A 50278-nucleotide genomic window follows, 5' to 3' on the forward strand; every position below is an offset into this window, starting at 1 on the left:
GGCGGGGTGCGGAAATGCCCCCGCGCCGACCCGCTTCTGGGCCGAACCTGAGGATCCTGCGGACCCGTCCACTACGAGGCGGGGGACGGCTGGAAGGCCACGAGGCTGTGCGGGTTCCGGCGGTGCTACCGCGTCCGAGACCGTCAGACAGCGCGGCGCAGGACCGGGATCGCCGGAGACACCGCGACGAGAAAGACGGCACCGGGCGGGGACCATGCCCGCGCGATGCCGCGGGCGCCGCGGGGATCGGATCCCGCGCGTATCTGGCCGACACCTGGGTTCCCGCGGCGTCCCGCGTCCCGCGTGTTGTTCCTCAGCCATGCCCCCGGCGCCAGAAGCGCGCGGGGACGATGATGCGCAGCTTGAGGACAGGCTGGGGCAGGCCAGACGGGTCAGGGATGCGGGCAGATGCGCCGCACCGTTGTTCCCTCCCCGAAAAAATCGGTCTACACGGCCGCTCCCCCGAAACCGCTTACCTGCCCCGTATGCAGGACTGAGCCCGGAGACGCTTGATCCATGCCGATTCTCACCTTCCCCGACGGCAACACCCGGGAGATCGCCGCCGGCACCACCGGCCGCGCCGTGGTCGAGGGCATCGCCAAGTCGCTGGCCAAGCGCACCGTCGCCATGGCGCTCGACGGCACGGTCGCCGACCTCGACGATCCGATCGAGCGCGACGCCCGGATCGAGTTCCTGGACCGCACCGATCCGCGCAGCCTGGAGCTGATCCGGCACGATTGCGCGCACGTGCTCGCCGAGGCGGTGCAATCGCTCTGGCCGGAGACCCAGGTCACGATCGGCCCGGTGATCGAGAACGGTTTCTATTACGACTTCTACCGCGAGACCCCGTTCACGCCGGAGGATTTCCCGAAGATCGAGGCGAAGATGCGCGAGATCATTGCGCGTGACGCCCCCTTCACCAAGGAAGTCTGGAAGCGCGAGGATGTGCGCGCGCTGTTCGCCGACAAGGACGAAAAATTCAAGGTCGAGCTGGTCGACGCGATCCCGCCGGGGGAGGATCTGAAGATCTACCGCCAGGGCGACTGGTTCGACCTGTGCCGCGGCCCGCACATGACCTCGACCGGCAAGGTCGGATCCGCCTTCAAGCTGATGAAGGTGGCGGGCGCCTATTGGCGTGGTGATTCGAATAACCCGATGCTGACCCGCATCTACGGCACCGCCTGGGCGGCGCAGGCCGATCTCGACGGCTACCTGCACCGGCTGGAGGAGGCCGAGCGCCGGGACCACCGCCGGCTTGGCCGCGAGATGGACCTGTTCCACTTTCAGGAGGAGGGGCCGGGCGTCGTCTTCTGGCACGCCAAGGGCTGGACGATCTTCCAGGAGCTGATCGCCTACATGCGTCGGCGCCTGCGCGGCGACTACGCCGAGGTGAATGCGCCGCAGATCCTCGACAAGGCCCTCTGGGAGACCTCCGGCCACTGGGGCTGGTACCGGGAGAATATGTTCGCCGCGCAATCGGCGGGCGAGGAGGCCGAGGACAAGCGCTGGTTCGCCCTCAAGCCGATGAACTGCCCGGGCCACGTGCAGATCTTCAAGCACGGGCTGAAATCCTACCGCGACCTGCCCCTGCGCATGGCCGAATTCGGTGTCGTCCACCGCTACGAGCCGTCCGGCGCCATGCACGGGCTGATGCGCGTGCGCGGCTTCACGCAGGACGACGCTCACGTGTTCTGCACCGAGGACCAGCTCGCCGACGAGTGCCTGAAGATCAACGACCTGATCCTCTCGACCTACGCGGATTTCGGCTTCGACCAGATCGTCGTAAAACTCTCGACCCGGCCCGAGAAGCGGGTCGGCTCCGACGCGCTCTGGGACCACGCCGAGGAGGTGATGACCCGGGTGCTGGCGCAGATCGAGGAGCAGTCGGCCGGCCGGATCAAGACCGCGGTGAACCCGGGGGAGGGCGCGTTCTACGGGCCCAAATTCGAGTACGTGCTGCGCGACGCGATCGGCCGCGACTGGCAATGCGGCACCACGCAGGTCGACTTCAACCTGCCCGAGCGGTTCGGCGCCTTCTACATCGACGCCGACGGCGCAAGGAAGCCGCCCGTCATGGTCCACCGGGCGATCTGCGGCTCGATGGAGCGCTTCACCGGCATCCTGATCGAGCATTTCGCCGGGCACTTCCCGCTCTGGCTGGCGCCGGTCCAGGTGGTGGTGGCGACGATCACCGGCGAGGCCGACGCCTACGCCCGGGATGTCATCCGCACCCTCGAGCGCGCCGGCCTGCGTGTCGAGGCGGATCTGCGCAACGAGAAGATCAACTACAAGGTCCGGGAGCACTCGCTGGCCAAGGTGCCGGTGCTGCTGGCGCTCGGCAAGCGCGAGGCGGAGGAGCGGACGGTCTCGATCCGGCGGCTCGGCAGCCAGCAGACCCGCACGCTGCCGCTGACCGAGGCGGTGGCGGCCTTCGTCGCGGAGGCGACCGCCCCGGACATCCGCCGGGCCGAAGCCGTGGCCGAGGCGGTCCCGACGAGCGACACGGTCCTCGACGGGCACCACGCGGTGCAGGACGCCCCCTGACGGGGCAGCCTCGCGGGCCGGTTTTGGCGTCCGCCCTATCGACGCGCTCTCCTCCCCCTCTGCGAGGGGAGGGGAGGCACGGGACCCGAGATTCCCATTTTCCCACGGCGATCTTTGACATCGCTCTCCGCGACGATCTGGCGACCCGCCGCAGACATCCGGACACATCCGCGACACCGGATTGCGGTATTCAACCGGAAACATCCGGAGGGAACCATGACCCGCCTCGCCTGTGCCCTCGTCCTGAGCGCCCTCGCGACAGGTGCCGCCGCGCAGGAGCGGATCGACACGCGCACCCTGACTTGCGCCGCCCTGCGGGCCCGCGTCGCCCGGGATCGCACCGTGATCCTGGCGCGGAGCGAGACGGCCTACGAGACCGTCCACCTGGATTCCGGGTCGTGCCAACAGGACGAGACGGGCGCCCCGGCCTACGAGCCGTCGGCCGACGTGCCGTCCTGCTGGGCTGGCTGGCGCTGCAAACAGCGCAACAGCGACAGCGGCCAGCGCTGAGCCCGTCGCCGGCGATCAGCGGGCCTTGTCATGCTCCGCGAGGCCGACTGCCTTGTAATCGTAGGTCGGGTAGAACTCGGTGCGGTAGGCACCCCAGGCGGTGTCCTCGAGGACGCGGTTGACCTCCCGGAGCCGGGCGGCAGGCAGCCGCAGCGTGATGACCTGCCCGATTCCCATCACGACGTTCCACGAGACCACCTCGATCCCGGGGGGCGGGAAGGCCTTGTAGAAGCCCTGCTTGGCGAGCTGCGCGTTCAGCTCGGCCAGGGGTCGCGACTGGTCGTGGCGTAGGAAGACCGTCAGCAGGACGGCGTTGTCCGGCGTCGCCGTCGCGGAGCTCGGCGGAGGCGGCGGCGCCGTCTGCGCACGCGCCTCCGAGCCGACGGCACAGAGCAGCGCGAGCGCCGCGGCGAGGGATCCGACCGCACCAGCCATCCGTCTCATCCATTCTCCTCCTGCCCGCTCCGGTCTCGTGTCAACGCGAACGAGCGGCGGTGCTATCCCGGCCATGGGCCGTCAGCCGAGCTCGATATCGTAGGAGAGGCGCAGGCGCAGGCGCACCACGCCCTGCGCATCGCGCACGGCGATGACATAGTCCTGCCGCTCCCGGGGATCCGACAGGCCCTGGGCCACGCGGATCATCATCCGGGCCGCCTGTTCGCGGGCCGCGGCCAGATCGGGGAGGTCAAAGCCTTCGTTATCGCGAACGAGGTTGGTGCCGTCATGAAGGTCGATGAAATAGCGGGGCACGGATCTGGGCTCAGCGAGCGCATTGGCCCGGAAGAATCAATCTCGGTTGTTTCTACGTAGTTTCGGATCGATGAAAAACCGAGGTCGCGCATGTCGCACGGGGAAAAGCCGTCGCCTGTCAGCCGCCGAGCAAACTCTCGGCGAAGTCGTCCGGGATGCTGCCGAACTGGCCGAGGATGGTCACACCTTCCAGTTCACCGGTCTCGTCATCGGCGACGACCTTCAGGGCCGCCGCGCCGGGCAAGCGGGCGGCGAGCGCCTCGGCCTTCTTGAGGGCACCAAACTCGCTCTGTGCCGGCTCCTGCCGCGCCGGGCGCAGGCGATTGCGATGCATTTCGAAGGGTTGCACCACGAAGGTGGTCTTCAGCGCCATGATATTCCCACGGGGCGGTCGGTTGTCGTGACCGAGGCGGCAGGCTTGCGCCTCACAGGCTGCGCGTGGTGACCCCGAGCGCCAGCAGAATATAGGCGCCGATGAAGAACCATTGCCGGTGCGCCACCACGGTGCGTCCGACCATGGGGATGCGCGTGTACAGGCTGGCGATAGCGACACCGATCAGCGCGACGGAGACAAGAAACGTCAGGAGACGCGGGGCGGAGAGCGTGGGCATGCGCCATGCTGGCCGGGCTGGCCTTACCGAACCGTTATCGGTCGAGTCCGGGGACGAGGGGCCGGTCGGCCGTCAGCGGTCCCTTCGAGCCCGGAAGCAACCCGGCCTCGGCCAGCCAAAGTGCCATGATCGCCCCCGCGATCAGGGTCGCGAGCGAGGCCAGCCGACCGGTCCATCGCCGCAGAACGAGCATCATCACCAGGACGACCAGGAGGGCGAGGATGAGAGCCGGCATGAGCATGGCTGCGCCATGCCACGCCGCGGCCGCCGCGTCACCACGGAAGCGTCGCCGCGCCTCGCCGCCTGGCCATATCGATACTTCAAGCCCACCCACCCCGGGCCTTCCGACACTCTAGGTCCATTGCCCGAATGTTTCGCACCCGGAAAACACTCCCACAGTCGATGGCACCAGATGGGCTGGACCTGCAAGGTCTCGGCGACGATTGCCGAAAATACCCATCCGTGACCCACGGCAGGCATGCCAATCATGCGTGGGATGCTGGCTCAGGAACAATTTTGTAACTTGCATTCAGCGGTCAGAAGTAGCAAATCACTTGAGAGGGGCACACTAGGAATCTTAAAGTGACAGAAGAAACCACCGCTCCGGCTCCCAACTTCATCGAGTTGGCTGGAGACATTGTCGCCGCCTATGTGTCGAACAATCCGGTTCCGGCCGCGGAGCTTCCGGCGCTGATCGCGCGGGTCCACGGAGCGATTGCCGGACTCGTCTCGGGCACCCTGACGGCAGAGACCGGCACGGCCGCGCCCGCCGAGATCGACCGGCCGAGCGCCGCGCAAATCCGCAAGTCGGTCCGGCCAGACGGGATCGTCAGCTTCATCGACGGCAAGACCTACAAGACGCTCAAGCGCCACCTGACAAGCCATGGGCTCGACCCGCGGGCCTACCGGGACCGCTACGGCCTGCCGGCCGATTACCCGATGGTCGCCCCGGCCTATGCCGAGCAGCGCTCCGCGCTGGCCAAGGCAATCGGGCTGGGCCAGCCCGGCGCCATGGCCGAGCGTGAACGGAAGAGCCGTCGGGCGGCCTGAGGGCGAACGCGTTCAGGGGACGCCCCGTCGAGGACCGTTTCGTCGGTTCCGAGGCGGGGCCCGACCATTTGGTCATACCCGCAACGATTGCGATGTGGGTGTCCTGCAGCGATTGGCCGGGGCGCCCGTGACCGTTGCCGCAACGCCACATCTGTCCGCGACGTTGCTCGACACGGACAAGCTGCCACACTCTGCACAAAGCGGCTGCGCACGTCGGATCCCGAGAACGCCTATCGAGGGATCCTACAAGATGAAGCGAGAGCGGACGAAGACGAGTTCGGTCGTGCCCTTTCCGGCCTCCATCGCCCCGACCGTGGCCGACGAGGACACCGCATCGATCATTGCCGTGTTGCAGGACCAGCTGGCGCTCGCCCGCGAAGGCCGGTTGCGCTCAGTGGCCGTTGTCTCGGTCTCGGCGGACGGCGAGGCGATCGGAACGCAGTGGTCGTGCAAGAGTGGCGACATCAGCAGCCTGATCGGCAAGCTGACCGTATTGGCCCATGACCTGATGGCGGCGCGGAAGTAAGCGGCTGCTTTCGAATTTACGCCGCGCGGCGACGGATCGGCGCGGTCCATTCCCACCCGGCACCGGCCGGGGTGCAGCACCGTTCCAGATCGTGGCCCGGTTCCGGACCGCCCGAGGAGTGCCTGCCTTGAAACCCGTCCTGCTCGCAGCCCTACTCTCTGCAGCCTTGCTGCCCGGCGGGTCCGTGTCCGCAGAGGAGCCTGCGGCAACCGGGCGGACCGAGACACTCGACGGGCTTGCGCGGATCGTCGGCGCACAGGCCGGCATCGTGCTGTATTGCCGCAAGTTCTACTCGGTGGATGACGCGGTCTCGGACGGCCTGTCTCGAACAGCCCGTCGCGCCCTCGAGGCTGCTATGGGCCACCATCGGGCCGAGGCTACCATCGCGACGGAGGGCCGGCGTGTGGCCGACACAATCGCGACGGTAGGCGCCGACCAATGGTGCGCCGACCAGCGCGACATCCTCAATACGGACGGTATCCGGGTCTTCGTGGATTGATCTTACGCGGGACCGCTCAATCCGAGGTGACGCGGCGGACGCCGCATCCCCGTCGTCCGGCCCGAAGTGCGACTTCGGTGAAAGTCAGATATTCGCTGCGCGCCGCCGCTTGGTTCTGCAATGCAGAACCGATTATCTTCTTGTTCGGTGTGCCATCGTCTGTCATGTTTTGACGGCGGATGACTCTAAACAGATCACGCCGGTCTCGATCATCCGGACAAGAGCCCTGAAGGGCCGTGGGATCGGCGGAGGAGAAAACGCCATGTCCCGAGTGATCTATCTCGCTGTCGCCCTCGTCGTGTTCGGCGCCGCCCTCACGCTCTTCGCCTTCCTCCGAGCGCCGCGCTCGAAAGAGTTCGCTGGGTGGGACGTGGTGTTCATGGGCGGAATCGGTGCCGTCGCCCTCGGCTTCCTGACCACCCTCGTCGAGGTGATCACCGAGTAGGTGCTCGCTCCCCATGCCGGACGACCGCACACCACGCGCGATCGGTCTGTCCGGCCCGCCGGCATCGTCCGTGCCCATGCCAGCGACAGACTACGATGAAGATCGGGGGTACAGACAATTTGATGTTTTCCACGAACGCTGTTTGAAGGCGCATCGCCGATCCTCGCGCCATGAGTTCCCACGAGGCAGCGATGTTCGAACGGCGCAGCTCTCCACGTACGCTCCTGAATGAGACCGGCAGCATCTCGGTCGACGAGCATCGCAGCGTGCCCTGCGTGGTTTACGATCGATCCATGGGCGGCGTCCGCATCACCCTTCCGGAGGCGGAGATCGTCCCGGATCGCTTTGTGTTGAGTCTCAAGGCGAGCAACGAGATCCTCATCTGCCGGGCGGTCTGGCGGAAACTGGAGGAGATCGGAGCGTCCACCGAGACGACCGAATTGCCGCGACCAGCCCAGTCCGGATTGCGACGCGTCCAGACGGTCGCTTGATCCGGCCGCCCGCAGACGCAGCGCCGTCCGGTGACGCCAAGCGGCACCTTCGGGCGGGTTGATCATTTCCATCAGGTGCCGGCATCGAGACGATGCGGCGCGGAGGGACGGGCCATGTCGGATCCACGAACACGCAACGCCGATGAGGCGTCCGATCCAGACCTGCCCCAGGGTCTGCCGATGCCGCCGAATACAGGGGAGATGCCACCCCCGCGCCTGCCCCCGGCACCGGAGGATGATCCGGCCCCGCCGCGCGGGGGACCGGCACCCGATATTGACGACGTCCCGGGCCTGTGACGCTCCCGCCGCGCGGTCCGGATCGCCGCGCTCGATGCAAAATCACGCGTGGAATTCTGCTCAGGTGCTTCTGGGTACTTGCGGTCGGTTCGCCTTGGATCTCGATGGCCGCGGCCGCCGAACAACCCCTCAGCATCGAGCGGCTGCGCGCGGACGGCTGGGAAATCGCCGGTTATACCGGGACCTTCGACAATCGCTCCTCCCTGATCTTGTTCCGCAAGCAGGACCGATCCCACCTCGTCCAATGCTCGGTTCTATACGACGTGACGCGCAACCCGCGTGTCGTCACGAACTGCTATGAGTTGCATTAACGGGCATATCCTCCACGATCCCGCCTGCCGATCTGGCTGCGTGCGGGGTCATCCTCAATCCCAGTCGATATTCAGGGACCGTTCGAAGGCGGCGGCCGTCGTCTCCTTGCCCTTTGGATCGACGACCGTGATCTCGCGGAAGCCCCGCCGGGCCAGTTCCCAAGTCTTCTCCATAGCCTGCTCGTCAGTCCCGCAGGCGAAGCTCATGACACGCCCGGACGGGTCGATCCCCTTGACGGTGAACACAACACTCTCCTCACTCGCTCGACACCATATAGGGCCGCAGGCCCGATCCTGCCCCCCGGGGGGGGTGAGAGGGTCAGGGACCCGAACGGGCCGCTTCGCGTTATCTGGAGATGGGGAGCCTCCGGATGACGAACGCCCGTGAGACCCTGCCACCGAACCGGCCTGGATCGGCCGATCCGGATCCGGTCGGGGATACCGATCTTGAGCACGATACCTCGAACCGGCCTCTGCCGATGACCGGTGAGGAGCCGGATGTCGGCTTGTCACAGAAGGGCACCGACGAGGACGCCGTCATTCGGCGAGAGACGGAGATCTGACCGTCACGCTCCCGTGACGTCTGAACGCGGCCACTTGTGCGACGCATAACGACGTCAGCCGCGTTCGATCGGGCGGTCTTGAGGAGACCGAGCATGGCCGACATTCCAAGCTTAGAGGCCCCACCATGGGTGCGTGACTTCGCCAAAAGCAGGCTGGAACAGGCGCGCAGAGCTTTCCCAAGCGTCATCGGACCGGTGCGTCGCACGACGGACCCTTTGCACAGGTCGATGGATCTGACCTCCACCAGCACACGAGCCTGGCTCACCCGGTGCGTGGATCACGCCGAGCAAAATGTCCGCGCCCCCTGGACCTCGCATAGTAACTCACGGTGACACACTCGACCCCCGAAGCAACATAGCCAGGCACAGTTCGTGCGCGAGTGGTTCGCCGCCATGCACGCCCCAGCACAGGGTCTGTGCAAACTCACCCAAAGCGCCCGTCAGCGAGGCGCCAAACAGACGCGTGCCGCGGTGCGGTGGGCCATCGGCGGTCTCGAAGGCGGTCGAGCAGATCGCGCCTTGACCGCATTGCGGACTTGATCCGGCGACGCGTCAAACGTCGCCGGTCTCATGGGGGATCGGGAATGATCGATGGAGACGTGGGCCGTCTGGCCGACGAGAGCCTGCGGTTGAGTCTCCGTCAGGCTGAACTGGCTGTCCTCTTGGTGACGGCAGCGCAATACGCGTGGCTGGATCTGTGTGTCGATGGATACCGGACGATGGGGCTAATCCTGAGTGCCACGTCGGATCAGCGGGACCGGACACGGCGATTGATCCGACGCGGCGTCCCGCCGGAAGCGGCCGCCCGCGCACTGCGCATCGTCTGAGCGGCGCAGCGCGCGGCTGGGCGACTCGGCAGCCTGCCCTGGCCTGGGATCCTCAGCGCACCGTCTCAGCGGAGGCTTGCGTGAAGGATCGTCTGGCCATCGAAGCGGATTGCGCAGAACCGATTGCCGGGGGGACCGGAAGCGGCGTGGTTGTCGGTGTTTCGAGCCGCCGGGCCTGCTGGGCCGTCCAGGCCTGCTCCCGATAGAGCGGCGGCGTCAGGTGCAGGCGCTCGTCGGCCGCGGCAGGGCCGGTCAAGGCAGCGGCCGAGATGAGCGCGGCCGACGCGTGAATGAAGATCGTGCGCATGGTGCGTCTCCGTTTCGATCGCAAATCGGATCGCGGTGAGCGACCGACGCCCTACGAAACCACGCTTTTGTGCACTGCGGTATGCCTGTGATGCAATGCACCATATCGCAGATTCGGCATTGTTCTGCAAGTGTGGTAAAGAGATCAGAGGATGGACACACAAGCATACACTGTCGTGCCATGCATTTGATGCAGATGAAATAAACTTCATCCCCTTCGACCTCAAACGAAAATTGAATCGGCCTGAAATATAATTTTATTTGGTGTCCCAATTGCGAGTTCAAGGAGTTCAAAGCAGCCCATCGCGCCGACGTGATGGTCGCAACGCGAATCAGCAACAGGTTCGCAAGATCCGCGTCACACGGAGGCGCTACTGAGCATACGGATCGCGAAGCACCCGGAGCGACAGCATGACGTCTGCCGATCTCGACAAACGCGCCGAGCTGACTGTCTGGCCCAAGCGCGCACCCGGCCGGTCGGCACAGGGACGTCCGTTCGCGACCCTTCGGGAAGCGCTCGCCGTCGCCGCTCAGGCAATCGAGACCGAGGATGCGCAGCCCTGGATCATCACTGAGGCGGGCGACATCCTCTCGCCGCGCTGGATTCGGGCCAATTCCCTGACCGGCCCGCTGCAATAGAAGAATCGGCCGCTGCGGGGGAGGAATTCGCGCTCAGCAGCCGATGCAGATGTCATGCACCACGTGCTGGTGCCGGGACCCGGTCCGCTGGTTCGGAAGCCGGCCGGCAACGGAGGGGAACCCGCTGCCGGGCATGCTGAGGTTGCGTCGGCCTTCGAGGGGATCGTTCTGTGGCGGAGCCGGTCCCGCGGCCGACGTAGACCGTTCCGCCATCTCGCTGTTCGCCATGCCAGGTGCCGGTAGCGTGAGGGCCATACCGGGCGTGGGCGGCACTTGAGCAAACTCTCCCGCCCGAGCCGAAGCCGGAGCTGCGAAGATCAGGAATCCGAGGATGAGCCGGCTTCGCGCAACCATCACGCCTTCCCCGGTCCTGGTGTTCGGTGGGAACCGGCGCCTATGAACGCCAGGGCGCCGATTGAGCGGCCTTGGCAGGCCTGCTCGCGTTGTGGTCCGGCCACGGACACGCGTGATGACGCGCGCTCCGGGCCAAACCGGTCTCCGCTTCAGCGGGGACTGCTTCAGTATGCCCGGCCGTAATATGGCTGCGAGATCGGCCGATAGCGATCGCTCACGGGCCACGTATAAGGCTGGTTCTTACCGGTCCGCACCGCGGCTCCGAAACTCGGCTCGTTGAAGCCGATCCCGTGGAGGCCCGTGGCCTTACCCGCCCCGCGATGCTGGGGCCCCGCCTCGCGCGCCAGGGCCATGCTCGACAGACCCAGAACGACAGCAGCCGCGACCGTAACGCGGCTCAGAATGACGGTCATCTCTGTCTCCTGTCCCGTTCCGGCCAAGATGCCGGCGTGAAATGAACAGCGGCGTTGGATCCTCGGTTCCGGGGCCCGGCCCGTCAGTATGCGCCGGCTCCGCCCAGGCAGGCCTCGGCGAGGGGGCCGCTACAGAGGTCGTTGATGCGGCCCGGGCTGGCAGCCGCTCCTCCGATGCCGGCGCCACCGGGCGCGCCCCCGCCGGCCTGGGCCGTACTTGCCGCCTGGACGAGGGCGAGATCCCGGCCCGCCACCGTACCCGAGGCGGTCTCGATCCCGGCGCCGCCCGAGACCGGTCCCGCCGCGCCGGACGTGATCGCGACCGAGACGGCATTCGCGACACCGCCTCCGCCGGTGCCGAACGCCGCGAGACCGGAGGATGCAGTCACGAGGGCGGCCGCGTCCGCGGCGTTCGCGGTCCCGCTTGCGCCCGAGACCGACGATGTGGTGGCCCCGGTCGAGCCCAGGCTCGTGGTGGCGCCCGACCCGCTGGCGATCCCCAAGTCGGAAGTGCCGAATGTCGGTGCGCCGAACGCGGAGGTCCGTGTCGCGCTCAGGCTTGTGCTCAGGCTCGTCGTCCCCGTCGTGAATGACGTGCCGCTCCCAAGGCCCGTCACTCCGAGACCCGTCACTCCGAGACCCGTCACTCCGAGACCCGTCGCGAGTGCGCCTGTCGACAGCGAACCGAGCGCCAAGGTCGACGCTGAACCCAGGCTCGTTCCCGAACTGCCCAACGTGCTGGTGGCACCGGTCGTGCCGCGGGTTCCGGTGACCCCAGCGCCGCCGGTGATTCCGGTGCTCGACGAGAGGCCGAGCTGACCGGCACCGGGCAGCGCGCTGCTGGGCGCTCCGATCGTACCGCCGCCGCCGCCGCCACCGCTCAGGCTGAGCTGGCCGGCATTCAGGAGCCCGCCGGTCTGAGCCGACAGGGTTGGAAACGGTCCGGTCGTGGAGCCGCCGCCGAGGCTGAGCTGCCCGGGATTGGCGATCGCCGTCGTGGGCTCCAGCGAGGCCGCGGCGGGTGCCGTCGCGGTGGCCGACAGGCTCTGGGCCGTGGCCGGGGCGGCGGACACCAGCAAGAGGGCGGCGAGCGTGGCGCGCATGACGAACTCTCGAAAACCGGATCTCAAGCCCAACCGGCGCGAATCCGGCCTGTTCCGGCGGCGCGCCGCCGCGGCCCGGGCGGACGGCCTTCATGCTGCCGGAAAGACGGTGTCGTCTCCGTTCCGGGATCCGCCCAACGCACGATCGTACCCTTGTCCGATTCCTTCGCCCGAGGCTTGCGCCGCGCCGGCTGGCTCGCCGGACTGCCGGCGCTCGCGCTGATCGGGGTGAGCGCGACGCTTTACGCCGCCCCACAGATCGCCGGCCGGCTTGAGGCTGAGGCCGCAGACGTGGCGGCCGGCACGGCCACCGAGACCGGCGAGCCCTGGCTGCGGCTGGAGGCCCGGGGCCGCGACCTCATGGTGGACGGCGAGGCGCCGGATGCGGAGGCGCGGGCGGCCGTCCTGTCCCGCCTCGCCGCGCTGGACGGGCCCCGGCGCATCGTCTCGGGTATCGGGCTGGTCGAGACCGCGACACCGTTCCGGTGGGCGGCGATCCGCGTGGGACCGGGCCGGGTCGCCCTGGAGGGCAGCCGTCCGGCGGAGATCGGTCGGCGGGCCCTGGAGGCCCGGGTCACCGGGGCGCTCGCCCCCGGCACCAGCCTCGACGACACCGCCCGGGCCGCCCGGGGGGCGCCGCCGGATTTTCCGAGCGCGGCGGCCTTCCTGGCGGCGCGGCTCTCCGGGCTGGCGGCGGGCGGGCGGGCCGCGCTCAGCGACACCGTGCTCAACCTCTCGGGCGAGGCCGTCGACGTGCCAGCCTACGAGGCGCTGCGGGCCGTCCTGTCGGAACCGCCGGCGGGGTTCAGCATCGGCCGCGTCGAGATCCTGCCGCCGCGGGTGGCGCAATACCGCTTCACCGTCGAGAAGGACGCGGGCGGAATCGTGCTCGACGGCTTCGTCCCCTCCGCGGCCGACCGGGAGGTGGCCCGGCGCGCCGCCCAGGAGGCCGCACAGGAGACTGCCAGCGCGACCGTCGACGACCGGCTCGTAACCGCCCGGGGGCTCGATCCGGCGATCGATCCGAAAACCCTGATCGCCTTCGCGTTCCGGCTGGCCGCGCTGATCCAGACGGGCCGCGTCACCTTCGCGGACGGCGCGGTCTCCATCAGCGGCGATGCCATGGACGGGCAGGCGATGCCCGACGCCGAGGCGCTGATGCGCGAGGCCCGGCCCGCCGGCGTCGCAGCCGGGCGGATCTCGCTGACGGCGCGGCCGCTCTCCCCCTACCGGGTGGCGATCCGCCGGACGCCGGAGGCGGTGACGCTCACCGGGCATGTGCCGGACGTGGCCACCCGGGAGCGGGTGCTCGATGCGCTCAGGCCCCGCCTGTTCCGCGAGCCAATCCTCGACCGGACGCGTCTTGCCGATGGCGCGCCGCCCGATCTCGGGGCGGCGCTCGCCGCCGCGGCGCCGCTGGTGGCGGGTCTCGCTACGGGTGAGGCCAGCGTGTCCGACCGGACGCTGACGCTCACCGGCGAGAGCCTCTACCGCGAGGTCGCCGCCCGCGCCCCCGACCGGCTCGCCGAGGCGCTGCCCCCCGGCTGGACCGGACAGGCCGCGGTCTCGGCCCGGCAGCCGGCCGAACGGCGCGACCCGGCGACCTGCCGGGCCGATTTCGCCGCCGTGACCGCGGGGGCGGATCTGCGCTTCCCGGCAGGCAGCGCCGTGCCGGGGCCGGCCTTCTACCCGACCCTCGACGCCCTGGCGGCCCTGGCCAAGGCCTGCCCGAGCCTGCGCATCGCCGTCTCGGGCCCCGCCGATCCCGCGAAGGCCGCGCCGACACCGGCCGCCGGCCCGGGGGAGGGTGCCCATCCGGCCGCGCCGTCCGAGGCCGAGGCGACCCGCGTCGCCAGTGCGGCCAAGGCGGAGGCGACCGGCAAGCCGGATGCGAAGGCGAGCGGCAAGCACGACAAGGCGGAGGCCAAGGCCGATCCTAAGGACGCCGCCAAGAAGGACGCCCCCAAGCGCGGCAAGCCGGCCCCCAAAAAACCCGAGGCGGCCGCCGAGGAGCCGCCGCAGGACCTGCCCCGGCTGCGCACCCAGGCCGTGGTGGAGTATCTGCTCCAGGCCGGCGCCCGGCCGGATCAGGTGAGCACCGGCCCGGATGCGCCCGCCGGCCCCGTCACCTTCGCGCTGCTGCCGTGAGGCCCCCTCGATCCGCCGCGCGCCCCGATGCGCTGGGGCGCCGCATCCGTTTGGAGACTGCACGGCCGTGATGCTGCTGCTTGCCGGATTCTGGCCCGGGCTCGCCGGGGCGGGAGCGCTCGGCCTCGTCGTCGGGGCGCTCGCGGGCTGGCCGAACCGCTATGCCGTGCCGCTCGGCCTGTTCGTGGCCGCCGGCCTCCTGGCAGCGGCAGCGCTCGCCGCGATCGTGCCCGGCCTGGCCGGGCTCTGGCTGGAGGGGGCGGCCCTGATCCTGCCGCCCTACATCGCGGGCTGCGCCCTCGGCGCCCTCGGACGCCACCTCGTCGCCCGGCGCTGAGCCTCCGGGAACCGTCCCGCCCCCGGCCGGCGTTGCCTCCTCATACGGGCCCGAGGCCCACCCCGTTCGACGAGGCCACCATGTCGATGACCGACCGACGAGCGCGCCCGGCGCGCGCCGCCCTCCGCCTGCCGCGCCCCCGGGCGGGCGCCGCCGCCACCGGCCTGTTCCTGACCGGACTGGCGCTGGCCGCCGCCACGGTGCCGCTGGCCGAGCCCGCCGACGCCACCACCGCCCACGGTACCGCCCAGGCGGCGCTGACCAGCCCGGCCCGCTAAAAGAGGCCGCCCTTCCCCGCGCGTCTCCCTCCCCCCTTTGCGGGGGAGGGTGGCCCCTGCGTCAGCAGGGGTCGGGAGAGGGGAACCCGGGTTCAGGAAGAGGCGCGGGCTTCATGACGGCCGTAGCCCGGATTCTACACCGTCGCTCCCCTCTCCCGACCCCCTTCGGGGGCCACCCTCCCCCGCAGAGGGGGGGAGGGGGAGACGCGGGGCGCGCGTGCCTGTCCAATGAAGCGACGGACCACCGCCCCCGCGAGGCAACCGACCCCGTCCTCAAGCGGTTGTTCGCCCGGGCCCGCTTCGGGCACCGGGGAGGGGCGCATGGGACTGCTCGAATCGGCGATCGGCGGCGTGCTTGGACAGGTGTTCGGCGGTCAGAAGGGCGGCGCCGGCGGGATGTCGCCCCTGGTGAAGGCCCTGCTGATGCTGCTGCTCGCCAAGGGCGCGAGCGGCGGCTTCGGCGACATCTTCGGGCGCGGACGCCAGGGCGAGCCCGGCCCCGAGGCCGACCGCTCCGGCGGCGCCGGACCCTATAGCCGCGATCCCGGCCAGCACCCCGCCGATGCCGGCGGGCGCCGGCCCGACGAGACCGGCGATATTGGCGGCTGGGACCAGTATGGCGGCCGCCGCGACAGCGGCCCGGAGGGCACCGTCGACCCGTCCCTGCCGCCCGGCGATTTCTCGGACCTGTCCGGCATGCTCGACGGCCCCGGCGACGCCCCGGCTCCGAGCCGCGCCGCCCCGGCGGGGCAGGGGGATCTCGGCGGCCTCGACGGGCTGGTGGACCGCTTCCGCCAGGGCGGCCTCGGCGACGTGATCGAGTCCTGGATCGGCCACGGCGCCAACCGCCCGGTGGCCCCGGACCAGCTCGCCCGGGCGCTCGGCCCCGACACGGTGGACACCCTCCAGCAGCAGACCGGGATGGACCGCGAGACGCTTCTTTCTCAGTTGGCCCAGGCGCTGCCGGAGGTGGTGCACGCGCTCACGCCGCAGGGGCGGGTGCCGGGGGAGGATGAGCGGCGGGGGTGGTGAACAGAGTAGTTACCCCTTGTTTCCAGAACTCTTTCTTGACCTCCTCGCCGTTACTTTCAGCTTAGCCTCCATAATTTTATTGGACGCATCTACTATAGCTTCAGCGTCTATATCAATCTTACTACTGCGGCCATTAGTAGGTAATTTTTGCTTCACTGCCGCCTTGCCAGCTGGATTGTTATCTCCGTCAGGATACATATTATGAAATATGCTCTTCAAGTCTGCGCCTGCTTGATCTGCCGCACCAAAGACACTTCGAAGCATGCTTGAGAATGTTGGACTAAGGGACAGATTTGAGAACGCTGGAGAAGAAGCGTACTCATCAAGGGTAATGCTGTTTTCCATTTTTGAGATTTTAATCAGGTCTTCAATCCCAGCTTCCTCACCAAGAATGGCCTGTCTGTAGATGCGCATTCTTGTGTTTGAAGAAGTCCAATCATGTTCATTTATAATCTTTTGCGCATCGTCTAATTTGTCTAGCATGATAAGGGCTTTTGCCCTGCCAATAATCATTTCACGCTTGAGCAAATCACTCGACGGTTTGAATTTACAATAGCCTAAAAATAAAAGTCGCTCGGCCAACTCGTGCCTTCCACTTCTGCTGATCATAGCAGCATGCGCCAACAGCAGCTTATCCGCAGCAGCAATTTGCTCTTCATCAGACTTGAAAATTGCCCGCCATATGATATGAGATATGATGATACCATACTCAACTATAATTGCTGTTGTTTCACTGAGATATTTTGGGTCAACATTGATCTTCTTGTCTATCTTTTGAATCTCATCCTCTTTGAGGCCGTACTTCAAACAATTTGTAATATATCTCTTGCTCACAACTAAATCTGTGTGTGCACAAAGGTTTCGCCTCTCGAAAATTTCGCAAAATGTCGGCATCTCTCTTGTGAAATCTAGCACCTTCACTTTCAAGCGATTCGAAATCCAGTCGATTTGATCTCTATGCGAGGCATGCATAATCGAATCGATCTCTCTATCGATTATTTATTTTTCCGCCTCTTCAATTGAGCCTATCCTTTTTAACTCTGTAAGAGAAAAATTTTTTTCAGACTTATCGAGCAGGCCAGGATACGTCTGAAAGTATATCCGAAGCAGTCCCGAAATCAAAACGTCATATCTAGCTGTTATATTTAGCAGTATCATAGGTCCAAGAGCATCTCTCGTCCGATTTGACTGCGCAACCTGAGAAAATAGAAACTTATGGTCAGCAGAAAACCGAGCGTCCAGCTCATAAGATTCTTCATAATTTTCTACAGCGTCAATTTTCTTACCTTTCTCTTGAACGGCCGGTATAAGCTTAGATCCTACTATATGCCTCCGATAGCCGTTATTCAGTTCGTATAGAAATAGATACATGTTTGAGGCGGTCGTAACTTCATTAACAAAATCATCCAATACACTTTTGAAAGTACTTGATTTACTTTCATTAGTCGCCTCAGCTTCGAGTGCCTGAGCGCTTACTGATGGATAATAGTAATATGAATATCTGTCAGTTTTACGATTCAACGTAAAACTGAAAATCAGCTTAGGAAAATTCATGGCGCTAGGCATGATTGCTGCTCGACAACGAATACCGAGCTGCAATTAGCTGAAATGCATTAAAATTCTGTTATTTTCGAACCCTAGGTTGCCAAATCTGGCTGGAACGCACGTGTTAAGACACAGGAGTATTTACTAGATAAACTTAGCCCGCTTTTCGATCAAAACATATATTTCGATATGACCTACATCTGATACGTCAATTGAGACGGTCTTCGCATAGCGGGATTTCCGAGTTCATTATACCCGCCGCATCACCAAGCTGGCATTCGTCCCACCGAATCCGAAAGAATTCGACAGCACGACATCCACCTGCTTCCGCTTCGCCTCGAACGGCACCAGATCGATCTTGGTGTCGACCGAGGGGTTGTCGAGGTTGAGCGTCGGCGGGATGACGTTGTCGCGCAGGACGAGGATCGAAAAGATCGCCTCGACCGAGCCGGCGGCGCCCAGCAGGTGGCCGACCGAGCTCTTGGTGGACGACATGGTGGCGTGCGCGGCGGCGTCGCCCAGGAGGCGCTCCACGGCCTTCAGCTCCAGCTCGTCGCCCATGGGCGTCGAGGTGCCGTGGGCGTTGATGTAGCCGATTTCGGCGGGCGAGATCCCGGCCCGCTTCACCGCCGCGCTCATACAGCGGAAGGCGCCGTCGCCGTCCGGCGAGGGGGAGGTGATGTGGTAGGCGTCGCCCGAGAGGCCGTAGCCCACCACCTCGGCGTAGATCTTCGCGCCGCGGGCCTTGGCGTGCTCGTACTCCTCCAGCACCACGATGCCGGCGCCCTCGCCCATGAGGAAGCCGTCGCGGTCGCGGTCGTAGGGGCGGGAGGCCTTTTCCGGCGTGTCGTTGAAGCCCGTGGTCAGCGCCCGGCAGGCGGAAAAACCCGCGATCGAGAGGCGGTTCACCGGCGACTCGGCGCCGCCCGCCACCATCACGTCGGCGTCGCCGAGCGCGATCAGGCGGCTCGCGTCGCCGATGGCGTGGGCGCCCGTGGAGCAGGCCGTCACCACGGCGTTGTTCGGGCCCTTGAGGCCGTAGGCAATCGAGACCTGGCCGGAGGCGAGGTTGATGATCCGGCCCGGGATGAAGAACGGCGAGATCCGGCGCGGCCCCTTCTCGTGCAGGGTCACGGAGGCGTCGTAGATGCCGCCGATGCCGCCGATGCCGGAGCCGATCAGCACGCCGGTGGCGCACTGGTCCTCGTGGCTCTTCGGAAGCCAATTGGCATCCTTCAGCGCCTCGTCGGCCGCCGCCATCGCGTAGACGATGAATGGATCGACCTTGCGCTGCTCCTTGGGCTCCATCACCGCGTCGGGGTTGAAGGTGCCGTTGGTGCCGTCGCCGAACGGGACCTGCGCGGCGATCCGGCAGGGCAGGTCGGCGGATTCGAAGCCGCGGATCGGGCCGGCGCCGCTGTCGCCCGCGATCAGCCGGCTCCAGGTGTGCGCCACCCCGCTGCCCAGCGGCGTGACCATCCCCAGACCCGTGACCACCACCCGCCGCATCGCACTCGTCCCGTCTTGGAAAGCGCGCCCGGTCCGCCGGAGCGCATCGTGTATAACGGCCGGAGGCGGGTTCGGTCCCGGCTCCGAGCCTTCAAACGCATAACGGCGCGGGGGCTGTTCCGCCTCACCCGCGCCGCGTGACTCGAAAAATCCCGGCGCGATCAGGCGGCGGAGTTCTTCTCCAGGAACTTCACGGCGTCGCCGACCGTCTGGATGGTCTCGGCCGCGTCGTCCGGGATCTCGACGTTGAACTCCTCCTCGAAGGCCATCACCAGCTCGACCGTGTCGAGGCTGTCGGCACCGAGGTCGTCGATGAAGTTGGCGCTCTCGACCACCTTCTCGGGCTCGACGCCCAGGTGCTCGACGACGATCTTCTTCACGCGCTCAGCGATATCGCTCATCGGTCTTCCGTCCTCGTCCTTTAAGTCTGTCAGTCTTCTCGGGGTGGTGCGTTGACCGCGTCGCGCCCTTGCGGGCTTGTTGAGCGGCCGGTGTCCGATTGCGCGTGCTTCTGACGGTGAACCGGCAAGGTGCACCGAGATGCCCCCACCGGGAGGCCCTTGGACTGAAAACCCGCTGAACCGTCAACCCCCTGCGCGGCTGCGGGGGGTTGGTAGCACAGGGCTCCCGCCCTGGCGAGGGGCCGTTCAGAAACCCTTCACGGGTGTGTCGTTTGCGTGCCGGAGCACTTGATTCGCGCCAATCCGGGCGCCGCCTCGACCAGTATAACGGCCTTAGTACATCGCCATGCCGCCGTTCACGTGCAGCGTGTGGCCGGTGACGTAGCCGGCCTCCGCGGAGGCGAGGTAGAGGCAGGCGGCGGCCACCTCCGCGCCCTCGCCGAGTCGCCCGGCCGGGACCCGGGTCAGGATGCCCTCGCGCTGCTTCTCGTTGAGCGCGTCGGTCATCGGCGAGGTGATGAAGCCCGGGGCGATGCAGTTGACGGTGATTCCCCGGGAGGCGACCTCGGCGGCGAGCGCCTTGGTCAGGCCGACGAGGCCGGCCTTGGCGGCGGCGTAGTTGCCCTGGCCGGGATTGCCGGTCGAGCCCACCACCGAGCCGATATTGACGATCCGCCCGAAGCGGCGGCGCATCATGCCCTTCACGGCGGCCCGCGACAGGCGGAAGGCGGCGGTGAGGTTGACCGAGAGCACCTGCTCCCATTCCTCGTCCTTCATCCGCATGAACAGGTTGTCCCGGGTGATGCCGGCATTGTTCACGAGGATGTCGAGGGGGCCGATCGCCGCCTCGGCAGCCGGGACGAGGCCCTCGACCGAATCCTTGTCGGAGAGGTCGGCGACCACCGGGCTCGCCCGCTCGCCGAGTTCGGCCGCCAGCGCCTCCAGGTTCGCCTGCCGGGTGCCCGAGAGGGCGACGGTGGCGCCCTGCGCGTGCAACGCCCGGGCGATCGCCTGCCCGAGGCCGCCGGTGGCGCCGGTGACGAGGGCCTTGCGGCCGGTGAGATCGAACATGCGGGGCTCCTCTAAAAGGGTCCGGTTTCAAAAGGCCGAGGCCTTTTGCGGGTGCAGGGCGGAGCCCTGCGAAGATCCGTCAGGGCTCCGCCCCGACACCCCGCCAAAGGGCTTGCCCTTTGGAAACCCGTTACAGCGCGAAGGCGGCGACGTCGGTGGGCGTGCCGATCGCGGTGGCGGTGGCTTGGGGGGCGATGCGCTTGACCAGCCCGGTGAGCACCTTGCCGGCGCCCAGTTCGTAGAACCGGTCGACGCCCGCTTCCGCCATCGCGGCGACGCTCTCGCGCCAGCGCACCGTGCCGGTGACCTGCTCGACCAGGGCCTTGCGGATCGCCTCCGGCTCGGCGACCGGCGCGGCCGTCACGTTGGCGTAGAGGGTGACCCGCGGGGCGTTCAGCGTCACCGCGGCGAGCGCCTGGGCCATGGCGTCGGCGGCCGGGGCCATCAGTCGACAATGGAACGGCGCGGAGACATTGAGCATCACGGCCCGCTTGATCCCACGGCCGGTGGCGAGCCCGACGGCCCGCTCCACGGCCGGCCGGTCTCCCGAGAGCACCACCTGCCCGCCGCCATTATCGTTGGCGACATCGCAGACCGCGCCGCCGCCGGCCTCCTCGGCCAGGGACCGGGCCGTTTCGAGATCGGTGCCGATCAACGCCGCCATCGCTCCGGCACCGGGCGCCACCGCCTCCTGCATGGCCGCGCCGCGCAGGCGCAGGAGCTTCGCGGCATCGGCAATGCTGAGGCTGCCGGCGGCGGCGAGCGCCGCGTACTCGCCGAGCGAATGGCCGGCCACGCAGGCGATGTCGCGGGTCAGGTCCAGGCCGCGTTCGGCCTCCAGCACCCGCAGCACCGCGAGGCTCGCCGCCATCAGGGCCGGCTGGGCGTTGGTGGTGAGGGTCAACTCCTCGACCGGCCCCTCGAACATCAGGCGCGACAGGTTCTGGCCGAGCGCGGCATCGACCTCGTCGAGCACGGCCTTCGCCTGCGGGAAGGCCGCCGCGAGGTCCCGCGCCATGCCGACCGCCTGGCTGCCCTGGCCGGGGAAGATGAGTGCGCGCATATCGGTCTTGATCGCTCCGCGGCGCGCGAACGCCGCCCGTGTCGGCTGAACCTGTGGAATGGCGGGCGGACTGGCACCCGTTGCCGCAGGTGTCAACAATGCGCCGCACCATGCAGCGGCCGGGCAAACCATCGTGCGCCCCACGCAAGCCGCTGTGCTTGTTGCACAACGGCATCCGGTGTAGGGTGGGCTCATACCCGACATCACCCGTCGCTCAAGCCCAAGGAGCCGCCCCGCATGGCGCGCGTCACCGTCGAAGACTGCATCGAGAAGGTCGAGAACCGGTTCGAACTCGTCCTGCTGGCGAGCCACCGCGCCCGCCTGCTGGCCGCCGGCGCCCCCCTCACCATCGACCGCGACCGCGACAAGAACCCCGTCGTGGCCCTGCGCGAGATCGGCGACGAGACGATCACCGCCGACGACCTCAAGGAGCAGCTGATCCACTCGATGCAGAAATACGTCGAGGTGGACGAGCCCGAGGCCGAGACCGTGCCGCTGCTGTCGAGCTCGCCGGCCGCCGCCGCGGTGGCGCCGCAATCCTCCAGCGACGATTCGGCGGTCCAGTTCGACCGCATGAGCGAGGAAGACCTGCTGCGAGGCCTCGAAAACCTCGCCCCGCCGGTCGAGACCGACGACGAGGGCGAGTGAGCCGGACACAGTGGGCCTGGACGCGCACGACCTGACCACGACCGGGCCCGGCGGAGACGCCGGGTTCTCTCGTTCCGAGCCCGTCCCGGCGACACACGCTGCGTCCCCGCCGTCGGGGACTGGCGCCGGGACGACGGTTGCAGAACAATCGGGCGTGACCCCGACCCCGCGTCCCACCCCGGAGCCGGCCCCGTCCCGGCGGATGATGCGCCAGTACGAGCTGGTCGAGCGGGTCAAGCGCTACAACCCGACCGCCGACGAGGCGCTGCTCAACCGCGCCTACGTGTACGCCATGCAGGCGCACGGCACGCAGAAGCGCGCCTCGGGTGATCCGTTCTTCGCGCACCCGCTCGAAGTCGCCGCGATCCTCACCGACCTCCACCTCGACGACGCCACCATCGTGGCCGCCGTCCTGCACGACACCGTGGAGGACACCGAGGCGACGCTGGAGGAGATCCGCCGGCTGTTCGGGCCGGAGATCGGCGCGCTGGTCGACGGCCTGACCAAGCTCAAGCGGCTCGACCTCGTCTCGAAGCAGGCCGCCCAGGGCGAGAACTTCCGCAAGCTGCTGCTCGCGATCGCGGCGGATGTCCGCGTGCTCCTGGTCAAGCTCGCCGACCGCCTGCACAACATGCGCACCCTCCAGCACATGCGGGAGGACAAACGCCACCGCATCGCGCAGGAAACGCTGGACATCTACGCGCCGCTCGCCGGCCGGATGGGCATGCAGGAGCTGCGCGAGGAGCTGGAGGATCTGGCCTTCCGCAACATCGAGCCGGAGGTCTACGCCACCATCACGCAGCGGCTGGCGCGGCTCACCGCGAAATCCGAGAGCGTGGTCGAGACCATCGCGCAGGTGCTCACCGAGAAGCTCGGTGCCCAAGGGATTACCGCCGAGGTCAGCGGCCGGCAGAAGCGGCCGTTCTCGATCTGGTCGAAGATGGAGCGCAAGTCGGTCGCCTTCGAGCAGCTTTCCGATATCTTCGGCTTCCGGGTGGTCGTCGATACGGTGCAGGAGTGCTACGCGGCTCTGGGCGTCGTCCACACCAGCTGGCCGATGGTCCCGGGCCGCTACAAGGACTACATCTCGACCCCGAAGCAGAACGATTACCGCTCGATCCACACCACGGTGATCGGGCCGAAGAGCCAGCGCGTCGAGCTGCAGATCCGCACCCATGCCATGGACGACATCGCCGAATACGGCATCGCGGCGCACGCACAGTACAAGGAACTCGGCAAGGAGCTGGGCCGCCGCGAGGGCGAGGGCAGCGTCCATCCGAAGCTGGCGGCCGAGAGTGGCGCCTACCAGTGGCTGCGTCGGACCATCGAGCTTCTGGCCGAGGGCGACAGCCCGGAGGAGTTTCTGGAGCACACCAAGCTGGAGCTGTTCCAGGATCAGGTGTTCTGCTTTACTCCGAAGGGGCGCCTGATCGCCCTGCCGCGGGGCGCGACACCCATCGATTTCGCCTATGCGGTCCATACCGATGTCGGCAACACCGCGGTGGGCGCGAAGATCAACGGCCGGATGGCGCCGTTGCTGCACGAACTTACCAACGGCGACGAGGTCGAGATCATGCGCTCGGACGGCGCCTCGCCGCCGGCCGCCTGGGAATCCCTGGTGGTGACCGGCAAGGCCCGGGCGGCGATCCGGCGGGCGACCCGGGCCGCGGTACGCCGGCAATATGCCGGCCTCGGCCGCCAGATCCTGGACCGGGCCTTCGAACGCGCCGCCAAGACCTTCTCGGAGGACAAGCTGCGGGGTGCCCTGCCGCGGCTCGCGCGCGCCAGCACCGAGGACGTGTTCGCCGCCGTCGGCCGGGGCGAGATGTTTTCAGGCGACGTGGTCCGGGCCGTCTATCCGGACCACCGCGACGAGCGCCGGCCCTCCGCCGTGCCGGGACCGACCGGCGGCGCCGGCCGGCTCGTGCGTTCGGCCGATCAGACGATGCGGCTGACGTTCCCGGGTGCCGAGGGCAAGGAGGGCGCATCCGAGGACCGGAGCGACGCGATCCCGATCCGAGGTCTCGCGGGTGACCTGCCGGTGACCTTCGCGCCGAACGGTGGTGCGGTTCCGGGCGACCGGATCGTCGGCATCCTGACCCCGGGGGTCGGCGTCACCGTCTACCCAATTCAATCCGCGGCGCTCGCCGCCTTCGACAACGAGCCGGAGCGCTGGCTCGATGTCCGGTGGGACACCGAAGCGCTCGGCGGCGAGCGCTTCCCGGCCCGGCTGGCGCTCAAGTCGATCAATGAGCCCGGCGTGTTCGCTCAGATCGCCCAGGTGATCGCCGACCACGACGGCAACATCGACAACATCTCGATGAAGCGGCGCACGCAGGACTTTACCGACATCACCATCGACCTGTCGGTCTGGGATCTCCAGCACCTGAATGCGATCATCGCGGAGCTGCGCGGCAAGCGCGCCGTCAACAGTGTGGAGCGCGTGAACGGCTGAGCCGGCCGCGCAGATCACCGACCTCAGGTTTATAGAATTAATTTGGGCCCGCTGTCCCAAAACCCGGGCAGATCCGTAAAGCCAAAGCTGTTCTGCCGTTTTGCGCCATTGCGTCGTTCTTCCCGCCCACGTTCCATCCGTTCTGCTTGACACGAAGGCATTTGGGACGAATGGTTCTACACCCGGGCGACGGTCACCGGATAACGACCGCGCTTTTCGCCCCGGATTGCAGAGCATATCGACGATCGATCGCGCCGATCCGTCCTGAGCCAGAGGCTTCGGTCGGAGCTTGGCCGTTTCCAGAGACGATTTCCGATCACCCCGGATTTTTCAGGATTCGAACTGTTCATGACGGCAACACAGCGCAGCGCTATCTTTATTGATGGGGCCAACCTCTACGCGACCACCAAAGCCCTCGGCTTCGATATCGATTACAAAAAGCTCCTCAAAGAGTTTCAATCGCGAGAGAATCTTCTCCGCGCGTTCTACTACACTGCCATGATCGAGGACCAAGAATACTCCTCGATCCGCCCGTTGATCGACTGGCTCGACTATAACGGCTACCGCGTCGTGACCAAGCCGGTGAAGGAATTCACCGACTCCATGGGCCGGCGGAAGTACAAGGGCAACATGGACATCGAGCTGGCGATCGACGCCCTGGAGCTCAGTGCCCATATCGATCACATGATCCTGTTCTCCGGCGACGGCGATTTCCGCTCGCTGGTCGAGGCGATGCAGCGGCGCGGTGTCAAGGTGACGGTGATCTCCACCATCCAGACCCAGCCGTCGATGATCTCCGACGAGTTGCGGCGGCAGGCCGACGAGTTCGTCGATCTGGCGAGTCTCGCGGGGCGGATCGGGCGTGAACCGAGCGAGCGGCCGGTCCGGTCGACCGGCGATGCCCCGAGCCGCTACCGCGGCGAGGGCCGCCCGAGCCCGAGCCTGGAGAACCGCTACGGCATCCGCCAGCCGGAGGCCGAGGAGGAATAGCGCCTCAGGCGCCTGTTCCGTCGAGCCAGTCGAGAACCTGCCGGGCGCTCCGGTCCGGCGGGAAGACTGGGTAGAACAGGTGGCTGACCACACCGGCGTCGATCACCAGGGTGAGACGGCGCAGCAGCATCTGCCCGCCGGCCTGGAAGACCGGCAGGCGCGCCGCCATCGCGAAGGCGCGGTGCGGATCGGCGAGCAACGGGAAGGGCAGGCGCAGCCGCTCGGCCGCCTCCCGCTGATAGGCGCTGGTCTGGGTCGAAAGGCCGTAGAGCTGGGCGACGCCGCGCGCCTTCAGCTCGGCATGGTGATCGCGAAAGTCGCAGGCCTGCGGGGTGCAGCCCCGGGCGCCGGGGATGGCGTCCCAGTCGGGCGTGAGACCGGGCTTTCCCGGCTCACCGGTGCGGGGATAGGCATAGACCACGGTGCGACCGGTGAGCTTTGCCAGCGAGACCGTACCGCCGTCGGTGGCGGTCAGCGCAACGTCGGGCAGCTTCATCCCGCGCAGGTGATCGGCCGCACCGTCATCCGCGGGAACAGGGAGGTCGGCGGGCAGGACATCGTGATGGGATGGCATGGGTCGCTCCGCTCCGACGCGGCGAACCTAGCCCGATATCTGGACGGGTAGAAGCGTGGTTCGTCCCTACCCCCTATCCCGCATCAACCGCGCCCGGTCGCGCTGCCAGTCGCGCTCCTTCACGGCCTCGCGCTTGTCGTGGGCCTGCTTGCCCTTGCCGAGCCCGAGCTCGACCTTCGCCCGCCCCTTGTCGTTGAAGTAGATCTTCAGCGGCACCACCGTGTAGCCCTGGCGCTGGGTCGCGCCGATCAGCTTGTTGATCTGGCGGCGGTGCAGCAGCAGGCGGCGCGGGCGCTTCGTATCGTGGTTGAAGCGGTTCGCCTCCAGATATTCCGGGATGTAGGCGTTGAACAGCATCAGGTCGGAGCCGGAGGGGCCGGCATAGGCCTCGCCGATCGTCGCCTTGCCACCGCGCAGGGACTTCACCTCGGTGCCGGTCAACGCGATGCCGGCCTCGAGCGTGTCCTCGATCGTGTAGTGGTAGCGCGCGGCGCGGTTGTCGGCGACGACGCGCCGGCCGGGCTCCGGTTTCGGGGCCATTGTCTTGTGACTCTCTTCAGCCTTCCAGCAGCCCAGCGTGCCGCAGGGCGTCGTCCACGATGCGCCGCGTCGCCGCGGAGACCGGGACCATCGGCAGCCGCAACTCCTCGGCGATATGGCCGAGCCGGGCCAGCGCGTATTTCACGGGCGCCGGGTTGGCCTCGGCGAACAGGCCGGCCTGGAGCGGAAACAGCCGGTCCTGGATGGTCAGCGCCTTGGCGTAGTCGCCCGAGAGCGACGCCTCCTGAAGGTCGGCGCAGAGCCGGGGCGCGACGTTCGCCACCACCGAGATGCAGCCGTGACCGCCCTGGGCATTGTAGGCGAGCGCCGTCGCATCTTCGCCTGAAAGCTGGATGAAGCTCTCGCCCATGGCCTGACGCTGCTGGCTGACGCGGTCGATCTTGGCGGTCGCGTCCTTCACGCCGGCGATGTTCTTCAATTCGAAGAGCCGGGCCATCGTCTCGACGCTCATGTCGATGACGGAGCGCGGCGGGATATTGTAGATGATGATCGGAATGCCGATGGCATCATTGACGGCCTTGAAGTGGGCGTAGAGGCCCTCTTGCGTCGGCTTGTTGTAGTACGGCGTCACCACCAGGACGGCGTTGGCCCCCGCGCGCTCGGCGTGCTGCGCCCGCTCGACCGCCTCGGCGGTGGAGTTGGAGCCCGCCCCGGCCACGACCGGCACGCGCCCGCCCGCCTCGTCGATGCAGGCCTCGACAACCCGGTCGTGCTCGGCATGGGTGAGGGTCGGGCTCTCGCCGGTGGTGCCGGTCGGCACGAGGCCGTGGCTGCCCTGCTCGAGCTGCCAGCGCACGAGTTTCCGGAAGGCGTCCTCGTCGAAGGCGCCGTCGCGGAACGGCGTCACAAGCGCGGTGAGCGAGCCCCGCAGGCGGCTCCCGGTCATCTCGGTCATCTCAGGCGTCCCAAAGGGTCCCAGCTGGGAATTCGACGGTCTCGGCGCCGCGCGTGGTCCGCACCTTACGGGCGCGGACGGGCAGACATAGGCGGTCGTGCCACGGCGCGCAAACAGATCGTCGCCACGGTTAACGTGATCTTTATGGTCGCCGCCCGATCCTCGGCCTTTCCCGCCTCGGTGAGCAGCAGGGGGACATCGTGATCCGATCCGCGGCCTCGACTCCGGCCCCGAAGCGCACGTCGATCGCCGCCGCCGCGCTCATCGCCACCGTCGGCGTGGCCCTTGCCGGCCCGGTCGGCCCGGATGCCTCCGCGACGCAGCCCACGCCGCCCGCGAGCGACGCCGCCCTCTCCACCGCGCAGGTCCGGAGCGCCGAGAAGGCCGCCGATCCGGTCGCGGCCGACGCCCTCAAGCTCGACCCGGTCCACGTCTCCGACGAGAAGGCGGAGGAGCCCCCCCGGGGGCTGCCCGCCGCGGCCTCGGCCTACGCGTCGGCCGATCCGGATGCTCCCGTGGCCTTCCCGATGCCCGACGCCGCCGTCGCCCCGGCAGCGCCGGTGCCCGAGGTTCCGGATCCGGCCCGGCCCAAAATCTCCGGCGACACCGATCCGACGTTGCTGCGCGGCGCCATCGACCTCTACCGCAAGGGCCGAGTCGCGGATGGCGACCGGATGCGCGACGGCTTCACCGATCCGGCCGCGAAGGCGCTGCTCGAATGGGTGGCGATCCGCGCGGGCGCCGGGATCGGCTTCAACCGCACGGTCGCCTTCGCCCGAGCCAATCCAGACTGGCCGGCCGGCCCCCTGCTGCGCCGCCGGGCCGAGGAGGCGCTGCTCTCCGAGCGCAAGCCCCCCGCGGTGGTGCGGGCCTTCTTCGCCACGGCGAAGCCGGCGAGCGCGCCGGGCAAGTTCGCCCTGGCGCTAGCTTTGCGCGCAGACGGCTACGAGGCCGATGCCGCCGAGATGGTCCGCGACCTCTGGCGCACCGAGAGTTTCGGGCGCAGCCTGGAGGCCAAGGTGCTCGATGCCTTCCCGGAGGCGCTCACCCGGGTCGACCATCGCTACCGGATGGAGCGGGCGCTCCTGAAGGACGATTGGGAGAGCGCCGGCCGGGCCGCCGGCTACGCGGGGGGCTCCTATGCCAGCCTCGTGCGCGCCCGCCGGGCCGTCGAGGACAAATCCTCCGGCGCCGCCGCGGCGCTGGCCGCCGTGCCGCCGTCGCTGCGCGGCGACGCCTCCTACATCTTCTCCCGGGCGCAGTATTTCCGCCGGGCCGACAAGCCCGAGGAGGCGGCCGCCATCCTCGCATCGGCGCCGAGCAACCCGGACGTTCTGGTCGACGGTGATGAGTGGTGGGTCGAGCGCCGGATCGTGGCACGCAAGCTCCTCGACCTCGGCGACGCCAAGACCGCCTACGCGGTGGCCAGCGCCCAGGCGGCCCGCACGCCGGAGAAGCGGATCGAGGCCGAGTTCCACGCGGGCTGGATCGCGCTGCGCTTCACCGGCGATCCGGCCGCCGCCGCGCAGCACTTCGCCCAGATGGCCACGGTTGCCGAGAGCCCGATCTCGGTGGCGCGGGCCGCCTACTGGCAGGGCCGGGCGGCCGAGGCCCTCGGCCAGACGGACGCGGCGAAAAGCTTCTACGAGAAGGCCGCCCTGCAGCCGATCGCCTATTACGGGCAGGTGGCGCGAGCGCGCCTCGGCCAGACCAGCCTGCCCCTGCGGGCACCGGCGGACCTCGACGGGCCTGAGCGGCAGGCCTTCGAGGGGCGGCTCTACATCCGGGCCCTCCGGATGCTGGGCGAGGCCGGCATCAAGGATCTCGCGCTGCCGCTCTACATCGATGCTGCGCGGGACCTCTCCGACCCGCGCGAATTGCAGGCGCTCGGCGACCTCGCCACCGACATGAAGGATCCCCGCGCCCTGGTGGCAATCGGCAAGCTCGCCGTGCAGCGCGGCCTGCCGCTCTACGCCCACGCCTACCCGACGATTGGGATCCCGGCCTACGAGACCTACACGGCGGTGCCGCAGGTGGAGCGGGCCATGGTCTACGCCATCGCCCGGCAGGAGAGCCAGTTCGATCCCCGCGCCCAATCGGGCGTCGGTGCGCGCGGGCTGATGCAGATGATGCCGGCCACCGCCCAGCGCACCGCCCGCCGGGTCGCCGCATCGTTCGACGTCGACCGCCTGACCAGCGATCCCGCCTATTGCGCCAAGCTGGGGCAGGCCCATCTCGGCGAGCTGATGGAGGATTGGCGCGGCTCCTACGTGCTGGCCTTCGCGTCCTACAACGCGGGCGGCGGCAACGTGAAGAAGTGGATCGACGCCTACGGCGACCCGCGCAAGCCGGGCGTCGACGTGATCGACTGGGTGGAGCGCATCCCCTTCACCGAGACGCGCAACTACGTCCAGCGGGTGATGGAGAACCTGCAGGTCTACCGCTCCCGGCTCGACAGCCGCAGCGCCCTGCTGATCGACGGCGACCTCCATCGCGGGGCGCGATAGCGGGCTCTCCACCGTCTTTGCTTCGCTACGCTCGCAAAGACGGTGTTCTCAACCAGCAGCACACCGTCGGGACGTAACTCCCGCGCCGCCGCAGCGAAGCTTGCGGTTGTGCCTTCAGCCCTTCTCTCCCTAGAAGATAGTCCGGTCCGCGTGGACCGGCCCGGGCGGGCCGTGGCTACCAAGAGGTTCCCCATGCCGCGTTCGAGATTGGGTTTCGCCCTCCTGCTGAGCACCGCGCTCGCGGCCGCCGCGCCGGCCCTGGCCCAGGAGGCCTCCACGGCCGAGCAGACGGTCGATGCGATGAACACGCTGTTCGGCAAGCATCCCGGGGCGCGGGCCAACCACGCCAAGGGCATGGTGGCCGAGGGCAGCTTCACCCCGTCGGCGGAGGCCGCCCAGATCAGCAAGGCCTCCCTGTTCCAGGGGCCGGCGGTGCCGGTGACGATCCGCTTCTCCGACGCCACCGGCGTGCCGACCATCCCGGACGGCGCGGCCAACGCCAACCCGCACGGCCTGGCGCTCAAGTTCAAGCTCAGCGACGGCTCGGAGATGGACGTCGTCACCAACTCCCTGAAGTACTTCCCGGTCGCCACCGGCGAGGAGTTCCGCGATCTCCTGAAGGCGGTCGCCGACAGCGGGCCGAACGCGGCCCACCCGACCGCGCTTGATCGTTTCGCCGCGTCTCATCCGGCCGCCGCCATGGCGGGCGGGACCGCCAAGACCCCGACGAGCCTCGCCCGGCAGACTTATAACGGCGTCAACGCCTTCATTTTCGTCGACAAGGACGGCAAGCGGCAGCCGTTCCGCTTCCGCATCGAGCCGGTGCAGGGCGAAGAGATCCTGCCGCCCGAGGAGGCAGCCAAGCGCGATCCGAACTTTCTGATGGCGGAGATCGGCCCCCGGGTGGCGAAGGAGCCGGCGAAGTTCCGCGTGCTCGCCCAACTCGCTCAAGCCGGCGACCCGACCAACGACGCCACCAAGCCCTGGCCCGACGACCGCAAAACCGTGGATCTCGGCACGCTGACCGTGTCGAAGGCGGTGCCGGACAGCGCCGAGGCCGAGAAGGCGCTGCTGTTCATGCCGAACAACCTCACCGACGGGATCGAGGTCTCGGACGACCCGCTGATCGATGCCCGGGTGCAGGCCTACGCGGTCTCGTTCAGCCGGCGCTCGCAGTAACCCATCGGGTCAGCGGGTGGTGCCGGCGGCGGGCGCTGAGGGCGGCTTCGCGCCACCGGTCTGCGTTTTTTCGGTGCCCATGCGGGCTCCGTCCCGGGTCGCGCCGGTTCCGGTCAGGCCGCCGGCGCCCATGCTGGTCGTAGAGGCGCCGTCCTTGCGGCCGGCAACGGAGCCGTCATCCTTGCCTTCGGCGGCATAGGTGACCCCCGCGGCGCAGGTGAGGAGTCCGGCGAGCAGGACGGTGCGTGTCAGGTGTCTCACGGGACCTCCGCGGTTCGTCGGCGAGGCGGGCTCGCCGGACCAACCGGGCGCGCCCGGGAGCGTTCCCGTGCGCCGGCCGCTTCAGGATCCCAAAGGGCACAGCCCTTTGGCAGGATGTCGGGGCAGAGCCCCGACATCGGGCAGAGCCCGACAGCATGGCTCCGCCCTGCACCCGCGAAAGGGCTCGCCCTTTCGAAACCCGAACTGACGTCACCCCGCGGCGCGCAAACCCGCCGCGGCGTGACGGCCGCGGCGCTCGGCCGGGTCCTGAAACACCCCCGACCACAGGCCGAGGCGCCGCCCCCAGGCCCGGTCGGCGGCCGCCGCATAGGCGGGCGCAGCATCGCGCTCGGGCACGGCAAGACCCTGGGCAACCATCCAGGCGCCGAGATCCTCGTCGCCGATCCGGCAGAGAGCCACGCCCGTCTCCCCGCCGCCCCGCATCTCGCAGGCGACCGCCGCCCCGCCGATATGACCGGCGAGCGCCCGGGCGGCATCCCGGCCGCAGGCATAGGTCCGGTCCTGCGCGTCAGAGCAGGTCTGGTCGGTCTCCGGCGCGACGATGCCGGACAGGCTAACCTGATGCGCACCGACCCGGAGGGTCCCGCCGTCGATCACCTGGGCGGGCCCTTGCAGGACTTCGCCGGCCTGGGCGGGTGCGTGCCAGGCGAGGCCGCCGGCCAGCAGCGCCGCCAGCACCGGCAGGCGTGAGCGTCCAGCCTTCTCATCGGGGCAGAGGAGGGTGCCGGCGACGCCGGCCGCACAGGCGAGGAGGGCACCGAGGATCAGCGACATGGTTTCAGGTCTCCGGACGGGGTATGGACCCCTTGTGCCGAAGCCCCGCCCCGCCACCCTGACGGCGCCTGTCAGCCTTCCGTCAGGTGGACTATGCGACCGCGTGCCCGCATGAACGTCCGCCGCGCCGCCTGTCTCTGCCTGCTCGGCCTCCTCGTCGGCGCGCCCGCCTCCGCCTCCGAGGACGCCGACCGCGCCCGCCAAGCCCTGGAGAAGGGCGAGATCCGCCCCCTCGACGAGATCCTGCGCGCGGCGCAAGCCGCGGTGCCGGGCGATGTGGTGTCGGTCGATCTCAAGCGCGACGACGGGCGTTGGCGCTACAAGCTGCGCATTCTCGGCGCCGACGGGAAGCGCCGGACCGTGAAGGTCGATGCCCGCTCGGCCAAGATTCTGGACGATGACGACGATGATTGAGGAGAGGCGGATCGCGTGCGCGTCCTGATCGTCGAGGATGAGCCCCGCATCGCCGCCGATATCCGCCAGGGGCTGGAGCGGGCCGGCTACGTCGCCGACGTGGTGGCGGACGGCGAGGCCGCGTGGTTCCGCGCCGAGACCGAGCCCTACGACGCCATGGTGCTCGACCTCGGCCTGCCGCGCCTCGACGGGCTCGGCGTGCTGCGGCGGCTGCGGGCCGCCGAGGTCGCCCTGCCGGTGCTGATCCTCACCGCCCGGGACGGCTGGCGCGAGCGGGTCGAGGGCATCGATGCCGGGGCCGACGACTACCTCGTCAAGCCGTTTCGCATGGAGGAGCTGGTGGCGCGCCTGCGGGCGATCCTGCGCCGCACCGCCGGCCACGCCTCGCCGGTGCTCCGCGCCGGCGCCGTGGAGCTCGACACCCGCACCCGGGCGGTCAGCGTCGACGGCCGTCCGACCGAATTGACCGCCCTGGAATACCGGCTCCTGTCGTTCCTCCTGCACCGGCCGGGGCAGGTCGTGCCGGCGGGCGAAGTGCTCGATCATCTCCACGGGGTCGGTACCGAGCGCGAGGCGAACGCCCTGGAGGCGCTGCTGACCCGCCTCAGGCGCAAGCTCGGCCCGGGGGTGATCGAGACACGCCGCGGCCAGGGCTACTGCGTCCCGGCGTCGGACGGGCCGTGAGCCGCCATTCCCTCCGCCTGCGGCTCGGCCTCGCGGCGGCGGCTTTGATCGCCCTGGCGCTGCTGCTCGCCGGGATCGGGCTGACCGTGATCCTCGACCGCGTGCTGGACACGCGCACCGCCGACGGCCTCGACCGAACCGCCAAGCTGATCGCCGGGCGGGTCAGCCTCGCGCCGGACGGGAGCCCGACCCTCTCCCGGGAGCCGCCGGACCCGCGCTTCGCCACGCCCTATGGCGGCCTGTACTGGCAGGTGGAGGCGGGATCTCACGTCCTGCGGTCGCGCTCGCTCTGGGACAAAAGCCTGAAGCTAGGCAGCCTGGATCTGAGTAGGGCGGACGCGGCGGGCACCGTCGATACGACCGGGCCGGATGGCGGCCGGCTCATCGCGGTGGTCCAGCCCCTCACGATCGGGCCAAGTGGAGGCGAGACCGAGCTGCGCGTGATCGTGGCGGAGGACCGGCGCAACCTCGCTGCGAGCCGGACGACCTTCCTGCGCCTGCTCGTCCCGGCCCTCGTGGCCCTGTTCGTGGTGCTGACGCTGGCGATGGCGCTGTTCGTGCGCCGGGCGCTGGCGCCGTTCCGGGTGCTGCAGGCGGATCTCCTGGCGGTCCATGCCGGAACGCGGACGCGGCTGCCGGAGCATTTCCCGGACGAGGTCCGGCCGCTGGTGGCCGACCTCAACCGGTTGCTCGATGCACAGGAGCGGGCGCTGATCCGCGCCCGGGACGCGGCCGCCGACATGGCCCACGGCCTCAAGACACCGCTCGCCGTGCTCGACGCCCTGGCGCGCCGGACCGAACCCGCCGATCCGACCCTTTCGGCCGAGATCGCCGAGCAGGCGCGGGCGATGGGCGGGCAGGTGGAGCGGGCGCTCGCCCGGGCGCGGATCGCCGCCTCCGGCGACCTGCGGCGGCGCTCCTGCCGGGTCGCCCCGGTGGCCGAGCGCCTGGTCGCCACCATGCGCCGGCTGCCCGAGGGGGGCTCCCTCGACTGGGTGGTCTCAGTGCCAGAGACGCTCGCCTATCCGGGGGAGGAGGGTGAGCTGATGGAGGTGCTGGGCAACCTCCTCGACAACGCCCGCAAATGGGCCCACCGGCGCGTGCGGATCACCGGGGCGGCGGAACCCGGGCGCCAGACCCTCGCCTTGGACGATGACGGCCCCGGCATGAGCACGGCGGCGATCGCCGGCATCGGGCGCGGCCAGCGCTGGGACGAGACCCGGCCGGGCACCGGCTTCGGCATCGCCATCGCCCGGGACGTGGCCGAGGCCGCGGGGGCGCAACTGGTGTTCGGGCGCTCGGAGTTGGGTGGCCTTCGGGCAGAGCTGACGTGGCCGGGCGGGTGACGGGACAACGAGCGCGTATCCCATCCACCGCCTCATCCTGAGGTGACCGCGTCAGCGGGTCTCGAAGGAGGTCTCCAGCCACCCGCGCGGCCCCTGGAGGGCTCCTTCGTGGCCTCCGCTGCGCTCCGGCACCTCAGGATGAGGGGGTTGCGTTGGATGATGGCAGTGATGCCGACCCTCGACCATTCACCGCCGCTGCTTCGCCTTGCCCTCGACCGGGCGGCTCAGGCGCATGAGCAGCGCGCTCAAGGTCCGGGCGCAGGCCTGCGTTGGGCGGCCCTCCGTGGCGATGGTTAGGTCCGGCCGCTCCGGCGCCTCGTAGGGGGCCGAGATCCCGGTGAAGTCGGGGATCCGGCCGGCCCGGGCCAGCCGATACAGGCCCTTCGGATCGCGGGCCTCGCACAGGCCGAGCGGCGTGTCGACGAACACCTCCACGAACGGGATATCGCCCGCGATCTGCCGGGCGAGCGCCCGGTCGGCGCGGTACGGCGAGATGAGGGAGACGATCACCACCGAGCCCGCCTCGGCCATCAGCCGTGCCACCTCGGCGGTGCGGCGGACGTTCTCGGAGCGGTCCTCCGGCGTGAAGGCGAGGTCGGCGTTCAGCCCGTGGCGGAGGTTGTCGCCGTCGAGAACCGCGCTGTGCCGGCCGGCCGCCACCAGCGTCCGGTCGGCCGCCGCCGCGAGGGTCGACTTGCCGGCCCCCGACAGGCCGGTCAGCCATGCGATGACCGGCCCCTGGCCGAGGCGCGCCCACCGGTCCTCCCGGGGCTGGAGGCTGTGCCACGTCACGCGGCTCTGCGGGGCGCCGGTCGGGATCTTCTGCAAGACGCACATATCCACCGCCTGGGGCATCGTCCGCGAACGCGGCTGCCGGTTATCGAACATCGCGCGGGAGGCGCTGCGTCAGCGCACGCGCCAGGCCGGGTATCCGGCCGCATCGCCGAGGCGTTCCTTGACGTCCTCCAGCAGGGAGGCTGCCCGCCGACGCCAGGCCGGCGCCGGCCGGAAGACGACGTGATCCATCGCCGCCTGCACCATCGCGGCGATTAGGGCCTCCGTCTCCGGGGCGACCGGCCAGTCGGCGAGTTCGTTCGGGGGCGCGGCCGGCGCCGCCGCGATGACGGCATCCCAGGGCCGGCCCCAGCAGGCAGCGGCGAAGCGCTCGTTGGCGTCGGCGTAGCGCGCCGCGACCCGGGCCAGCCCCTCCGGCGCGTCGCCGCGGAAGCGTTCCGAATCCAAGCCCCGCGTCCAGGCCCAGCGATCGACGACATGGCCGAGCTGCCGCGGATGGCCGATCACCTGCCGGTGCACGCCGAGCCGGTACAGGCGGCGCGCCGCTTCAACCGCGAGCGGCCCCGAACTCCGGTTCGTCCGGTATTCCAGATCGGCCGCTGTCAGCAGCGAGGCGAGGCGATCGTTCAGGCCGAGGGCGCCGACCAGCCGCGCGAGCAGCGGCGCGTCCGACCGGCAGTCGCGGAACGGCACGGCGGTCACGCGGCCCTGCGAGACCCGCCGCCACGGCTCGAGCAGGGCGGCGTAATCGTAGCGCCCGGAGGTCCCCTCGACACCCAGGAAGCCGCGGAAGGTGCGGCCCTCGGCGACGACCTGGGTCCGCAGGGCATAGGCGGAAGCCAGCTGCTCGGCCTGCGGCTTGACGACCAGGGCCGTCTCCAGGGCGAAGCCGTGCCGCGCGAAGATCCCAGCCAGGGTCTCGGGAACCCGCCAGCGCGCCCGCTGCACGGCAAAATCCTCGTAGGAGAGGATCAGCGTGTCCGCCTTGGTCGTGGCCAGGGTCTCGTCGAGCCGCGCGAGGCCGGCCCGGCGCTCCGCCTTAGGACGGCGCCGGTCGAGCCCCTGGCCGAGCCGGTGGTGATTGACGTCGAGGCTCTCCGGGGCACCCGGGGCAGCGAGTTTCGGGTAGCAGATCCCGACCGCGTCGAGGCGCGGGCGCAACCGCGCCAGCACCTCCTGGAACGCGGTGGAGCCGGTCCGCGGCATCCCGATATGGACGATTGCGCGTCGCACGTGTCCTGTCGACCCTGTTGGATTCTATGATCCCGGACAGTGTCGACACGGCAGAGCACAGTCCACGCGCGACGCGCGGACGTGAATATCCGGAAACACAGCCGAGTAGATCCGTAATCACGGTCCGATCACGGGAACGCGATCAGAAATAGCCAAGCTGCGTTTCTGATCTATTTCAGGACATGTCGTGAAGGGATACAGGCCGCGCACTGCGCTGAGCCGATCCCGAAGCCGGGGGCCTATTGGGCGAACGCCCTAGCGCCCGCTCTCCACGCCGTCGCGGCGGAGCAGGAACACGCCCTGCGCGCCGAACAGGTTCCAGACCCACCAGGGCATCGAGAACCGCATCGGCCGGCCGCGGGCGTTGAGCGCCGTGGCGTGCTCGATCCGGGCGCCGATCAGCCGGCAGAGCCCGACGAAATCGCGGATCGTGCAATGGTGGATATTGGGGGTCTCCCACCACGCATCCGGCATGATCTCGGTGACCGGCATGCGCCCGCGCAGGGCGAGTTCCGAGCGCACCCGCCAATGCCCGAAATTCGGGAACGAGATGATTACCTGCCGGCCGATCCGCAGCAGGTGTTCCAACACAACCCGCGGGTTGCGGGTCGCCTGGATGGTCTGGGACAGGACCACCACGTCGAAGGCATCGTCCGGGTAGTTGGCGAGGTCGGTGTCGGCGTCGCCCTGGATCACCGAGAGTCCCCGGGCGAGGCAGGCATTCACGCCCTCCCGGGACAGCTCGATCCCACGCCCGTCGATGCCGCGCCGGTCGCGCAGGAGCGCCAGCAGCGAGCCGTCGCCGCAGCCGATATCGAGGACCCGGGCGCCCGCCGGGACGAGGCCGAGCACCACGAGGTGGTCGACCCGCGGCGCGCCGTTCTCGCCGGCATGGGGGAGGGCGTCCGCGCTCTCCCAGGGCGCGCCGTGGTCGATCTTGCCGAGGGTGGAACTGCTCATAGGCCGCGGGCCCGGGCAGCGGCGTCGATGAAGCCGCGGGCGGCGGAGAACATCGCCGGCTCATCGAGCAGGAAGGCGTCGTGGCCCTTGTCGCTCTCGACCTCCACGAAGGCGACCGGTGCGGCGGCAGCGTTGAGCGCGTGGACGATGGCGCGTGATTCCCGGGTCGGGAACAGCCAGTCCGACGTGAACGAGATCACGCAGAAGCGGGTCCTGGTGCCCCGGAACGCGTTGGCGAGCACGCCGCCATGGTCCTCGGCGAGGTCGAAATAGTCCATCGCCCGGGTGAGATAGAGGTAGGCGTTGGCGTCGAACCGCTCGACGAAGCTCAGGCCCTGGTGGCGCAGGTAGCTCTCGATCTGGAAATCGGCGTTGAACGAGAAGGTCGGCGCCGAGCCGCCCTGGAAGCGGCGACCGAACTTCCGGTGCAGCGCCGGCTCGGACAGGTAGGTGATGTGCGCGCCCATCCGGGCGACGCCGAGCCCCTTGGCGGGGCGCGTGCCCTCCTCAAGGTAGCGCCCGTCGGCCCAGGCGGGATCGGCCATGATCGCCTGCCGGCCGACCTCGTGGAACGCGATATTCTGCGCCGAATGACGGGGGCCGGTGGCGATCGGCATCGCGGCGAAGACGCGCTCTGGATAGAGCGCCGCCCATTGCAGCACCTGCATCCCGCCCATCGAGCCGCCGATGCACAGGAACAGGTCGCGGACGCCGAGATGCTCCAGCAGCATCGCCTGGGCGCGGACCATGTCGCGGATCGTCACCAGCGGGAAGTTCAGCCCGTAGGGCCGGCCCGTCGCCGGGTCGATCGAGGCCGGGCCGGTGGAGCCCATGCAGGAGCCGATGACGTTCGAGCAGACGACGAAGTAGCGGTCCGTGTCGATCGGCTTGCCGGGGCCGACCAGGGTTTCCCACCAGCCGGGCTTGCCGGTCACCGGATGGGTGTGGGCGAAGTACTGGTCGCCGGTCAGCGCGTGGCAGATTAGAACCGCGTTCGAGCGCGCGGCGTTGAGGGTGCCGGCGGTCTGGTAGGCGATCTGGAAGGGCGCGAGTTCGACGCCCGCATCCATGAGCAGCGGCCGGTCCGCGCCGAATCGGGCGACAGGGCTCTTCGGCTCGAGCGCCTGCGAGCGCTCGGAGGCACGCCGGGCCGGCTCGTCGATCGGGTCCGGCCGGAGGGCCGTGTCCGGTTGGATATCCATGGCGGGTCTTGAAGACCGTGTCTCCGGGCGGGCCGATCCGGGAGAGCACGGTTTCGCCTGACGCGCCGCCCTCGCCCGATGCGGCCAGCGAGGCCTCGGAGGTAATGCGCGGGGCGGCGAGCGTCAACGCGCGCCGCCGATGCCGCTTTACCGATTGCCGGCGCGCCAGTCTAAGGCACAAGCCGTCCAACGGGCTTCGACCGACCGATCTGCGGTGGCCGACGCCAGCACCTGCCTCGTCCGCATCCATGCGGGTTCGACCATGCAGGCCGCGCCGTCCCGGACGATGTCGAAAAACTGGCTCATGTCTCTCTCCGTCTCGCAATGACGAAGGTTTAGATCGAGTCCTCGGGCCTCGCAGTGCGGCCGAGCACGCGCGCCTGTTGGCCTTAGGCGATCGGCGCAGCCAGCAGCGCCAGACCCAGGGCCGGCAGGACGAGGGCGAGGGCGGCCCGGGCATCCAGCCGGTCTGCGCCGCCCCCGGCCCACCAGTGCCGGCTCGCCGCGCTCTCAATCACCATCCCAGCCAGCACGAGAGCGCAGCCAGCCAGGGCCTGTAGCGAAACCATGAGAACCTCACCCCGCCGACCGCGCCAGCCACACGGCAGCCGATGTCCGCTGGGGAAATGGGCCTGATGCCTGACGGTTCCTCAGCGCATCGCCGCCGCGCAAGCGGCGAAGACCAGAGCGGCGCCGGCCGCCGTGATGCAGCCATTGGCCCATGGCGCCGCCTCCGCGCGTCGCAGGCGGCAATCCGCGGCGACCGAGGTGAGGATCCCGATCAGGAACAGGCTGCAGGGGATCAGGTCACCGGGCATTCTCGAACCATCCACGCGTAAGCCGGGCGCGGCACGCCCGTTGCGCCCTGTCTCCGGATTCAACAGGCCGAAACGTGGCGCGTGCCCCGCGGCATTTGCGCGTCGCCGGTTTTGCCGCGGCCGGCGCGGGTGGATGGTTGCGTTTAGAGTCTGGCCGGGGCTGGCCCCGTGTCGAAATCTTCCGGCCCCATGTCGAGCAGGTCGTTCGGCGTCTCGGTCCGGTCGTAGGCGCGGCTGGCCGCCGCCTCGATCGCCGCCTGGTTGCGGGCAAACAGGTCGAGGGGTGCCACGTCGGCCCCCGCGCCGAAGTGCTGGCGCAGCACCGGGATCGGCACGTCGATGCCGATCACCCGCTCGCCGTTGGTCATGGCGAATCGGATCAGGGAGTCATCGGCGGGCAGGATGTGGGCGCCGCCGTCCAGGTAGCGTGTGAGGGGCATGGGGTCGCTCCGTTTTCGATAGGGCGAGACGACAACACTTAGGACAACCCGACTGTGCATGTAGGGATCAGGATGAGGCGATCGGGACTGTCCGCCGGGGCGAGTGTAGACGGCATGGACTCCGCCTCAGTGGAAACGATCGGTGAACAGCGCTCAAAGTTCGTTGACAGAGGTTTGCAATACAACATATTTGTTGCATTCCGAGAACCCGATTGGTGCACCAGATGCGCCATGTTTCATGAACAGCAGCTAGGCCAAGCGCTTCCTCGCCCGGCGTGGTTGCACCTTCGAACCCGGTAAGGGCGGACACCTGATCGTCCGCCGTGCGGGTCGAATGTCGGTGCGGCCGCAGCATGGCGGCGCGAAGGAACTCGGCACCGGCCTCTGGCGGAAGATCCTGAAGGATCTCGACATCAAGGACGAGGGCTGATGCTGAAATACCCCGTGGTCCTGACGCCCGATGACGACGGAACCCTGCTTGTGACTTGCCCGGACCTGCCGGAGGTCACGACCTTCGGCACCGATGAGGCCGATGCGCTCGCCCACGGCGCGGATGCGGTCGCGACGGCCCTCAAGGGGCGCATTACGGCGCGACAGCCGACACCGTCGCCCGGTGCACCCACCGGCCATGCGGTCGCCCTGTCGGCGCTCACGGCGCTCAAGCTCGAACTGTACCGCGCGATGCAGGATTCCGGCATCCGCAAGGCCGATCTGGTCCGACGGCTTCAAGTGCACCCACCGCAGGTCGACCGGCTGCTGGACCTCGATCATGAGTCCCACCTCGATCAGATCGAAGCGGCGCTCGCAGCATGCGGACGCGAGATCGTCGTGACCACGCAGGCCGCGTGATCCCGGACCTGACGGCGTGGCAGTCTCGGCATGGCGGAGCACCGGGTTCACCGGCAAAGGAAATGTTGTAGACGGGCGCGAACAATCCTCCGCCCCGCGCAGATCGAGTCGCCCCGCAATGTCCGCCCCGCAACCCGCCCGCCCGGAACCGCGCCCCGGCGTCCTGGCGATCGACACCTATGTGCCCGGCAAGAGCGGGCGGCCCGGCGGCGGCAAGGTCTACAAGCTCTCGTCCAACGAGACGCCGCTCGGCCCGAGCCCCGCGGCGCTGGCGGCCCTCCACGAGGCAACCGCCAAGCTCGAGACCTACCCGGACGGGCGCGCCACGGCCCTGCGCACCGCCATCGCCAAGCGCTACGGGCTCGATCCCGAGCGGATCGTCTGCGGCGCGGGCTCGGACGAGCTGCTCTCGCTGCTGGCCTACGCGTACGGCGGGCCGGGGAGCGAGGGGATCTACTCGGAGCATGGATTCCTGGTCTACCGGATCGCCATCCTGGCCTCGGGCGCCGAGGCCGTGGTGGCGCCCGAACGCGACTACACGACCGATGTCGACGCGATCCTGGCCCGGGTCACGGAGCGGACCCGGATCGTCTACGTTACGAACCCCAGCAATCCGACCGGCACGTACTTGCCGTTCGACGAGATCCGCCGCCTGCACGCCAGCCTGCCGCCGCAGGTGCTGCTGGTGATCGACGGCGCCTATGCCGAGTATGTCCGGGCCAACGACTACTCGGCCGGGCTGGAACTCGCGTTGGAATCCGAGAACGTCGTGATGACCCGGACCTTCTCGAAGATCCACGGCCTCGCCGCCGTGCGGATCGGCTGGATGGTGGCGCCGGCCCATGTCGTGGACGCGGTCAACCGGATCCGGGGGCCGTTCAACGTCTCCGGGCTGGCGATCGCCGCGGGCTCGGCCGCCATCGCCGATGAGGCCCACATGGCGGCGGCCGCCGCCCACAATGCCGAGTGGCTGCCGAAGCTCACCGAAGGCGCCCGGGCGCTTGGTCTGGAGGTCACGCCGAGCGTGGCGAATTTCGTGCTGATCCACTTCCCCGACGAGCCCGGCCGCTCGGCCGCGGATGCGGACGCGTTCCTGACCGAGCGCGGGCTCATCACCCGCCGGGTCACCGCCTACGGGCTGCCGAACGCCCTGCGGGTGACGGTGGCGAGCGCGGAGGCCAACACGGCCTTCCTGGCGGCGCTCGGCGACTTCGTGCGGGGCGCACATGCCTGAGACGCCCATGGCCGAGACTGCGATCGGCCGCCTCGCCATCGTCGGCCTCGGGCTGATCGGCTCCTCGATCGCCCGGGCGGCGCGGCGCTACGGCCTCGCCCACACCATCGTGGCGGTGGACCGGGACCCGGCCGTGCGCGCGCGAGTCCAGGAACTCGGCATCGCCGATAGCGTCACCGGCGACCCGGCGGAGGGCGCGGCGGACACCGACCTCGTGATCCTGTGCGTGCCGGTGGGTGCCATCGGGGCGGCGGCGGCTGAGATGATGCCGCATCTCAAGCCGGGCGCGATCGTGTCGGATGTCGGCTCGGTCAAGGGCGCCGTAGTGGCGGCGATCCGGCCGCACCTGCCCGATGGCGTCGCCCTCGTGCCCGGCCACCCGATCGCCGGGACCGAGTTCTCCGGGCCGGATGCGGGCTTCGCGACCCTGTTCCAGGGCCGCTGGTGCATCCTGACTCCGCCCGAGGGTACCGACCCGGCGGCGATCGAGACCGTCCGCGCCCTGTGGGCGGGGATGGGCGCCAATGTCGAGACGATGAGCGCCGACCACCACGACCATGTGCTCGCCATCACCAGCCACCTGCCACACCTGATCGCCTACAACATCGTGGGCACGGCGGCGGAGCTGGAGGAGGCGACGCAATCCGAGGTGATCAAGTTCTCGGCCAGCGGCTTTCGCGATTTCACCCGCATCGCCGCCTCGGATCCGACCATGTGGCGCGACATCTTCCTCAACAACCGCGACGCCGTGCTGGAGATGCTCGGGCGGTTCAATGAGGATCTCTCGGCGCTCGCCAAGGCGGTGCGCTGGGGCGACGGCGAGGCGCTGCACGCGATGTTCACCCGCACCCGGGCGATCCGGCGCAGCATCGTGGCGCAGGGCCAGGAGACCGCGGCGCCGGATTTCGGCCGGCCGCGGCCACCGGAGGAGTAGGGAAGTCTGGACGGCTCGCGGTGATCGCCCCGTCGTCCTTGCGAGCGGAGCGAAACAATCCAGAGGGGGCGCCAAGCTCAAGGCTGTCGCGCTGCCCTGGGTCACTTCGCTGCGCTCGCGATGACGGTGAGAGCGCTCACGCCGGCGGTCGGTTGACCAGCACCGGCTGCGCCGCCGTCCGCTCCGGGAACAGGGCGCGCAAGGCTTCGAGCTTCGGCGCGTCGTTGACGGCGATGTACGGGTGCCCCGGGTGCAGCGCCATGAAGTCCTGGTGGTAGGCTTCCGCCGGGTAGAAGGCCGCACCCGGCTCGATCCGGGTGGCCACCGGGCGCGCGTAGGCCTTGGCCGCGTCGAGCTGCGCGATGTAGGCCTTGGCGATCCGCGCCTGTTCGGCATCCTGCGGGAACAGCGCCGAGCGGTACTGGTGCCCGCTATCGGGGCCCTGGCGGTCGACCTGCGTCGGATCGAGGGCGACCGAGAAGAAGATCCGCAGCAGCTCGTCGTAGCGGATCTGGGCCGGATCGTAGGTCACCGCCACGGCCTCGGCATGGCCGGTGCCGCCGCCGCTGACCGTCCGGTAATCGGCGTCGGCCCGGCTGCCGCCGGCATAGCCCGAGACCGCGCTCGTCACTCCGCGCACGTGCTGGAACACCCCCTGCACGCCCCAGAAGCAGCCGCCCGCAAACACCGCCACGTGCGAGCCCGGCCCTTCGGCCGCGTGGGTCGCGGGCTCCGGCAGGCGGCGGGGCGCCTCCTCGGCCAGCGCCGGCAGGCGCGGCAGCAGGAGCGCCCCCGCAAGGCCGAGCCCGAGGGCTGCCCCGAGGAGGGGGCGGATCGTGTCGCGTAGAGCCATGCTGTCCTCCTGCCGGATACGGTGCTGTGCACTGGTTCGCCAAAAGGCACGTTGCGGTTACCCGAGCCGGCTCGCCATGCATCGATCTCCCACGCATCGCGGGAAGCGGTATGGCGGCCGCGAACACGACCTTCCCAGCGCACTGACCACTACGCCAGCCGTGGCGCTTGCATCATAGCACTAAGGACCATATTTCTAGCCGATCGATCGGCGGCTGGGCCGGATGTCTCCAGCCTAGGATCGCCAACCCAGGCGCAAGCCAACAGGAGCAGTCTGCACGCATTCCTGAACAAGTCTCGTTCCGCGAAGTATCGGCATGCGCATCTTCCTACCGCGCGATTTCGCGAAACGTGCCGCGAAGCTGAATGTTACCGACAGTGACCTGATTGAAGCCATCAACCGCGCCGAACGAGACCTGATCGATGCGCAGCTCGGGCTCGCACTGATCAAGCAGCGCATTCCCCGCCAAGGACAGGGCCGCTCCGGCGGCTTCCGCAGCATCATCGCCTACAGGCGCGGGGAGGTCGCGGTCTTCCTGCATGTGTTTGCCAAGAACACCAAAGCGAACTTGTCCAAGGCAGAAACGGAGGTCTTCCGCGACCTCGCGGTAACTCTGACCAGCCTCAGCGACGAGGCGTTGATGCGCGTCGCGGCGGCGCAAAGCTGGAGACGGATCGACGATGGGAAGCGTGAAGAAGACCTATCGCAGTGATGCACTCCGGTCGGCGCATTTGGTTGCTCAGGATCTCCATGCGGCCGGAGCGATCGACAAGGCGACCCTGCGCCGGTTCGATCTCTCGTGCCTGACACCTGTGGAGCCCCTGGATCCGCAGGCGATCCGCGCCATCCGCGAAACCGCCCAGATGAGCCAAGCGATCTTCGCCAAGGCCCTCAACGTGACCACGTCCCTCGTCAGCAAATGGGAGCGGGGCGAGAAGAAGCCCGGCGGGCCGTCGCTGAAGCTGCTCGCCCTCGCCAGCCGGAAGGGTATCGACGCCATCCTGTAAGCGGATCGTCTGCCGGCCGATCCGCGTCCAATCCGGTTACGTGGGCGGGAGGCCGCATTGCGGCGGCGGCCGCATGGGTCTAGGCACCCGGCAAACGATCGCCTTTCGCAGGATCCGTCCCGTGACCATCGCCCCCGAGCCCAACTCCTTCCGCACCGGCCCCGACGAGCGCGGCCGCTTCGGCATCTTCGGCGGCCGCTTCGTCGCCGAGACGCTGATGCCGCTGATCCTCGAGTTGGAGGCGGCCTACGAGGCGGCCAAGAAGGACCCGACCTTCCAGGCCGAGATGGAGAGCTACGGCACCCATTATATCGGCCGGCCGAGCCCGCTCTACTACGCCGAGCGCCTCACCGAGCACCTGCGCGCCAAGGCGCCGGCGGGGCAGGGGGCCAAGGTCTATTTCAAGCGCGAGGAGCTGAACCATACCGGCTCCCACAAGGTGAACAACGTGCTGGGCCAGATTCTGCTGGCCCGCCGCATGGGCAAGCCGCGGATCATCGCCGAGACCGGCGCCGGCCAGCACGGCGTCGCCACCGCGACCCTCTGCGCGCGGTTCGGGCTCAAGTGCGTCGTCTACATGGGCGCGGTCGACGTCGCCCGGCAGGCGCCCAACGTCTTCCGCATGAAGATGCTCGGCGCCGAGGTGGTCCCGGTGGAATCCGGCACCAAGACCCTCAAGGACGCGATGAACGAGGCCCTGCGCGACTGGGTCACCAACGTCGCCGACACGTTCTACTGCATCGGCACGGTGGCGGGCCCGCACCCGTACCCGGCGATGGTCCGCGACTTCCAGTCGGTGATCGGCCGCGAGACCCGCGAGCAGATGATCGCCCAGGAGGGCCGGATCCCGGATTCCCTCGTCGCCTGCATCGGCGGCGGCTCGAACGCCATGGGTCTGTTCCACCCGTTCCTCGACGACCGCGAGATCGAGATCTTCGGGGTCGAGGCGGCCGGCCATGGCGTCCAGTCGGGCCTGCACGCGGCCTCGCTCACCGGCGGCAAGCCAGGCGTGCTGCACGGTAACCGCACCTACCTGCTCATGGATGGCGACGGGCAGATCGCCGACGCGCACTCGATCTCGGCGGGCCTCGACTACCCGGGCATCGGGCCCGAGCACGCGTGGCTCCACGAGATGGGCCGGGTCACCTATCTGTCGGCGACCGATTCCGAGACGCTGGAGGCATTCAAGCTCTGCTCCATGCTGGAGGGGATCATCCCCGCCCTGGAGCCGGCCCACGCGCTCTCGAAGGTGCTGGAACTCGCGCCCCAGCGCCCGGCCGAGCACCTGATGGTGATGAACATGTCCGGCCGCGGCGACAAGGATATCCCGCAGGTTGCGGAAATCTTTGGGACGACGCTCTGAGGGCGCGGTTCGACCCTCGGCCTGAATCGTGTCACGGCCGCCCAGATTAGGAAGGCCAATCGGGTTCAGGCCCCCTGTCCACACGAGCGTCCACCGAACGCGCGCAGCCTCAACGGCGCTCGTAGAGAGCGTCAATGAACGCGGCGGCGGCCGGCTTTGGATCCGGCCCGACGCGTTTGTGGAGCGCGCTTACGAAATCGAACGTCCGTTCGAGCAGTGCGCTTCCGCGTCTGACGGTCGGTCTTGTTCTAGCGGGTGCGGGACACCGCGTCCGTGTCACGCGTATCCGGCGGCATCATGAGGTCCGTCTCAAGCGCATCTCTTTGTGGATCCTTGGCGCAGAGCGGCATGTCGAGGACCGTGGGATATCTTAGATCGACCTAAGCTATACCCTCGGCCGCCTCACCGCACCGTCACCTGATCCTTGATCCGCTCGTAGACGGCCCGGCTGAGGACCCGCTTCGACAGGAGCTGGTCCACCGAGGCGTAGGGGCGCTTGGCGACGATCGACCGGCCGATGGCGCCGCCGCCCCGCAGGCGGTTGAGATCGGCCACCGAGGCGGTGTTCAGGTCGACCACAGCCAGGGCCCGGAGCCCGGCGCTGTCCTCCGCCTTGTCGATCTCAGCCTGCCCGGCCGCCTCCTGCCCCTGCGGCTGTGCCGGGGCGACCGGATCGGACGGGAAGGCGAGGGCGTCGGACGGCATCTGGACCGGAGCGGGGGCCGCTGCGGCCGGCGGCGGTGTGGCGGTCTGCGGCAGGGCGCTCGCCCCCCGGTCGGGCCTGGCCGCCGCGGCTGGCGGCGCGGGCGCCGGCGGGGCCGGCTGGACGGGGGCGGGTGACTCCGCCACTTGAGCGGGCGCGGATGGGGGCAGCGGCGCGGGCGCCGGGCTCGGCAACAGGATTTGCACCACCGCGGCGAGGATGCCGGCGATGATGAGGAGAATAGAAATTCTGAGGATCGCTGGGCCGCTGAGCACACACAACTCGACGAGATCTAAGCCTCTATAATGCTACAGATTATGCTTTCGTCGCGTTTCGGCCAACCAGCCGACGCTCTTCAGCGTTGGATTACCCCGCGATGACGGAGCGGACGGACCGCCCCGGTGCGCGTCTCGGCGCCCTGCGCTATCTGCCGACCCTGTTCCGCGAGATCGCCGCGGCGAGCCCGCGGCTCCTCGCCGCAAGCCTGGCCCTGCGCCTCCTGGCCGCCTGCCTGCCGGTCCTGACCCTGTACCTCGCCAAGCTGATCCTCGACGGGATCGTGGCCGAGCATGCCCGGCCGGTGCCGGGGGCAGGGCTGACGGAATGGCTCGCCGATCCTGGCCGAGCCCGGCTCGCCGGGCTGGTGGCGGCCGAGTTCGGCCTGGCCCTGATGGCGGACCTGACCGGCCGGCTCACGAACCTCACCGAGACCCTGCTCGGCGACCTCTACGCCAACGTAGCGTCCCTGCGGCTGATGGCGCATGCCGCGGCGCTCGACCTCGCGCAGTTCGAGGACAGCGCCCAGCAGGACCGGCTGGAGCGGGCGCGCCGGCAGGTCAGCGGGCGCACCGGCCTCATCGCGACGGTGCTCGGGCAGTTCCAGACGCTGGTGACACTGGTCTCGCTGGCCATCGGCGTCGCGGCCTTCACGCCCTGGCTGGTGGTGCTCATCGCCGCCGCCCTGGTGCCGGCGCTCCTCAACGAATGGCACTTCACCAAGGCCGGCTATCGCCTCGCGTGGTTCCGCAGCCCGGAGCGGCGCCGGCTCGACTACCTGCGCTACGTGGGCGCCAGCGTCGAGACCGCCAAGGAGATCAAGCTCTTCGGCCTCTCGGGCTATCTCAACGGCATCTACGCGCAGGGGGCCGGGCGCCTGCTCGCGGAGAACCGGAGCCTCGCCACCGCCCGCGCCCGCTGGGGCTTCGCCTTCGCGAGCCTCGGGACGCTCGCCTATTATGCCGCCTACGCGGTGATCGTCTGGCGCACGGTGGCGGGTTCGTTCTCGGTGGGGGACCTCGCCTTCCTGGCCGGGTCCTTCCAGCGCCTGCGCGGCGGCATCGAGGGGCTGCTCCTGGGTCTGACCCAGATCACGGGCCAAGCCCAGTACCTCGATGACTTCTTCTCGTTCTTCGCGATCACGCCGCAGATCCGCAGGCCCGCGTGCCCCGTGCCGGTGCCGAGCCCGATCCGCGCGGGGCTGGTCTTCGAGGAGGTCGGCTACCGCTATCCCGGCACGGAGACGTGGGCGCTGCGCGGCCTGTCCTTCACGGTGCAGGCGGGCGAGACGGTTGCGCTGGTCGGCGGCAACGGCGCCGGCAAGACCACGATCGTCAAGCTGATGACCCGGCTCTACGATCCGCATGAGGGCCGCGTGCTCCTCGACGGCGTTCCGCTGCCGGAATACGATCTCGACGACCTGCGGGCGCGCATCGGGGCGATCTTCCAGGATTTCGTCCGATTCCAGCTCACCGCCGGCGAAAACGTGGCGGTCGGCCGGATCGAGGCCGCTGGGGACGGCGACCGGATCGCCGCCGCGGCCGTCCGGGGGCTCGCAGCCCCGGTGATCGAGCGCCTGCCCGAGGGCTACGCCCAACCGCTGGGCAAGCTGTTCTCGGGCGGCCTCGATCTCTCGGGTGGCGAATGGCAGAAGGTCGCCCTGTCGCGGGCCTACATGCGCGACGCCGAGATCCTGATCCTCGACGAGCCCACCGCCGCCCTCGACGCCCGGGCCGAGCATGATGTCTTCGCGCGGTTCCGTGAATTGTCGGCCGGGCGCACGACGGTGCTGATCTCGCACCGCTTCTCCACGGTGCGCATGGCCGACCGGATCCTCGTCCTGGAGGGCGGCCGGATGCTGGAAGAGGGTAGCCACGCCGAGCTGATGGCGCGGGGCGGACGCTACGCCGAGCTGTTCACCCTGCAGGCGGAGGGCTACCGGTGAGGGGCGCAGCCAACCCGCCGCCGGCGGGGTCATCCGGTCCCGCGCCGCGGCACGACCGCCCAGTCCCCCGCGCGGCCCGAGGATTGCCCGATTCGTCCAGCCTGCTATCTGCCGCGGATTGAACCGAGGTCTTTCATGCGCCTGCGCCCTTCCCGTCTGCTGACGGCCGGCCTTCTCGTCTCCGCCTGGGGCGCGCAGGCGGCCCCGCCCGCCGCGCCGGACGCGGAGGCCAAGCCGCCGGCCCCCGCGATCGTGCTCGCCAACCACCGGGCCGTCTACGACCTGTCGCTCGACGAGGGCGGCAGCAGCCGCTCGGTGGAGAGCGCCCGCGGGCGGATCGTCATCGACTTCCGGGGCGATGCCTGCCGCGGCTACACGATGCTGACCCGGCAGGTGACGGAACTCTCGTCGGGCGAGACGGGAACCCGTCTGTCCGACATGCGCAGCACGACGTTCGAGGGCGGGCAGGGCCGCGAGTTCCGGTTCAAGACCACGACGCTGACCAACAACCAACCCGCCGCCCCGGTGGACGGGACCGCCACCGACCAGGGGAACGCCCTCACGGTGAAGCTGAAGGGCGGTCCCAAGCCCTTCACCGTGGACGGGCCGGTGCTGTTCCCGAGCGAGCACATGCGGCGCCTGATCGAGGCGGCGCGGGCGGGCCAGTCGACCCTCTCGGTGAAGGTCTATGACGGCTCGGACGACGGGAAGAAGGTTTACGACACCTTCGCGGT

60 protein-coding genes and 1 pseudogene are annotated in these 50278 nt (G+C 68.9%); 31 read left to right on the plus strand and 30 right to left on the minus strand.

The genetic code is table 11. The features are described 5' to 3' along the window. Nucleotides 1-516 precede the first annotated feature (516 nt). On the plus strand, nt 517-2544 hold the full coding sequence (thrS, locus tag BLQ49_RS26495) for a threonine--tRNA ligase (RefSeq protein ID WP_091721989.1): 2028 nt from the start codon (nt 517-519) through the stop codon (nt 2542-2544). Nucleotides 2545-2760: 216 nt separating this feature from the next. Next, nucleotides 2761-3054: a hypothetical protein gene (locus tag BLQ49_RS26500; RefSeq protein WP_091721992.1), complete on the plus strand. Its 294-nt coding sequence runs from the start codon at nt 2761-2763 to the stop codon at nt 3052-3054. Nucleotides 3055-3069: 15 nt separating this feature from the next. On the opposite strand, the gene BLQ49_RS26505 is transcribed toward BLQ49_RS26500, so the two are convergent. The 5 genes from BLQ49_RS26505 to BLQ49_RS26525 form a co-directional block, all read right to left on the minus strand. Further along, nucleotides 3070-3498, minus strand: coding sequence for a hypothetical protein (locus BLQ49_RS26505; RefSeq protein ID WP_091721994.1), 429 nt, complete (start codon nt 3496-3498; stop codon nt 3070-3072). 72 nt (nt 3499-3570) lie between these two features. Further along, complete coding sequence (locus tag BLQ49_RS26510; RefSeq protein WP_091721997.1) at nt 3571-3804, minus strand: DUF6894 family protein; 234 nt, start codon at nt 3802-3804, stop codon at nt 3571-3573. A 118-nt stretch (nt 3805-3922) separates the two neighbouring features. Beyond that, nucleotides 3923-4177, minus strand: coding sequence for a hypothetical protein (locus BLQ49_RS26515; protein WP_091722000.1), 255 nt, complete (start codon nt 4175-4177; stop codon nt 3923-3925). Between the two features lie 52 nt (nt 4178-4229). Beyond that, entirely contained in the window at nt 4230-4415 is a 186-nt protein-coding gene (locus BLQ49_RS26520) for a hypothetical protein (protein WP_091722002.1), read from the minus strand. A gap of 34 nt (nt 4416-4449) precedes the next feature. Further along, nucleotides 4450-4650, minus strand: a complete 201-nt coding sequence (locus BLQ49_RS26525) for a hypothetical protein (RefSeq protein ID WP_425284034.1) — start codon at nt 4648-4650, stop codon at nt 4450-4452. A 347-nt stretch (nt 4651-4997) separates the two neighbouring features. On the opposite strand from BLQ49_RS26525, the gene BLQ49_RS26530 reads away from it, so the two are divergent. From BLQ49_RS26530 to BLQ49_RS26555, 6 genes are all read left to right on the plus strand, one after another. Next, nucleotides 4998-5465 (plus strand): Ros/MucR family transcriptional regulator, encoded by a 468-nt coding sequence (locus BLQ49_RS26530; protein WP_091722008.1) that lies wholly within the window; start codon nt 4998-5000, stop codon nt 5463-5465. Between the two features lie 250 nt (nt 5466-5715). Further along, nucleotides 5716-5991 carry a hypothetical protein gene (locus BLQ49_RS26535; RefSeq protein WP_091722011.1) on the plus strand — a complete coding sequence of 92 codons (276 nt, stop codon included), beginning with the start codon at nt 5716-5718 and terminating at the stop codon, nt 5989-5991. A gap of 118 nt (nt 5992-6109) precedes the next feature. Further along, nucleotides 6110-6490: a hypothetical protein gene (locus tag BLQ49_RS26540; RefSeq protein ID WP_244507772.1), complete on the plus strand. Its 381-nt coding sequence runs from the start codon at nt 6110-6112 to the stop codon at nt 6488-6490. Between the two features lie 262 nt (nt 6491-6752). Continuing rightward, the gene (locus BLQ49_RS26545) at nt 6753-6935 is read left to right on the plus strand and encodes a hypothetical protein (protein WP_091722016.1); all 183 of its coding nucleotides are present in this window, start codon (nt 6753-6755) and stop codon (nt 6933-6935) included. Nucleotides 6936-7105: 170 nt separating this feature from the next. Next, on the plus strand, nt 7106-7426 hold the full coding sequence (locus tag BLQ49_RS26550; protein ID WP_244507773.1) for a PilZ domain-containing protein: 321 nt from the start codon (nt 7106-7108) through the stop codon (nt 7424-7426). Between the two features lie 401 nt (nt 7427-7827). Continuing rightward, nucleotides 7828-8034: a hypothetical protein gene (locus BLQ49_RS26555; RefSeq protein WP_091722022.1), complete on the plus strand. Its 207-nt coding sequence runs from the start codon at nt 7828-7830 to the stop codon at nt 8032-8034. Between the two features lie 54 nt (nt 8035-8088). Here the strand turns inward: BLQ49_RS26555 and BLQ49_RS26560 are convergent, their stop codons facing one another. Continuing rightward, a complete protein-coding gene (locus BLQ49_RS26560; RefSeq protein ID WP_091722025.1) occupies nt 8089-8280 on the minus strand; it encodes a hypothetical protein in 192 nt (63 codons plus the stop codon). 125 nt (nt 8281-8405) lie between these two features. Between BLQ49_RS26560 and BLQ49_RS26565 the strand changes: the two genes are divergently transcribed. Beyond that, entirely contained in the window at nt 8406-8597 is a 192-nt protein-coding gene (locus BLQ49_RS26565; RefSeq protein WP_143012333.1) for a hypothetical protein, read from the plus strand. An 879-nt stretch (nt 8598-9476) separates the two neighbouring features. Here BLQ49_RS26565 and BLQ49_RS26575 read toward each other — a convergent pair. After that, nucleotides 9477-9731 carry a hypothetical protein gene (locus BLQ49_RS26575; protein ID WP_091722034.1) on the minus strand — a complete coding sequence of 85 codons (255 nt, stop codon included), beginning with the start codon at nt 9729-9731 and terminating at the stop codon, nt 9477-9479. Between the two features lie 410 nt (nt 9732-10141). Here BLQ49_RS26575 and BLQ49_RS26580 point away from each other — a divergent pair, with 410 nt between their 5' ends. Further along, on the plus strand, nt 10142-10369 hold the full coding sequence (locus BLQ49_RS26580) for a hypothetical protein (RefSeq protein ID WP_091722037.1): 228 nt from the start codon (nt 10142-10144) through the stop codon (nt 10367-10369). 518 nt (nt 10370-10887) lie between these two features. On the opposite strand, the gene BLQ49_RS26590 is transcribed toward BLQ49_RS26580, so the two are convergent. Then, complete coding sequence (locus BLQ49_RS26590; RefSeq protein ID WP_091722042.1) at nt 10888-11136, minus strand: hypothetical protein; 249 nt, start codon at nt 11134-11136, stop codon at nt 10888-10890. Between the two features lie 83 nt (nt 11137-11219). Beyond that, complete coding sequence (locus tag BLQ49_RS26595) at nt 11220-12239, minus strand: hypothetical protein (RefSeq protein ID WP_091722045.1); 1020 nt, start codon at nt 12237-12239, stop codon at nt 11220-11222. A gap of 153 nt (nt 12240-12392) precedes the next feature. Between BLQ49_RS26595 and BLQ49_RS26600 the strand changes: the two genes are divergently transcribed. The 4 genes from BLQ49_RS26600 (at nt 12393) to BLQ49_RS26615 (ending at nt 16034) form a co-directional block, all read left to right on the plus strand. Beyond that, on the plus strand, nt 12393-14387 hold the full coding sequence (locus BLQ49_RS26600; RefSeq protein WP_091722047.1) for a BON domain-containing protein: 1995 nt from the start codon (nt 12393-12395) through the stop codon (nt 14385-14387). 70 nt (nt 14388-14457) lie between these two features. Further along, nucleotides 14458-14724 (plus strand): hypothetical protein, encoded by a 267-nt coding sequence (locus BLQ49_RS26605; RefSeq protein ID WP_425284035.1) that lies wholly within the window; start codon nt 14458-14460, stop codon nt 14722-14724. Between the two features lie 80 nt (nt 14725-14804). Continuing rightward, complete coding sequence (locus tag BLQ49_RS26610) at nt 14805-15002, plus strand: hypothetical protein (protein ID WP_091722052.1); 198 nt, start codon at nt 14805-14807, stop codon at nt 15000-15002. A 321-nt stretch (nt 15003-15323) separates the two neighbouring features. Further along, on the plus strand, nt 15324-16034 hold the full coding sequence (locus BLQ49_RS26615) for a YidB family protein (RefSeq protein WP_091722055.1): 711 nt from the start codon (nt 15324-15326) through the stop codon (nt 16032-16034). Nucleotides 16035-16043: 9 nt separating this feature from the next. On the opposite strand, the gene BLQ49_RS29290 is transcribed toward BLQ49_RS26615, so the two are convergent. From BLQ49_RS29290 to fabD, 6 genes are all read right to left on the minus strand, one after another. Further along, a complete protein-coding gene (locus BLQ49_RS29290) occupies nt 16044-16961 on the minus strand; it encodes a hypothetical protein (protein WP_143012334.1) in 918 nt (305 codons plus the stop codon). 72 nt (nt 16962-17033) lie between these two features. Then, nucleotides 17034-17600 carry a hypothetical protein gene (locus BLQ49_RS29295; RefSeq protein WP_143012335.1) on the minus strand — a complete coding sequence of 189 codons (567 nt, stop codon included), beginning with the start codon at nt 17598-17600 and terminating at the stop codon, nt 17034-17036. A gap of 228 nt (nt 17601-17828) precedes the next feature. Then, nucleotides 17829-19088 carry a beta-ketoacyl-ACP synthase II gene (fabF, locus tag BLQ49_RS26620; protein WP_091722058.1) on the minus strand — a complete coding sequence of 420 codons (1260 nt, stop codon included), beginning with the start codon at nt 19086-19088 and terminating at the stop codon, nt 17829-17831. Nucleotides 19089-19249: 161 nt separating this feature from the next. Further along, nucleotides 19250-19489 carry an acyl carrier protein gene (locus BLQ49_RS26625; protein ID WP_007559070.1) on the minus strand — a complete coding sequence of 80 codons (240 nt, stop codon included), beginning with the start codon at nt 19487-19489 and terminating at the stop codon, nt 19250-19252. A 333-nt stretch (nt 19490-19822) separates the two neighbouring features. Next, on the minus strand, nt 19823-20560 hold the full coding sequence (gene fabG, locus BLQ49_RS26630; RefSeq protein WP_091722060.1) for a 3-oxoacyl-[acyl-carrier-protein] reductase: 738 nt from the start codon (nt 20558-20560) through the stop codon (nt 19823-19825). Nucleotides 20561-20690: 130 nt separating this feature from the next. Beyond that, nucleotides 20691-21623, minus strand: coding sequence for an ACP S-malonyltransferase (fabD, locus tag BLQ49_RS26635; RefSeq protein WP_091722063.1), 933 nt, complete (start codon nt 21621-21623; stop codon nt 20691-20693). Between the two features lie 237 nt (nt 21624-21860). On the opposite strand from fabD, the gene rpoZ reads away from it, so the two are divergent. The 3 genes from rpoZ to BLQ49_RS26650 all read left to right on the plus strand — a co-directional run bounded on the left by rpoZ (nt 21861) and on the right by BLQ49_RS26650 (nt 25716). Beyond that, nucleotides 21861-22271: a DNA-directed RNA polymerase subunit omega gene (gene rpoZ, locus BLQ49_RS26640; protein ID WP_007559067.1), complete on the plus strand. Its 411-nt coding sequence runs from the start codon at nt 21861-21863 to the stop codon at nt 22269-22271. Between the two features lie 202 nt (nt 22272-22473). Next, nucleotides 22474-24726: a RelA/SpoT family protein gene (locus BLQ49_RS26645; protein ID WP_091722066.1), complete on the plus strand. Its 2253-nt coding sequence runs from the start codon at nt 22474-22476 to the stop codon at nt 24724-24726. A gap of 348 nt (nt 24727-25074) precedes the next feature. Then, entirely contained in the window at nt 25075-25716 is a 642-nt protein-coding gene (locus BLQ49_RS26650) for a LabA-like NYN domain-containing protein (RefSeq protein WP_091722069.1), read from the plus strand. A gap of 4 nt (nt 25717-25720) precedes the next feature. On the opposite strand, the gene BLQ49_RS26655 is transcribed toward BLQ49_RS26650, so the two are convergent. From BLQ49_RS26655 to dapA, 3 genes are all read right to left on the minus strand, one after another. Next, nucleotides 25721-26290, minus strand: a complete 570-nt coding sequence (locus BLQ49_RS26655; RefSeq protein WP_091722072.1) for a peroxiredoxin — start codon at nt 26288-26290, stop codon at nt 25721-25723. Nucleotides 26291-26356: 66 nt separating this feature from the next. After that, a complete protein-coding gene (gene smpB / locus BLQ49_RS26660) occupies nt 26357-26830 on the minus strand; it encodes an SsrA-binding protein SmpB (RefSeq protein WP_091722074.1) in 474 nt (157 codons plus the stop codon). 16 nt (nt 26831-26846) lie between these two features. Next, nucleotides 26847-27746 carry a 4-hydroxy-tetrahydrodipicolinate synthase gene (gene dapA / locus BLQ49_RS26665; RefSeq protein WP_091722077.1) on the minus strand — a complete coding sequence of 300 codons (900 nt, stop codon included), beginning with the start codon at nt 27744-27746 and terminating at the stop codon, nt 26847-26849. 200 nt (nt 27747-27946) lie between these two features. Between dapA and BLQ49_RS26670 the strand changes: the two genes are divergently transcribed. After that, nucleotides 27947-30253: a lytic transglycosylase domain-containing protein gene (locus BLQ49_RS26670; RefSeq protein ID WP_091722080.1), complete on the plus strand. Its 2307-nt coding sequence runs from the start codon at nt 27947-27949 to the stop codon at nt 30251-30253. A gap of 192 nt (nt 30254-30445) precedes the next feature. Continuing rightward, nucleotides 30446-31432: a catalase family peroxidase gene (locus BLQ49_RS26675; RefSeq protein WP_091722082.1), complete on the plus strand. Its 987-nt coding sequence runs from the start codon at nt 30446-30448 to the stop codon at nt 31430-31432. Between the two features lie 9 nt (nt 31433-31441). Here the strand turns inward: BLQ49_RS26675 and BLQ49_RS26680 are convergent, their stop codons facing one another. Together BLQ49_RS26680 and BLQ49_RS26685 are read right to left on the minus strand one after the other, a co-directional pair. Further along, nucleotides 31442-31693, minus strand: coding sequence for a hypothetical protein (locus BLQ49_RS26680; RefSeq protein WP_091722085.1), 252 nt, complete (start codon nt 31691-31693; stop codon nt 31442-31444). 210 nt (nt 31694-31903) lie between these two features. Next, the gene (locus BLQ49_RS26685) at nt 31904-32488 is read right to left on the minus strand and encodes a thermonuclease family protein (RefSeq protein WP_091722088.1); all 585 of its coding nucleotides are present in this window, start codon (nt 32486-32488) and stop codon (nt 31904-31906) included. 111 nt (nt 32489-32599) lie between these two features. Between BLQ49_RS26685 and BLQ49_RS26690 the strand changes: the two genes are divergently transcribed. Genes BLQ49_RS26690 through BLQ49_RS26700 form a run of 3 tightly spaced genes read left to right on the plus strand, consistent with a single transcriptional unit; the run spans nt 32600 to nt 34932 of the window. Beyond that, nucleotides 32600-32902 (plus strand): PepSY domain-containing protein, encoded by a 303-nt coding sequence (locus tag BLQ49_RS26690; protein ID WP_208859121.1) that lies wholly within the window; start codon nt 32600-32602, stop codon nt 32900-32902. 15 nt (nt 32903-32917) lie between these two features. After that, on the plus strand, nt 32918-33586 hold the full coding sequence (locus tag BLQ49_RS26695) for a response regulator transcription factor (RefSeq protein WP_091722096.1): 669 nt from the start codon (nt 32918-32920) through the stop codon (nt 33584-33586). After that, nucleotides 33583-34932, plus strand: coding sequence for a sensor histidine kinase (locus tag BLQ49_RS26700; protein WP_091722100.1), 1350 nt, complete (start codon nt 33583-33585; stop codon nt 34930-34932). Before BLQ49_RS26695 ends, BLQ49_RS26700 begins: the two co-directional genes overlap by 4 nt. Nucleotides 34933-35118: 186 nt before the next feature. Here the strand turns inward: BLQ49_RS26700 and cysC are convergent, their stop codons facing one another. From cysC to BLQ49_RS26735, 8 genes are all read right to left on the minus strand, one after another. Next, the gene (cysC, locus tag BLQ49_RS26710) at nt 35119-35769 is read right to left on the minus strand and encodes an adenylyl-sulfate kinase (RefSeq protein WP_091722145.1); all 651 of its coding nucleotides are present in this window, start codon (nt 35767-35769) and stop codon (nt 35119-35121) included. Between the two features lie 69 nt (nt 35770-35838). After that, a complete protein-coding gene (locus tag BLQ49_RS26715; RefSeq protein ID WP_091722106.1) occupies nt 35839-36960 on the minus strand; it encodes a hypothetical protein in 1122 nt (373 codons plus the stop codon). A gap of 255 nt (nt 36961-37215) precedes the next feature. Next, nucleotides 37216-37920 carry a methionine biosynthesis protein MetW gene (metW, locus tag BLQ49_RS26720; RefSeq protein ID WP_091722108.1) on the minus strand — a complete coding sequence of 235 codons (705 nt, stop codon included), beginning with the start codon at nt 37918-37920 and terminating at the stop codon, nt 37216-37218. Then, on the minus strand, nt 37917-39122 hold the full coding sequence (gene metX / locus BLQ49_RS26725) for a homoserine O-acetyltransferase MetX (RefSeq protein ID WP_091722111.1): 1206 nt from the start codon (nt 39120-39122) through the stop codon (nt 37917-37919). Before metX ends, metW begins: the two co-directional genes overlap by 4 nt. Nucleotides 39123-39269: 147 nt before the next feature. Then, nucleotides 39270-39428 (minus strand): hypothetical protein, encoded by a 159-nt coding sequence (locus BLQ49_RS29915; protein ID WP_167627796.1) that lies wholly within the window; start codon nt 39426-39428, stop codon nt 39270-39272. A gap of 83 nt (nt 39429-39511) precedes the next feature. Next, nucleotides 39512-39691 carry a hypothetical protein gene (locus BLQ49_RS26730; RefSeq protein WP_091722114.1) on the minus strand — a complete coding sequence of 60 codons (180 nt, stop codon included), beginning with the start codon at nt 39689-39691 and terminating at the stop codon, nt 39512-39514. Nucleotides 39692-39772: 81 nt separating this feature from the next. Continuing rightward, complete coding sequence (locus BLQ49_RS29920) at nt 39773-39940, minus strand: hypothetical protein (protein ID WP_167627797.1); 168 nt, start codon at nt 39938-39940, stop codon at nt 39773-39775. Nucleotides 39941-40083: 143 nt separating this feature from the next. Continuing rightward, nucleotides 40084-40380: a DUF1488 family protein gene (locus BLQ49_RS26735; protein ID WP_091722116.1), complete on the minus strand. Its 297-nt coding sequence runs from the start codon at nt 40378-40380 to the stop codon at nt 40084-40086. Between the two features lie 271 nt (nt 40381-40651). Here BLQ49_RS26735 and BLQ49_RS26740 point away from each other — a divergent pair. The 4 genes and pseudogenes from BLQ49_RS26740 to BLQ49_RS26755 all read left to right on the plus strand — a co-directional run. After that, nucleotides 40652-40810 (plus strand): annotated as a pseudogene (locus BLQ49_RS26740) (type II toxin-antitoxin system HicA family toxin); the annotation flags it as partial. Then, complete coding sequence (locus tag BLQ49_RS26745; RefSeq protein WP_091722119.1) at nt 40810-41229, plus strand: type II toxin-antitoxin system HicB family antitoxin; 420 nt, start codon at nt 40810-40812, stop codon at nt 41227-41229. The pseudogene BLQ49_RS26740 and the gene BLQ49_RS26745, both read left to right, overlap by 1 nt. 118 nt (nt 41230-41347) lie before the next feature. Then, nucleotides 41348-42463 (plus strand): pyridoxal phosphate-dependent aminotransferase, encoded by a 1116-nt coding sequence (locus tag BLQ49_RS26750; protein WP_091722121.1) that lies wholly within the window; start codon nt 41348-41350, stop codon nt 42461-42463. A gap of 7 nt (nt 42464-42470) precedes the next feature. Next, a complete protein-coding gene (locus BLQ49_RS26755) occupies nt 42471-43397 on the plus strand; it encodes a prephenate/arogenate dehydrogenase family protein (RefSeq protein WP_091722124.1) in 927 nt (308 codons plus the stop codon). A 136-nt stretch (nt 43398-43533) separates the two neighbouring features. On the opposite strand, the gene msrA is transcribed toward BLQ49_RS26755, so the two are convergent. Continuing rightward, nucleotides 43534-44250: a peptide-methionine (S)-S-oxide reductase MsrA gene (msrA, locus tag BLQ49_RS26760; protein ID WP_091722127.1), complete on the minus strand. Its 717-nt coding sequence runs from the start codon at nt 44248-44250 to the stop codon at nt 43534-43536. A gap of 316 nt (nt 44251-44566) precedes the next feature. On the opposite strand from msrA, the gene BLQ49_RS26765 reads away from it, so the two are divergent. The 3 genes from BLQ49_RS26765 to trpB all read left to right on the plus strand — a co-directional run bounded on the left by BLQ49_RS26765 (nt 44567) and on the right by trpB (nt 46620). Next, nucleotides 44567-44962 carry a type II toxin-antitoxin system RelE/ParE family toxin gene (locus BLQ49_RS26765; RefSeq protein ID WP_091722130.1) on the plus strand — a complete coding sequence of 132 codons (396 nt, stop codon included), beginning with the start codon at nt 44567-44569 and terminating at the stop codon, nt 44960-44962. Then, nucleotides 44940-45257, plus strand: a complete 318-nt coding sequence (locus tag BLQ49_RS26770) for a helix-turn-helix domain-containing protein (protein ID WP_091722147.1) — start codon at nt 44940-44942, stop codon at nt 45255-45257. Before BLQ49_RS26765 ends, BLQ49_RS26770 begins: the two co-directional genes overlap by 23 nt. A 121-nt stretch (nt 45258-45378) precedes the next feature. After that, nucleotides 45379-46620: a tryptophan synthase subunit beta gene (gene trpB / locus BLQ49_RS26775; protein ID WP_091722133.1), complete on the plus strand. Its 1242-nt coding sequence runs from the start codon at nt 45379-45381 to the stop codon at nt 46618-46620. Nucleotides 46621-47022: 402 nt separating this feature from the next. On the opposite strand, the gene BLQ49_RS26785 is transcribed toward trpB, so the two are convergent. After that, nucleotides 47023-47598 (minus strand): helix-hairpin-helix domain-containing protein, encoded by a 576-nt coding sequence (locus BLQ49_RS26785; protein WP_091722136.1) that lies wholly within the window; start codon nt 47596-47598, stop codon nt 47023-47025. Nucleotides 47599-47699: 101 nt separating this feature from the next. Between BLQ49_RS26785 and BLQ49_RS26790 the strand changes: the two genes are divergently transcribed. Both BLQ49_RS26790 and BLQ49_RS26795 read left to right on the plus strand, forming a co-directional pair. Then, entirely contained in the window at nt 47700-49544 is a 1845-nt protein-coding gene (locus BLQ49_RS26790) for an ABC transporter ATP-binding protein (protein WP_091722139.1), read from the plus strand. Between the two features lie 135 nt (nt 49545-49679). Continuing rightward, the coding region (locus BLQ49_RS26795) for an EipB family protein (protein ID WP_091722142.1) at nt 49680-50278 on the plus strand (599 nt) is incomplete at its 3' end.

This window comes from Methylobacterium phyllostachyos, assembly GCF_900103445.1.
GTDB lineage: Bacteria > Pseudomonadota > Alphaproteobacteria > Rhizobiales > Beijerinckiaceae > Methylobacterium > Methylobacterium phyllostachyos.

Excerpts from the sequence above, each read along its gene's own strand:
- thrS (WP_091721989.1), top strand. The coding sequence starts at position 517 with ATGCCGATTCTCACCTTCCCCGACGGCAACACCCGGGAGATCGCCGCC.
- BLQ49_RS26500 (WP_091721992.1), top strand. The coding sequence starts at position 2,761 with ATGACCCGCCTCGCCTGTGCCCTCGTCCTGAGCGCCCTCGCGACAGGT.
- BLQ49_RS26505 (WP_091721994.1), bottom strand. The coding sequence starts at position 3,498 with ATGAGACGGATGGCTGGTGCGGTCGGATCCCTCGCCGCGGCGCTCGCG.
- BLQ49_RS26515 (WP_091722000.1), bottom strand. The coding sequence starts at position 4,177 with ATGGCGCTGAAGACCACCTTCGTGGTGCAACCCTTCGAAATGCATCGC.
- BLQ49_RS26520 (WP_091722002.1), bottom strand. The coding sequence starts at position 4,415 with ATGCCCACGCTCTCCGCCCCGCGTCTCCTGACGTTTCTTGTCTCCGTC.
- BLQ49_RS26525 (WP_425284034.1), bottom strand. The coding sequence starts at position 4,650 with ATGCCGGCTCTCATCCTCGCCCTCCTGGTCGTCCTGGTGATGATGCTC.
- BLQ49_RS26535 (WP_091722011.1), top strand. The coding sequence starts at position 5,716 with ATGAAGCGAGAGCGGACGAAGACGAGTTCGGTCGTGCCCTTTCCGGCC.
- BLQ49_RS26545 (WP_091722016.1), top strand. The coding sequence starts at position 6,753 with ATGTCCCGAGTGATCTATCTCGCTGTCGCCCTCGTCGTGTTCGGCGCC.
- BLQ49_RS26550 (WP_244507773.1), top strand. The coding sequence starts at position 7,106 with ATGAGTTCCCACGAGGCAGCGATGTTCGAACGGCGCAGCTCTCCACGT.
- BLQ49_RS26555 (WP_091722022.1), top strand. The coding sequence starts at position 7,828 with ATGGCCGCGGCCGCCGAACAACCCCTCAGCATCGAGCGGCTGCGCGCG.
- BLQ49_RS26565 (WP_143012333.1), top strand. The coding sequence starts at position 8,406 with ATGACGAACGCCCGTGAGACCCTGCCACCGAACCGGCCTGGATCGGCC.
- BLQ49_RS26575 (WP_091722034.1), bottom strand. The coding sequence starts at position 9,731 with ATGCGCACGATCTTCATTCACGCGTCGGCCGCGCTCATCTCGGCCGCT.
- BLQ49_RS26580 (WP_091722037.1), top strand. The coding sequence starts at position 10,142 with ATGACGTCTGCCGATCTCGACAAACGCGCCGAGCTGACTGTCTGGCCC.
- BLQ49_RS26590 (WP_091722042.1), bottom strand. The coding sequence starts at position 11,136 with ATGACCGTCATTCTGAGCCGCGTTACGGTCGCGGCTGCTGTCGTTCTG.
- BLQ49_RS26595 (WP_091722045.1), bottom strand. The coding sequence starts at position 12,239 with ATGCGCGCCACGCTCGCCGCCCTCTTGCTGGTGTCCGCCGCCCCGGCC.
- BLQ49_RS26605 (WP_425284035.1), top strand. The coding sequence starts at position 14,458 with ATGCTGCTGCTTGCCGGATTCTGGCCCGGGCTCGCCGGGGCGGGAGCG.
- BLQ49_RS26610 (WP_091722052.1), top strand. The coding sequence starts at position 14,805 with ATGTCGATGACCGACCGACGAGCGCGCCCGGCGCGCGCCGCCCTCCGC.
- BLQ49_RS26615 (WP_091722055.1), top strand. The coding sequence starts at position 15,324 with ATGGGACTGCTCGAATCGGCGATCGGCGGCGTGCTTGGACAGGTGTTC.
- BLQ49_RS29295 (WP_143012335.1), bottom strand. The coding sequence starts at position 17,600 with ATGCCTAGCGCCATGAATTTTCCTAAGCTGATTTTCAGTTTTACGTTG.
- fabF (WP_091722058.1), bottom strand. The coding sequence starts at position 19,088 with ATGCGGCGGGTGGTGGTCACGGGTCTGGGGATGGTCACGCCGCTGGGC.
- BLQ49_RS26625 (WP_007559070.1), bottom strand. The coding sequence starts at position 19,489 with ATGAGCGATATCGCTGAGCGCGTGAAGAAGATCGTCGTCGAGCACCTG.
- fabG (WP_091722060.1), bottom strand. The coding sequence starts at position 20,560 with ATGTTCGATCTCACCGGCCGCAAGGCCCTCGTCACCGGCGCCACCGGC.
- fabD (WP_091722063.1), bottom strand. The coding sequence starts at position 21,623 with ATGCGCGCACTCATCTTCCCCGGCCAGGGCAGCCAGGCGGTCGGCATG.
- rpoZ (WP_007559067.1), top strand. The coding sequence starts at position 21,861 with ATGGCGCGCGTCACCGTCGAAGACTGCATCGAGAAGGTCGAGAACCGG.
- BLQ49_RS26645 (WP_091722066.1), top strand. The coding sequence starts at position 22,474 with ATGATGCGCCAGTACGAGCTGGTCGAGCGGGTCAAGCGCTACAACCCG.
- BLQ49_RS26650 (WP_091722069.1), top strand. The coding sequence starts at position 25,075 with ATGACGGCAACACAGCGCAGCGCTATCTTTATTGATGGGGCCAACCTC.
- BLQ49_RS26655 (WP_091722072.1), bottom strand. The coding sequence starts at position 26,290 with ATGCCATCCCATCACGATGTCCTGCCCGCCGACCTCCCTGTTCCCGCG.
- smpB (WP_091722074.1), bottom strand. The coding sequence starts at position 26,830 with ATGGCCCCGAAACCGGAGCCCGGCCGGCGCGTCGTCGCCGACAACCGC.
- dapA (WP_091722077.1), bottom strand. The coding sequence starts at position 27,746 with ATGACCGAGATGACCGGGAGCCGCCTGCGGGGCTCGCTCACCGCGCTT.
- BLQ49_RS26675 (WP_091722082.1), top strand. The coding sequence starts at position 30,446 with ATGCCGCGTTCGAGATTGGGTTTCGCCCTCCTGCTGAGCACCGCGCTC.
- BLQ49_RS26685 (WP_091722088.1), bottom strand. The coding sequence starts at position 32,488 with ATGTCGCTGATCCTCGGTGCCCTCCTCGCCTGTGCGGCCGGCGTCGCC.
- BLQ49_RS26690 (WP_208859121.1), top strand. The coding sequence starts at position 32,600 with ATGAACGTCCGCCGCGCCGCCTGTCTCTGCCTGCTCGGCCTCCTCGTC.
- cysC (WP_091722145.1), bottom strand. The coding sequence starts at position 35,769 with ATGTGCGTCTTGCAGAAGATCCCGACCGGCGCCCCGCAGAGCCGCGTG.
- metW (WP_091722108.1), bottom strand. The coding sequence starts at position 37,920 with ATGAGCAGTTCCACCCTCGGCAAGATCGACCACGGCGCGCCCTGGGAG.
- metX (WP_091722111.1), bottom strand. The coding sequence starts at position 39,122 with ATGGATATCCAACCGGACACGGCCCTCCGGCCGGACCCGATCGACGAG.
- BLQ49_RS29915 (WP_167627796.1), bottom strand. The coding sequence starts at position 39,428 with ATGAGCCAGTTTTTCGACATCGTCCGGGACGGCGCGGCCTGCATGGTC.
- BLQ49_RS26730 (WP_091722114.1), bottom strand. The coding sequence starts at position 39,691 with ATGGTTTCGCTACAGGCCCTGGCTGGCTGCGCTCTCGTGCTGGCTGGG.
- BLQ49_RS29920 (WP_167627797.1), bottom strand. The coding sequence starts at position 39,940 with ATGCCCGGTGACCTGATCCCCTGCAGCCTGTTCCTGATCGGGATCCTC.
- BLQ49_RS26735 (WP_091722116.1), bottom strand. The coding sequence starts at position 40,380 with ATGCCCCTCACACGCTACCTGGACGGCGGCGCCCACATCCTGCCCGCC.
- BLQ49_RS26745 (WP_091722119.1), top strand. The coding sequence starts at position 40,810 with ATGCTGAAATACCCCGTGGTCCTGACGCCCGATGACGACGGAACCCTG.
- BLQ49_RS26750 (WP_091722121.1), top strand. The coding sequence starts at position 41,348 with ATGTCCGCCCCGCAACCCGCCCGCCCGGAACCGCGCCCCGGCGTCCTG.
- BLQ49_RS26755 (WP_091722124.1), top strand. The coding sequence starts at position 42,471 with ATGGCCGAGACTGCGATCGGCCGCCTCGCCATCGTCGGCCTCGGGCTG.
- msrA (WP_091722127.1), bottom strand. The coding sequence starts at position 44,250 with ATGGCTCTACGCGACACGATCCGCCCCCTCCTCGGGGCAGCCCTCGGG.
- BLQ49_RS26765 (WP_091722130.1), top strand. The coding sequence starts at position 44,567 with ATGCGCATCTTCCTACCGCGCGATTTCGCGAAACGTGCCGCGAAGCTG.
- BLQ49_RS26790 (WP_091722139.1), top strand. The coding sequence starts at position 47,700 with ATGACGGAGCGGACGGACCGCCCCGGTGCGCGTCTCGGCGCCCTGCGC.